Source organism: Streptomyces sp. NPDC047002, from assembly GCF_040704505.1.
In the GTDB taxonomy this organism is placed as follows: domain Bacteria; phylum Actinomycetota; class Actinomycetes; order Streptomycetales; family Streptomycetaceae; genus Streptomyces.
Genome location: NZ_JBEYWC010000015.1, coordinates 1 through 57,671, shown reverse-complemented (window position 1 = coordinate 57,671; position 57,671 = coordinate 1). Strand labels below are relative to the sequence as shown.

Genomic DNA, 57,671 nt, shown 5'->3' with positions numbered 1-57,671 from the left:
CAGGCGACGTATGTCGCCGTCGGCGGAGGGTGTTTCCTCGCCGGCAGCGTCGACCGATGACACCATCAACTCCGTGGTGGTAAGGGAAAGGGGAACAGCGCCACCTGACGTTCAGTCGAACTCGCGCAGCATCTCTTCCGGGATGATGGGCTGGTGGTAGGTGCACGAGCCGGAGAGCACGGTGGAGCCGTGCAGCCGGGAGACCGGGATGAGGAGTTTGTCGCCCTCGTTCAGCTCGATCTTGTGCGTGACGTTGTTCCAGAAGTGCATGCGACCGGACTCGATCATCACGAGCCGGTGCTCGTTGTGCACATGGGTGGTCGAGGTCTCGTCGCAGGTCTCGACGAAGGTGTCCAGGTCGACCGTGATGTTCTCCGTGGTGAGTTTGCGGTCGATGCGGGCGGCCTTGTCCTGGTACTCCTCGATGCGGTCGGCCCAGGTGACCTGGGTGCCGAGGTCGCCGTCCCACAGCTCGGTGAACCAGGCGGCGTCCGCGAAGCCCCGGTGGAACTCGCTGACCACGTCGGAGCCGAAGCGCTCGACCAGCGGCTCGATCAGGGACAGGACCCGCTGTTCGAGCTCGTCCCCGGTGAGGTCGGCGATTTTCCCGAGGAAGGCGGGGCGTGCGCCGAGCGTCTCCTCGAAGACGTCGGCGAGGTGCGGCGCGGTGACGGCGCGGTCGATCTCGAACTGGATCCAGGCGCCGAGGAACGCGAAGGCGTTCTCGCGGTTGCGGCCCAGGTAGTGCAGGTGGTTGCCGCGCGCGAGCGAAGTGCCCAGGTACAGCTGCCAGTAGGCGGCGGTGCCCGTGGTCAGCTCGGCGGAGGCCAGCATCGCGCGGTAGTCCTCGGCGTCGTCCTCCCAGCGCCGGTACGCGTCGAGCAGCAGCCCGCGCAGGCCCGGGTGGGCGAGGCCGTACTCGCCGACCGCCATGTGGCCCACGGCGTCGTACGCGGCGGGGACGAAGGCGCTCAGCTGGAGCATGAGGAACGTCGCGGCCTCGCGGCGGCCCTTGGTGTCGGAGACCGCCTTGGCCGCGCGGTCGGCCTCGGTGCGCCTGCGGTCGAGGTAGGCGCGCACATGCTCGACGAGGCCCGCGGTGTCGTGCCGCGCCAGCGGCTCGCGCACGTCGTCGAGCAGGGTGAACAGGTGGCGTTCGAGGATCGGTTGGGCGAGCGCGGAGAGTATCCGGTTGCTCGTGCTGTAGAACGCGGCCTTGCTGGTGGCGGCCGGGTCGCCGGCGGCCGGCGGCAGGTAGAGCAGGTCGGCGTCGTAGACGTTGCGCAGCATGCGGTGGCCGAGGAGGGCCGACAGCCGCAGGGCCTTCTCCTTCGGCATCGGCTTGGAGTAGTCGAGCCACGCGAGGTCGTCCGGGCGCACGGGGCGCCGGTACGGGTTGTCCTCGGTCGTCAGCTCCTCCCACTCCGCCGCGCTGAACGCGGCGTTGGCGGCGAACGCTTTGACGATCCCATTGGCTTGGGCGGGGTCCTTGCTGTCGATCAGCGATGCCAGGTCGGTGTAGGAAGCGTTCACGACCGGTTGTTCCCTTCGTGAGGACGTCTCAGCTCGAACGAAAGGTAGGTTAGGCTAACCTAAGTTTGATGACAAGGGGTGGGGTGCCCCACCCGGTGCGGAACGGGCCAACCCCGGAGCTTCGCGCAGGTCCCGCCGCCGGTGGCGGGGTGGCCTCAAGGCCCCCGCGCGGCAGGCGGGCCGGGGGACTCCTTGACCCGCGTGAGTAAGGTTAGGCTAATCTAACGCCCCGAGGTTCGCGAGCCTTTCGCAGTTTTCCGGCCGACCCGAGGAGCCCGCCGCAGTGAACGCCGAAGGACCGAACGCGCGGGCGGGGAACGCCGACCGGGCGCACGGCGCCCGCCGTCACGGCCGCTGACCGGCCCCGGCGGGCCCGAGCCGCACCACGCGACGGCCCCGGTCGGGGCAGCCGTGCCCCGGGCCCGCGCGGCCGGCCGTCCGACCGCACCCACGACCGTCACCGTCCCTTCCACGGCTGTGCCAGAACGCGGAGTTCCGAGACTGATGACCACAGACGAAACGATCACTGTGACAACGCCGGTGCGCAGGACCGTGCCGCTGGGCGGCGACCCCGTCGCCCTCGCCGCCGGACTGCTGCGCCACGGGCTCTCCGACACACAGCTGCTCTACGAGCGCGACGCCGACGTACGCGTCGGGGTGGGCGTACTCGCCGAGGTCACGCTGACGGGGCGGGCCGCCGTCTCGCGCGGCCCCTGGGGCGAGCGCACCCTCGCCACCGCGGGCGACCCGCTGGGCGCCTTCGCCCGGCTGCTCGGCGAACTGCCGCTGCCCGGCTGGTCCGGCTACGGCTGGGCCGCCTTCGAACTCGCCCACGCCCTCGCGGGGCACGACGTGCCCGCCGACGCCACCCTGGTGCGCGCCGTCGTGCCGAGAACCGAGGTGCGCCTGTGCCCGGGAGCCGCGGTCATCACCTCCGACACACCCCAGCAACTCGACCTCGTCACCTCGCTGCTCACCGGACCCGCAGGCGCGCCGGACGCGCACCAGGACCGCCACGAGCCCGTCGAGGTGCCTGTCGAGGTACGCGACGAGCACTACCTGGCCGCCGTCGCCGACTGCGTACGCGCCATCAAGGCGGGGGAGTTGCAGAAGGTCGTGCTCTCCCGTGAACTGCCCGTCGCGGGCCCCGTCGACTTCGTCGCCAGCTACCTCGTCGGCCGCCGCCACAACACACCGGCCCGCTCCTTCGTCGTCGACACCCCGGACCTGCGCGCCTTCGGCTTCAGCCCGGAGACCGTGGCGGAGATCGACGTCGACGGCACCGTGCGCACCCGCCCCCTCGCCGGCACCCGCGCGCGCACCGGCGACGCCGAGGACGACCTGCGGCTGCGCGGCGACCTGACCACGGACGCCAAGGAGGTGTACGAGCACGCCGTCTCCGTCAAGCTCGCCCACGAGGAGCTCACCCGGATCTGCAGGACCGACACCGTGGCCGTGCCCGAGTTCATGGACGTCAAGGACCGCGGCAGCGTGCAGCATCTCGGCTCCACGGTCACCGGACGGCTGCCCGAGGCACGGGACTCGGGCGACGCGCAGACCCGCGCCTGGCGCGCCTTCGGCGCGCTCTTTCCCGCGGTGACCGCTTCCGGCGTCCCCAAGCGCGCCGCCTACCCGGTGATACGCGACCACGAGCCCACCCCGCGCGGCCTCTACTCGGGCGCGGTGTTCAGCGTCGACTCCGACGGCGCGCTCGACGCCGCGCTCGTCCTGCGCACCGCGTTCGGCGTGGGCGACCGCGTCTGGCTGCGTGCGGGCGCGGGCATCGTCAGTCAGTCGCGCCCCGAGCGCGAGTTCACCGAGACCTGCGAGAAGCTCAACAGCGTGGCCCGCTACCTGGTGCGCCCCGCCACCCGCTGACCGGAGGACGTACGGACCGGCGCGGCGTGCGCGCCGGTCCGTACCCGTGGGCGCGCACACCACAGCGGGAAAACCCTCGGGGCGGCCCGGCCGTGAGGCGGGCCGCCCCGAGGCGCGTCCGGGGGCGGCGGGGCCCGGACGCCTCCCACGGCGGGCGCCGCGGGAGCGCACGGGGGATCCCGCTCAGCCGGCGGCGAGCTCGCTCGCCAGCTCCTCGGGGGTCATCGACGCGACCGCCAGGGTGAGTTCGGCGATCTCCTCCCAGCCGGGGTCGGCGGCGAGCAGCGCACGCGCCATGCCGGCGACCGTGTGCGAGCCCAGCACGTCCTGCACGCGCACCGCGTCCGTCTGCGTGAGGTCGCGCAGCCCGGCCACGATCCGGGTGGCGAGCACCGAGTCGCCGCCGCTGCCGATGAAGTCGTCGTCGGGCCCGAGGTCCTGCGCCCGCAGGACCTCCTGCCACACCTGGAGCAGCAGCGTCTCCAGCGGCCCCGTGGGCGCGGCGGACTGCGCGGACTCCCGCTCCTCCCACAGCGCGCCGGCGATCGCCGCACGGTCCGGCTTGCCGTTGCGGTTCAGCGGCAGCCCGTCCCGTACGACGACCCGGTCGGGCACCATGTAGCCGGGCAGCAGGTCCCCGGCGCCCGCGCGCAGCGCCTCCTCGTCCGTGCCGGGGTCCGCCTCGACCATCGCGCGCAGGGAACCGCCGCGCCGGTCGGAGCAGCAGGCCACCGCGCGCCTCACCCCGGGCTGTGCGGCGAGCGCCGCCTCCACCTCGCCCAGCTCGATCCGGTAGCCCCGCAGCTTGACCTGCTGGTCGGCGCGGCCGAGGAACTCCAGCACCCCGCCGGGCAGATAGCGTGCGAAGTCGCCGGTCCTGTACCAGCGGAGCCCGCCGTGCTCCACGAACCGGTCGGCGGTGCGCACCGGATCGCCGCGGTAGCCCCTGGCCAGTCCTGCGCCGCCGATCCACAGCTCGCCCGCCGCCCACTCGGGCCGGTCGCGCCCCTGCTCGTCGACGACCCGGCACGCCACGCCGCCCAGCGGCGCCCCGTACGGGACGGCCCGCCAGGAGGCGGGCAGCGCGTCCGGGTCCTCGACCTCGTACACCGTCGAGTGGATGGCCGTCTCCGTCGTACCGCCGAGCGCCACGAACCGGCAGCCGGGCACCCGCGCGGCCAGCCGCCCCGGCAGGTCGGTCCCCACCCAGTCGCCGCCGAGCAGCACCACTCTGAGCGAGTCGCCGAGCCCGGCGTCCGCCGCGTCCCCCGCCGCGACCAGCAGCATGTCGAGCAGCACGGGCACGCAGTTGAGCACCGTCACCCGGTGCCTGCGCACCAGCGCAGCCCAGGCGCGCGCGTCGCCGCGCTCCGCCTCGCGCACCACGACGACGGCGCCGCCCGCGGTCAGCGCGGCGAACACGTCGAACACGGACAGGTCGAACTCCATCGCCGACACACCGAGGGTGCGGTCACGCGGACCGAGGCCGTACCGCTCGACGAGGTCCGCGATCGTGTTCATCGCGGCCTCGTGGCCGACCTCGACGCCCTTCGGCTCGCCGGTCGAGCCCGAGGTGAACAGCACATAGGCGGGCGCGAGTTCCGCCGCGCCGGCGCCCTCGCCCAGGTGCGGCGCCGGCAGCGGCTCGCCGTGGCCGAGCGCGTCGGCGGGGCGCAGCACCGCCACCCCGTCACCGGCCCCGGACGCCCGGTCCGTGACGACGACCCGGCAGCCCGCGAGGGACAGCACCCGGCGCAGCCGGGCGTCCGGCTGGTCCGCCCCGATCGGCAGGTACGTGCAGCCCGCGGCGAGCACCCCGAGCACCGAGGCGATCTGCTCGGGGCCCTTGGGCAGGCTCACCGCGACGGTGTCGCCCGGTGCCGCGCCCGCCGCGCGCAGGGCGCCCGCCGCCCGCAGCGCCCGGTCGGCGAGCTGCCCGTAGCTCAAGCAGCCGTCCTCGCCCCACAGCAGCGCCGGCGCCTGAGGAGTGCGCGCGGCGGCGGCGAAGAACCCGGAGTGCAGCAGGCCGTCCGGCTGCGGGCGGGCCGCCGCGGCACCTGCCTGCTCGCGCTCCCTCAGCTGCCGCGCGGGCAGCAGGGCGCCGACCGTGGACGTCCAGGCGGCGGCGTCGCCGGTGAGCCGGTCGAGCAGGGCGGTGAACGCGGAAAACATCGCGTCGGCGACGCCGGGGAGCAGCACGTCCTCGCGCACGTCCCAGTTGACGAGCACCTCGCCCGCCACCTCGGTGACCTGCGCGTCGAGCACCACCTGCGGGCCCTGCGAGATCATCCAGACCGGCTCGCCGAAGGCGTCGGTCACCTCGGGGGCGAACAGGTCGCCGAGCCCCAGCGCGCTGGTGAACACGACCGGCGCCACCACCGGGGAACCCGTCGCCCTGCCCAGCTCGCGCAGCAGGTGCACCCCGGAGAAGGCGGCGTGCCGCGCCCGCTCGTGCAGCTGCGCCTGGAGCCCCAGGGCGCGCTCGGCGAACGGCTCGGGCCGCGACACGTCCGCGCTCAGCAGCACCGACGAGGTGAAGTCGCCGACCAGCCCGGGCACCGCGGGGTCGAGCGGCTCGCGGTCGAACAGCGGCACGTTGAGCAGGAGCCGCGGGCTCGCGCTCCACGCGCCGATCACCTCGGCGTACGCGGTGGCGAACGCCACGGCGAGGGTGACGCCGTGGGCGCGGGCGCGGGCGGCGAGCCCGTCGCGCTGCGCGGCCGTCAGCCGGTGGGCGCGGCGTCCGATGCGCTCGGGGCGGACCGGCCGCGGGTCGGCGGGCAGCTCGGGGGCGTCGGGCAGCGAGTCGAGCCGCTCCCGCCACCACCGCGCGTCGCGCTCGACGGCGGCGGCGCCCGCGTCCGCGTGCTCCGCGAGGTAGCGCCGGTAGTCGTAGGCGGGCGCGGGCGGCAGCGCCGCACCGGTCGCGTAGGCGCGGGCCAGTTCCGCGAGCAGCAGCCGGTAGCTGCGCGCGTCCGCCGCCACCATGTCCACGTCCACGGCGACCCGGGTGCGCCCGCCGGGCAGCAGCGCGAGTCCGATCTCGAAGACCTGGCCCTCCTCGATCGCGAGCGTCTGGTGCGAACGCTCCTCCCGCAGCCGTGTCAGCGCGCGGTCCGCCTCCTGGGGGTCCGCACCGCGCAGGTCCGTCACCGCCACCGGGGTGAAGGGCCGCTCGGCGAGCACCCGCTGCCCGCCGTCCCCGGTGACCTGGACCCTGAGCATCGGGTGGCGCCGCGTCACCTCGCCGACCGCGCGGGCCAGCCGCTCCGGGGCGACCCCCGCGCCGTCGAACTCGGTGTAGAGGTGGGCGGCGACGCCGCCGAGCCGCTGGCCCGGCTCCCGGCCGATCCAGTAGGCGTGCTGGAGCGGGGCGAGCGGGAACGTGCCGTCCCCTGCGCCGTCCGCCGTCTCTGCGGCCTCTGCGGCCTTTGAGGCATCCGCGGGCGCGCCGGCAGCTGCTCCGGGCGCCGGGTCGGCGGCGGCGTCCGCCGCGAGCAGCAGGGTCCGCCAGTGCGCCAGGGTCGGCTGTACGGCCAGGTCGCCGAAGGAGACGTCGACGCCTTCCCGGCGCCAGCGCGCGGCGAGCCGCATCAGGCCGATCGAGTCGAGCCCCCACTCGATGAGGTTGTCGGACTCCTCGGGGACCTCGTCCCCCTCGGTCAGCTGGGCGCGCACGTCGCCGATGAGGGCGTCGACGCTGCTGGCATCAGTCATGGAGCGTGTTCCGATCACTCGTCGCGGATGAGGTGTCTGTGCCGCCCGCGGGGGCGCCAGGCGGTGCGAAGCGGCGGCGCAGCCGGTCGAGCTGGCCGCCGGAGAGCGCGACCAGGTTCGGGCGGCGCGGCTCCGGCAGCGCGGGCGCGGCGCCCTCGGCGGCGGCCTCCGCGGCGGCCTCGGGGGCGTCCCGCAGGTGGGCGAGGAGCCCGCCCACTGCCTCGGCCCAGCGAGCGGCGAGCCGGTCGACGTCCGCGGCGGGCAGCAGCTCGGGCAGGTACGTCCACGAGACGCGCAGCCGCGGCTCGTCGCCCGTGCCGTCCACCGCGGCGTTGACGTCCAGCACGTGCGCCACCGGCATCGCGGGATCGCCCGCGCCGCCGAGCGGGCCCGCGGCCGAGTCGAGCGACCAGTCCTCGGCGCCGCCGCCGAACCTGCCCAGGTAGTTGAAGCCGACCAGCGGCTCGGGCAGCGCCGCGAGCACGGCCGTGCTCGCCCCGCCCGCGTACCGCAGCAGCCCGTACTCCAGGCCGTGGTCGGGCAGTCCTGCGACGGCCCTGCCGACCCTGGCGAGCAGCAGGCCGGCGTCGGGCCCGCCCGCCGCGACCTCCGCGAGGTCGAGGCCCGAGGCGTCGAGCCGTACCGGGAAGGCCGTGGTGAACCAGCCGACCGTCCTCGTCAGGTCGCTGCCCGGCACCACCTGCTCCTCCCGGCCGTGGCCTTCGAGGCGCACCAGCGGCGCGGGCTCGGCGCCCGTGCCCGCGAGCGCCGCGACCAGCGCCGCGAGCAGGACGCGCTGGGCGTCGGCGCGCCCGCCCGCGTCCGCGCCGTCGAGCGCCGTGGAACCGGCGACCCGCAGCACCTCGCGGGTCAGCGCTGCCGGCAGCTCCGTCACCGTCCTGCGGGTCGCGGCGAGCACGTCGCGCTCGGGCGAGAGCGGCCGGTCCGCGAGGCGCGGCGGCGGCCCGGCAAGCCGGTCGCGCCACGCGGCCGCCCGCCCCTCGGCGTCGGCCGACGCCGCGTCGGCCGCGGCGAGCGCCCAGGCGCGGAAGGACGTGCCGACGGGCGCGAGCCGCACGGGCCTGCCTGCCGCGGCCGCCTCGTAGGCGGCGGCCAGGTCGGTCAGCAGCACCCGCCAGGACACGCCGTCGACCACCAGGTGGTGGGCGACGAGCAGCAGCCGGCCCTGCCCGCCTGGGCCCGCGTCCCACCAGACCGCGCGCAGCATCCGGCCGCCTGCCGGGTCCAGCAGCTCCGCCTCGCGCCGTACGGTCTCCGCCAGGGCCTCGGGCTCCGGCACCCCCTCGACGCGGCGCGGCGGTTCGCCGGGGCCGTCGCCCGGCGGCTCGACCAGCAGGCGCGGCGCCGAGGTGCCCCCGTCGTCCGCGGGCCGCGCGGCGGCGGACTCCAGCCGGGCGCGCAGCATGTCGTGGGTGCGTACCACCGCGTCGAGGGCCGCCGTCAGCCAGTCGGCGCGCGCGCCCGCCGGGGTCCTGACGACCACGGACTGAGCGAACCCCTTGACGGGCCCGCCCCGGTCGAGCAGCCGCCGCATGATCGGCGTCAGCGGCACGGGCCCGTGCGCCGGCACCTCGGCCGCCCTGCGCACCGGGTCGGGCGCCGACTCCTCGGCCAGCCGCGAGAGCCCCGCGGGCGTGGGCGCCTCGAAGACCTGCCGGGGTGAGCACCGCAGCCCCGCAGCGCGGGCCAGCGTGACCAGCCGCAGCGAGCTGATGCTGTCGCCGCCGAGCGCGAAGAAGTTGTCGTCGGGACCCACCGACGGCAGGTCGAGCACCTCGGCGAACAGGCCGCACAGCACCGTCTCGCGCTCCCCGTCGGGCGCCCGGCCGCCGTCCGCCGCCGGGCGCTCGGGGGCCGGCAGCGCCCGCCGGTCCACCTTGCCCGACGAGGTGAGCGGCAGCGTGTCGAGCACCACGATCCACGTGGGCACCAGCTGTTCGGGCAGCACCCCGGCCAGCGCCTCCCGCAGCGCTTCGGGGTCCGGCGGGACGGCCCCGGCCTCCGGCACGGCGTACCCGACGAGGCGGGTGCCGCCCGAGCCCTCCGCGCGTGGCACGACGGCAGCCGCGGCGATCCCCGGCAGCGCCGCGAGCGCCGCCTCGGCCTCGGCGGGCTCGACCCTGACGCCCCGGATCTTCACCTGGTCGTCGCCCCGGCCGAGGTATTCGAGCGAGCCGTCCGGGCCCGTCCGCACGATGTCGCCCGTGCGGTACAGGCGCGCCCCGCCGCCCGAGAAGGGGTCGGCCACGAAGTGGGCCGCCGTCAGGCCGGGCCTGCCCAGGTAGCCGCGCGCGAGCTGCACGCCGCCGAGGTACAGCTCGCCCGGCACGCCGGGCGGCACGGGCCGCAGCGCCCGGTCGAGCACATGCACCCGGGTGCCGTCCACGGGCCGCCCGATCGGGACGGTGGGACCGGAGGCGGCGTCCCGATCGGCCCCGTGGCGCGCCGCGGTGACGTCGATGGTGGCCTCCGTCGGTCCGTACAGGTTGTGCACCTCGACCCCGAGCGCGGCGGCCCGCGCTGCGAGATCGGCGGGCAGCGCCTCGCCGCTGCACAGCAGCCTGCGCAGCGGGGGAGACCCGGCGGGCCGCGCGTCGTCCAGATAGGCGCGCAGCATCGACGGCACGAAGTGGGCGGTCGTCACGCCCTCGGCGCGGATCAGCCCCGCCAGGTAGCCGGGGTCCTGGTGCCCGCCGGGCTCGGCGACGACCACCCGCGCGCCGACCGCCAGGGGCAGCAGGAGCTCCCACACCGCCACGTCGAAGCTGATCGGCGTCTTGTGCAGGACGACGTCCTCGGGGCCGATGCCGTGGGCACGCGCCGTCCACACCAGCCGGTTGTACAGCCCCTGCCGGGTCAGCACCGCCCCCTTGGGCTCGCCCGTCGAACCGGAGGTGAACACGGCGTAGGCGGGCTGGCCCGCGCGCACCGGGACCGGTTCCCGGCCCTCGGGACCGTCCTGCGCCAGGCCGTCGGCGTCGTCTGTGTCGTCGATGTCGTCGATGTCGTCGAGTACGAGCAGTGTGCCGCAGTCGTCAGCCGGCAGTGTCCCGGCGAGCGCACGCGTCGTCAGGACGGCCACAGGACGCGCCTGGCCGAGGACGCGGGCCAGCCGCGCCGGGGGCTGGCCCGGATCCAGCGGCAGGAACGCGGCGCCGGTGCGCAGCACCGCGGGCACCGCGGCGATCAGGTCGGCCGAGCGGTGCAGCGCGATCCCGACGAGCCGCTCGGGCCCCGCGCCGTGCGCGGTGAGCAGCCGCGCGATCCGGCGGCTCCTGGCCGCGAGCCACGCGTAGTCGTACGCGACCCCGTCGGCGGTCACCGCCGTCGCGTCCGGCGACGCGGCGGCCGCCCGGTCGATGGCCTCGACCACGTCGCCCGGGTGCGCGGGCGTCTGCGACGCGGCGCCGCGCGGCTCGCCGGGCAGCAGCGGGTCGAGCGCGCCGAGCGGCGCGTCGGGCCGCTCGGCGAGCCGCGCCAGCACGGCACGCAGCCGCTCGCCGATCGCCTCGACCCGCTCCCGGCCCAGCGCGGCGCCCCGGTAGCGCAGCCGCACCGTCAGCTCGTCGCCCGGCTGCACCAGCAGCGTCAGCGGATAGTGGGTGTCGTCGGACGAGTCGATGCCGAGCAGGTCGAGCCCGCCGCGCCCCGCGGTCGCCGCGAGCTCCGCCCGGTCGGCCGGGTAGTTCTCGAACACCAGCAGCGTGTCGAAGAGTTCACCGCCGCCCGCCTGCCGCTGGATCTCCGCGAGGCCCAGGTGCTGGTGGTCCATGAGCGCGCCCTGCTCGGCGTGCAGCCGCCGCAGCAGCTCGCCGAACGAGAGCCCGGGCTCGGCCCGTACCCGCACCGGGACGGTGTTGATGAACAGCCCCACGGTGCCCTCTGCGCCCGGCAGTTCCGGTGGGCGGCCGGAGACCGTGACGCCGAACACCGCGTCGCTCTCGCCGGTCAGCAGCCCCAGCACGGTGCCCCAGGCGGCGGAGAGCAGGGTGCCGACGGTGACACCCCGCTCCCTGGCCAGCGCCGTCAGCCGCCCCGTGAGCCCGGCACCCAGCGCCAGGGAGTGTTCAGCCGCCGCCCGGTGGCCGGTGTCGGTCGCCTCGTCCACCAGCCGCGTCGGCCCGGGCAGCCCGTCGAGCGCGGCGCGCCACGCCTCGGCCGCCGCCTCGGTGTCCCGCCCGGCGAGCCACCGCAGATGCGCGCGGTACTGGCCGGGAGGCGGCGCGAGCGCGTCGCCCGCGTACCCCGCGAGCAGGTCCCGGACGAGCAGCGGCAGCGACCAGCCGTCGAACAGCAGATGGTGGTTGGTCAGCAGCAGCCGGTGCTCCCCGTCGCCGAAACGCCCGAGCACCGCGCGCAGCAGCGGTGCGCGCGCCGGGTCGAACGGCGTGGCACGCTCCGTCTCCACCAGCTCGGCCCAGCGCAGCTCGCGCTCCGCCGCACCGAGCCCGCCGAGGTCGGCGGCCCGCCACGGCACCCGCACCTCGGCGGCGAAGCGCTGCACCGGGACGCCGTTCTCGTCGTGCCCGAAGGACGCGCGCAGGCTCTCGTGCCGGCGCGCCAGCCCGTCGACCGCGGCGCGCAGCGCCTCCTCGTCCAGCGCCCCGCCGAGGCGCAGGGTCAGCTGCGCCACATAGGCGTCGGCGCCCTCGCTCGACAGCGCGTGGAACAACAGGCCCTGCTGGAGCGGTGCGAGGGGCAGCGCGTCGCCGCCGCCTTCGCCTCCGCCGGGCCACGGCGCGCCGTCCGCGGCCTCCTCGCCCCGCGCGCCGTCCGCCGCGGCGGCGGCCCGCGCGGCGAGCCCGGCGACCGTGGGCGCGGCGAACACGTCGCGCACCGCGAGCCGCAGCCCCGCGGCGCGCGCCGCCGACACCAGCTGGATGGAGAGGATGCTGTCGCCGCCGAGCCGGAAGAAGTCGTCCTCCGCGCCCACTTCCGCCACCCCGAGCAGCCCGGCGACCAGCTCGCACAGCAGGGCCTCGCGCGCGTCGCGCGGCGGCCTCGACACCGTCCCGCGCCGCACCGGCGCGGGCAGCCTGGCCCGGTCGACCTTGCCAGAGGGCAGCAGCGGCATGGCCGTCAGCGCGGTGAACGAGGCGGGCACCATGTGCGCGGGCAACCGCTCCCCGAGCCAGCCGCGCAGCGCCTCCTCGCTCAACTCGGCGCCTTCTGCGGCCACATGATAGGCGGCGAGGCGCTTCGTACCGCCGTCGCTGCGCGCCACCACCGCGGCGCTGCGCACCGCGGGATGGCCGGAGAGCGCCGCCTCCACCTCCTCGGGCTCGACCCGCATGCCGCGGATCTTGACCTGGTTGTCGATCCTGCCGAGGAACTCCAGCGTGCCGTCGGGCCGCCGCCGCCCGAGGTCGCCCGTGCGGTACAGGCGCGCGCCGTCCGCGGAGAACGGGTCGGCGACGAACCGCTCGGCCGTCCTGCCGGGGTCGTCCACGTAGCCGCGGGCCAGCGGCAGCCCGCCCAGGTAGATCTCGCCCGGCACGCCGAGGGAGACCGGCCGCAGCTGCGCGTCCAGCAGGTGGATGACGGTGTTCGGGTTGGCGTGGCCGATGGTGACGGCGCCGCGCTCGTGCCCGGGTCCGTAGACCTCGTGGCTGACCCCGATCGTCGCCTCCGCCGGCCCGTAGCCGTGGTACAGGGTGGCGTCGAGCGCGGCGCGGAAGCGCGCGAAGAGCTCCGGTGTCAGGACCTCGCCGCCGCACCACACGTGCCGCAGGCAGGCCAGCCCCGCCGCGTGCTCCGTGCCGAGCATCACGTCGAGCAGCGAGGACGTCAGATAGCAGAAGGTGACGCGCCGGGTGGCGACCAGCCGGGCCAGCGCCTCCGCGTCGTGCTCGTCGCCCGGTGGGCACACCACCAGCGTCGCGCCGGTGACCAGCGGCAAAAAGATCTCGTTCACCGAGATGTCGAAGCCGAGCGGCGCCTTGAACAGGGCCGCGTCGCCCGGCCCGAAGTCCAGCAGCCCGCGCTGCCACAGCAGCCGGTTGGCTATCGCGCCGTGCCGGATCATGGCGCCCTTGGGCGTGCCGGTCGAGCCCGAGGTGTACATGATGTACGCCAGGCTGTCCGGCCCGAGGCGCGGCAGCCCCGGGGCGTCCGCCGGATCCCCGCCGTCCGCGCCGCCTGCGGCGTCGGGCGGCTCGACGGCCGCCGCACCGGACCCGGCGAACTCGGCGGGCTCCCGCGTCACCACCACGGTGGGCGCCGAGGTGCGGACCACCTCGGCGATCCGCTGCCGCGGCCAGGCGGGTTCGAGCGGTACGAAGGCCCCGCCGGCCCTGAGCGCCGCGAGCAGCGCGACCACCAGCTCGACCGAGCGGTCCAGGTGGACGCCGACGACCTTCTCCGGACCCACCCCGCGCGCCACCAGCTCCGCCGCGAGCCGCCGCGCCCGCGCGTCCAGGTCCGCGTACGTCACCTCGTCCTTCCCGCAGGCGACCGCGATCGCGTCCGGCGTCGCCGCGGCCTGGGCGGCGAACAGGTCGGCGAGGCTCGCCCGGCTGACCGGTGCGGCCGTCGCGTTGAACTCCTCGACCAGCAGACGGCGGTCGGCCTCCGGCAGGTGCTCGACGCGCGCCACGGACCTGTCGGGGTCGGCGGCCGCCTCCTCGGCGAGCTGCCGCAGCTCACGCCCGAGGCGTTCCGCGGTGGCCCGCTCGAACAGGGCGGTGCTGTAACGGACCACCGCGTGCGGCCCGGCCGGGCCTTCGTCGTCCACGACCGTGAAACTCAGGTCGAACTTGGCCACGTCGAGCCGAGCGGGCAACGGCTCGTCGGCGACCCCCGGCAGCCGCAGCGCGTCAGGCGCCGCGTCCACGTACATCAGCATCGTCTGGAACAGCGGGTTGCGGCCCAGCACCCGCGGTGGGTCGACCAGCTCGACCACCCGCTCGAACGGCAGGTCCTGGTGGTCGAAGGCGGCCAGGTCCGCCTCGGCGAGCCGGTCGACGAGCTCGGCGAACGCGGGATGGCCCGACAGGTCGGAGCGCAGCACCACCGTGTTGGTGAACATGCCGATCAGACCGCCGAGTTCGCCGGTACCGCGGCCCGAGACCGGCGTGCCGAGCGGCACGTCGGAGCCCCCGCCGTTGCGGGAGAGCAGCAGGGCGACGAGCGCGTGCCACACCGCGAACGGCGGCACTGAGCGCCGCACCGCGAGGGCGCGCAGCGCCGTCACCACGGCCCGCGGCACGGGCACCGACACCGCCTCGCCCGCCGGGTCGGGCTCAGCGGGCCGCGGCCGGTCGGCGGGCAGCGGGATCTGGTCGGGCAGGTCGTGCAGGGCCCCGCGCCAGAAGGCGCGCTGCCGCGCCATCTCCCCTTCGGGTTCCGCGAGTACGCGCCGCTGCCAGCGCGCGAAGTCGGCGTAGCGCGCGGGCAGGGCGGCGAACCGCGGCGCCTCGCCGGCGGCGCGCGCCCGGTAGGCCCGCGCCAGGTCGGAGCAGAGCACCGACTCCGACCACTCGTCGAACACCAGGTGGTGCAGGACGAACAGCAGGACGTACGCGCCCTCGCCCTCCTCGAAGAGCGTGACGCGCAGCGCTGGCTCGTCCTCCAGCCGGAAGACATGGCCCAGTTCGGCCTCGACGGCCGCATCGAGGTTCTCGAAGGCGTCCTCGGCCGGGCCCGTCGCGGCGTCCCCGCCCGCGGCCCGCCGCACGCGCAGCCCGGCGCCCCCGGCCAGCGCGTCACCGGTGGCAAGCACCCGGTGCACGACCGTGCCGTCCCGCTCGCCGAAGACGGCGCGCAGCACCTCGTGCCGCTCAAGAACGTCGGCGAGCGCCGCGCGCAGCGCCGCCACGTCGAGCGGCCCGCGCAGCCTGCGGCCCAGTGCCACGTTGTACTCGGCCGATGGACCGGTGCTCGCCCGCAGGAACCACAGCGCGCGCTGCCCGGCGGTGAGCGGCCCTGGCCCCTCCTCGCGGTCCCCACCGGTGACGGACCGCCAGTCGCCCGCGGACTCGCGCGGCGCGACGGCCGCGGCGAGCGCGGCCGGGGTGCGCAGCCCCACCACGTCGCGCAGCGACACGTCCGTGCCGAGCGCGGCCCGCAGCGCTGCGACCATCCGGGTCGCCAGCAGCGAGTTGCCGCCAAGCGCGAAGAAGTCGCCGTCCCGCGCGACGCTCCCCGCCGGCTGTTCGAGCAGCTCCGCCATCGTGTCGCGTACCAGCGCCTCCACCTCGGCCGGGGTGCGCGCGGCGCCGTCGCCCTGCTCTGTGTGTTCCGTGTGCTCCGCGTGTTCCGCGGGTGCGCCGACCGGTACGGGCAGTACGGAGACGGGCAGCGCGGAGACGGGCGCGTCCGGCGCGGCGACGGCCGCGCGCAGCAGCCCCCGCAGGTCGCCGAGGAGCGCGTCGAGCCGCTCCTTCGAGAACAGCGCGGCGTGGCACGTCGCCTCGATCTCCAACTCGCCGTCGACGAGGAACGCCTCGAAGGAGAGGTCGAACTGCGCGGTGCCGTTGTGCACGTTGCGCCACCGGGTGCGCAGCCCGGGAAGACGGGGGCCCGTCATGTCCTGGGTCAAAAACAGCAGCATGACGTTGAACAGGTCGCCGCCGTGCCGCGCCGCGTCGCCCCCGGCCCGCCGCAGCCGCGCGGCGACCGTGTCGTACGGCGCGTCCTGGTGCGTGAACGCCTCGGCGCGCACCGCGTCGGCGCGGCGCAGCAGCGTCTCGAAGGACGGGTCGCCCGCCACGTCGAGCCGCAGGACGAGGGTGTTGCCGAAGTTCCCCACGAGGGCCTGCGCCGCGCCCGTGTCGCGGTTCATGCCGGCGGAGCCGATGGGCAGGTCCGTGCCCGCGCCGTGCCGGTGCAGCAGCACGCCCATGGCGGCGAGGAGCAGCGTGAACGGCGTGACGCGCCGCCGGGCGGCGAACTCCGTCAGCACCGCGGTCTCCGCCGCGGGCAGCACGACCGACCTGCGCAGCCCGCCCTGTCCGCCCGGACGGTCTGCGGGCAGCCGCAGCGGCCCCGGCAGGCCCGCGAGCCTGCGCTCCCAGTGGTCGAGGTCGTCGCGGGCCGCGCGGCTCTCGCCCGCGCCCGCCGTGATCTCCGCGTACCGCGGCTCGATCGCCGCCACCGGCTCCCCTGCGCGCCCCTCGACGGCGGCGGTGTACCCGGCGCCGAGCTCCGCCGCGATCACCGGCCAGCTGCCGCCGTCCCAGGCGATGTGGTGCACCACCAGGCCGAGTACGTGCTCGTCGTCGCCCGTGCGCCACAGCGCGGTGCGCACCGGCCAGTCGCGCGCCAGGTCGAAGCGGTGCCCGGCGAGCCGGGCGAGCGCGGCGTCGAAGGCGCCGTCCTCCGCGTCCCTGAGGTCGGTGACCGGCAGCGGCAGGTCGGCGGGCGCGGGCGGCGGGTCGGCGATCTGCCGGGGGAACTCGTCGGCGCCGGTGACGTACCGGGTGCGCAGCACGTCGTGCCGTACGACGAGCGCCCGCAGCGCGTGCCGCAGCGCGGGGACGTCAAGCGGGCCCGAGAGGGTGACGGCGAGGCACACGTTGTAGGCGGCGCCCGTCGCGTCGAGGCGCTGGGCGAGCCACATGTGGCGCTGCCCGTCGCTGAGCGGCGCGAGGCCGCCGTCCGGCGCCGCGGCGCCGGACGGCCGCGGGTCCTTCGGGTCCTGGCCTGGCCCGCGGCCGAGCCCCCCGGCCGCGAGCCGCCTGCGCACCAGTGCACGCCGGAGCTCGGCGATGTCGTCCTTGTCCACTGCGGACTCGCCCTTCTGGAGGTTCACGTGGTTCGTCTTCGCGCGTCGTGCGGGGGAGGGGGAGCGGGCGCCGGCGCGCCGGCCGGCGCCCGCGGGCCCCGGCCGGCCGGCGCGTACCGCGGAGCCCCGCGGTCAGTCGGCCGGGCCGGCCCGCCGCAGCTCGGCGCGGAGTTCCGCGCCGATCGCGGCCAGCGGCTCAGGCCGGGTGAGCTGCCAGTGCGTCGAGGCGACGGGCAGGGTGCGCACCCGGCCCGTGACGTGCGGCCGCCACAGCGAGGCCGGACTCGGATCGCGCGGTCTCACCTCCTCGGTCGCGTCGACAAGGAGCAGGTCGCCGGGGAAGACCGGGGCGGCGTCGAGGCTGCGCAGCCCCGCAGAGTGGCTCCAGCTCGTCGCGACCGACCACAGCTCGTCGGCGGTGAACCCGGCGAGCGGACCGCCACGCTCCGCCACCAGCGCGAGCGCCTTGCGGGCCGTCAGCGCCTCGCCCTCCGGCACCGGGTAGCCGTTGACGGCGAGCAGCCTTGCCAGGTTCAGCGCGATGCCGCCCGTGCCTGCGGTGCCGTCGAGCCGGTGCGCCGGCATGGCGTCGAGCACGGTCAGGCTGCCCACGGTCTCGCCCGCGGCGGCCAGCCGGCACGCCATCAGGTGGGCCACGCTGCCGCCGAGCGACCAGCCGAGCAGGTGGTAGGGGCCCGAGGGCTGCCGCTTGCGGACCGCATCGACATAGCGGGCCGCCATGTCGTCGAGGCTCGTCGGCAGGTCGTCGGCGCGGGTCAGGCTCTCCGCCTGGACGCCGTAGAGCGGCCGGTCGGGCACGTGCCGCAGCAGGCCGGCGTACGGCCAGGCGAGACCGGTGACCGGGTGCACGCAGAACAGCGCGGGCCCGGTGCCCGCGGCGCGCAGCGGCAGCAGCACGCCGTCCGCGATCCTCGCGGGCTCCGCGGCGGCCCCCGAGTCGATGTACGCGGCCAGCCCCGCAGCCGTGGTGTGCTCGAACAGCGCGCGCACCGGCAGCGGGGTGCCGAGCGCGGCGCGCGCCGCCACCACGAGCCTGGTCGCAAGCAGCGAGTGGCCGCCGAGCGCGAAGAAGTCGTCCGTCACACCGATGTCGGAGCGCTCCAGCGTGGCCCTGAACAGGTCGAGCAGCCGCTCCTCCGTGGCCGTGCGGGGCCGCTGCGCCGCGGCACGCCGCTCGGGCACCGCCGCCGCGAGGGCCCGCCGGTCGACCTTGCCCGAGGGCAGCGTGGGCAGCCGTGAGGCGATCACGATCTCCGCGGGCACCAGATGCCCCGCGAGCCGCGTACGCGCCCACGCCCGCAGATCCCCGACGAGCGCGTCGGCCGGATCCGCGGTCACGTCCCCGAGCACCCCACCGCCCGCCTGTGCGGCATCGGCCCCGCCGACCGCGTCGGCAGCGCCGCTGCCGTCCTGTCCTGTCCCGCGGGCCCCGTCGGTCCTGTCGGCCTCGTCCGGGCCGGTGGGACCGGTCAGGCCGGTGGTCTTTGGGGCGTCGGGCACGTCGCCCGCCTGTGCGCCGCCGTGCCCGATGTCCGCGCCCGCGGCGCCCGGCGCGCCCGCGCTCTCGGCGGACGGTGGCTCGGGCGCCTCGCGTGGTACGCAGAAGGCGACGAGGCGGTGGTCGCCGCGGGCGTCGGCCGGGGCGATCACCGCTGCCTGGCGGACCGCGGGGTGCTCGCCGAGCGCGGCCTCCACCTCTTCGGGCGCGACCCGCATGCCGCGTATCTTGACCTGGTTGTCGACGCGGCCGGCGAAGCGCAGCCTGCCGTCGGGCAGCCGCGCGGCGAGGTCGCCCGTGCGGTAGAGGCGGGAGCCGTCCGCCGCGAACGGGTCGGCCACGAACCGCTCGGCGGTGCGGGCCGGGTCGCCGACGTAGCCGCGCCCGACCAGCAGCCCGCCGATGTACAGCTCGCCCACGACGCCCGTGGGCACAGGCCGCAGGAACCGGTCGAGCACGTGCACGGCGGTGTTCGGGTTGGGCCGCCCCAGGGTCGGCGGGCCGCCGTCCCCGCCCGGCCTGCGCACCTCGTGGGTGACGCCGACCGTGGTCTCCGCCGGCCCGTACCCGTGGTACATCGTGGCGCCGGTCGCCGACCTGAAGCGCGTGTACAGCTCGGGCGTCAGCGGCTCGCCGCCGCACCAGACATGGCGCAGCGCGGGTCCTGCCGCCCCGGCGAAGCCCGGGACCTCCAGCATGGCCGCGAGCATCGAGGAGACGACGTAGCAGAAGCTGACCCGCTCCTGGGCCATCAGCCGCAGCAGCGCCTCGACGTCGCGCTCCTCGCCCGGCGCCGCGACCACCAGGCGGGCGCCGGTCACGAGCGGCAGCAGGATCTCGTTGATCGAGATGTCGAAGCCGAGCGGCGCCTTGAACAGGGCCGCGTCGCCCGGCCCGTACCCGAGCAGTCCGGCCTGCCACAGCAGCCGGTTGGCGATCGACCGGTGCCGGATGACCGCGCCCTTGGGCGCGCCCGTCGAGCCCGACGTGTAGATGACGTACGCGGCGTTGTCGCCGTGCGTCCTGTGCGGCGGCGGACCGTCGGGACGTTCCTGCGGCCCGGTCTCCGAGGGCGTGACCTGCACCCGCGTCACGCCCTCTGGCAGGTCGGCGTCCTGCGCCGAGCAGACGACGCCGACCTCGGCGTCGGAGACGACGGCCCGCACCCGCGCCCGCGGCCAGGCCGGTTCGATCGGCACGAAGGCGCCGCCCGCCTTGAGCACGGCGAGCAGCGAGACGACCAGCTCGGGCGAGCGGTCGAAGTACAGGCCCACACGGCGCTCCCCGTCCACGCCGAGCTCCCGCAGCCGCCAGGCCAGCCGGTCGGCCCGCGCGTCCAGTTCGCGGTAGGTCAGGGAGCCGCCCTCGTGGCGCAGGGCCACCGCATCGGGGTCCCGGGCCGCCACCTCCTCGAACAGGTCGACGACGGTGGCCTCGGAGACCGGCGCCCCGGTGGCGTTCACCCGGCGCAGCGCTTCGCGCTCGGCCCCGGTGAGCGGGTCGACGCGGGCGGCCGTCAGGGCGGGGTCGCCGACGACCTCGTCGGCGAGGTGCGCGAGGCGCTCGGCGATCCGCTCCGCGTCCTGCGCGGACACCGCGTTCGGCTGGTACTTGAGGGTGAGGGAGAGCGGGTCGCCCGGCACGGCGACGAGCACGAGCGGGTAGTGCGTGGCGTCCCAGGAGCCGCCCGACGCGATGGTCAGGTCCGCGCCGGCACGCAGCTCGGCGCCGGGCCCCCCGGGGTAGTTCTCGTACACGACCAGCGTGTCGAACAGCGTCGCGAGGCCCGCCTCGCGCTGGATCTCGCCGAGCCCGAGGAAGGGGGCGTCGAGCAGCGCGGCCTGCTCCCGGTGGACGCGGGCGAGCAGGTCGGAGAACGCCTCGTCGGGGCGCAGGCGCACCCGCACGGGCACGGTGTTGGCGAACAGCCCCACCATCGAGTCGGCGCCCGGCAGTTCGGGCGGTCTGCCGGTGACGACCGTGCCGAAGACCACGTCGTCGCGGCCGGTGAGGGCGCCGAGCAGCAGCGCCCACAGCGCCTGCACGACGGTGTTGGCCGTCACGCCCCGGCTCCTGGCCAGCGCGGTCAGCCGCGCGGCGAGGCCCGCGGAGCAGGGCACGGTGATCCGCCCGGGCTCCGCCGGCGTGTCGGAGCCCTCGGCCCCCGGCACCAGCAGCGTCGCGTCCCCGACCCCGGTGAGCGCCTCCCGCCAGGTGCGGCGCGCCGCTTCGGCGTCCTGGCCCGCGACCCACTCCAGGTAGTCGCGGAACGGGCGGGCCCGCGGCAGCGCGTCCGGCGCGCCGCCCGCCGCGTAGAGCGCCCCGAGGTCGCCCACCATGACGGGCACCGACCAGCCGTCGAGGACGATGTGGTGGGCGGTCAGCAGCAGCCGGTGGCGCTCGGGTCCCAGCCGTACGAGCGAGGCGCGCAGCAGCGGCGGCCGGTCGAGCGCGAACGGGAGGGCACGCTCCGCCACGGCGTGCAGCCGCAGCTCCTCCTCCTGCTCCGCGGGCGTCAGCGCCGACAGGTCGGCCTCGCCCCAGGGCATGGTCAGCCCGTCGAGCACGACCCCGATCGGCTCGTCGGTCTCCTCTGCGACGAACGCGGTGCGCAGCGCGGGATGGCGGGCGAGGAGAGTGTCGGCGCAGCGCCGCAGCAGCGCGGCGTCGAGCGGCCCCGCGAGGTCGAGCGCCAGCTGGTAGCGGTAGACGTCGCCGGTGCCGAGTGAGGCGTGGAAGAACAGCCCCGTCTGCAGCGGCGAGAGCGGCAGGACGTCGGACACCGCGCCCAGGCCCGCGCCGCCGTCCGTCCCCGCGGCCTCCGCCGGGCCTGCCGTCACCGGGGGGTTCCCGGCCGTGCCGCGTCCGCGGCCATCTGCTCGGCGAGGCTGCGCGGCCGCATGTCCCGCCAGTTCTCCCTGACGTGGTCGAGGCAGGCGTCCCTGTCCGCGGGCCCGTGCCGGACGACCCAGCCGCCGGGTATGTCGGCGAAGGCGGGCCACAGCGAGTGCTGGCCCTCCTCGTTGACGAGCACGACGAACTCGCCGTCCGGGTCGTCGAACGGATTCTCCGGCATCGCGATGGACTCCTCACTCGGCGGTGGCCCGATGGCGTGCGCTACCATCGGCGCTGGTTAGGTAAGGCTAAGCTTTGTTCATGATCGCGGCAAGGCCATCCTCGACGTGACCGGTCATCACACCGCAGTCCGCACCACGGGATCGCCCGCGCGCCGCGCCAGGAGCCAGGGGAGAGTCACATGACGGAAGGCTTCACGCCATGGCCGGCGGAGCGGGCGCGGCGCTATCGTGACGCGGGCCACTGGCTCGGCCGTCCGCTGGGCACGCTGCTGCGCGAGCGCGCCGCAGAGCGGCCCGCGCACACCGCGCTCGTCGCGGGGGAGCGGCGCTACGACTACGCGGCGCTCGACACCTGGGCCGACGAGATCGCCGCCGGGCTCATCGGGCTCGGGCTCGCGGCAGGCGACCGGCTGCTCGTCCAGCTCGACAACCGCGCGGAGTTCGTCCCCCTCTGCTTCGCCGCGTTCCGCACCGGAGTCGTCCCCGTCCTCATCCCGCCGAGCCACCGCATTGCGGAACTCGACGCCCTCGCCGGGCTCTCCGGCGCCGCCGGCTACGTCATACCCGGCGCAGGCGGCTTCGACTACCGCGAGCAGGCCGCGGAACTCCGGCGCAGGCAGCCAGGCGTGCGGCACGTCGTCGTCGCGGGGGAGCCGTACGGGGACGGCGAGGGCACCGTGCACCTCACCGACCTGCCGCACCCCGCCGAGGCGGCGGGCAGGCCCGAGCCCGCGCCCGACGGCATCGCCGTGCTGCTGCTCTCCGGCGGCACCACCGGCACGCCCAAGCTGATCCCGCGCACGCACGACGACTACCACTACAACGCGCGCGCGAGCGCGGACGTGACCCGTCTCGGCCCCGAGGACGTCTACCTGGCGGCGCTCCCCGTGACGCACAACTTCACGCTCGCCTGCCCCGGCGTGCTCGGCACCCTGTCCGCGGGCGGCACGGTGGTCCTCGCGCCCTCGCCGAGCCCCGAGGACTGCCTGGCGCTGATCGGCCGCGAGCGGGTGACCGTGACCGCCACCGTGCCCTCGATGGTCCCGCTCTGGCTCGAAGAGGCCGAGGTCGGCCGCTACGACCTCACGAGCCTGCGGCTCCTCCAGGTCGGCGGCGCCGTCCTCGCGCCCCGCCAGGCCGCCGCGGTACGCCCCGGCCTCGGCTGCGCGCTCCAGCAGGTCTTCGGCATGGCCGAGGGCCTCCTCAACTTCACCCGGCTCGACGACCCCGAGGAGCGCGTCCTGGCCACCCAGGGCCGCCCGCTCTCCCCCGACGACGAGGTCCACGTCGTCGACGAGGACGGCGGGCCCGTGCCGCCGGGCGAGGCGGGCGAACTGCTCACCCGCGGCCCGTACACCATCAACGGCTACTACCGGGAGCCCGAGCGCAACCTCTCGTCCTTCACCCCCGACGGGTTCTTCCGCTCGGGCGACGTGGTGCGCCGCGACGCGGACGGCTGCCTGACCGTCGTCGGACGGGTCAAGGACCAGATCAACCGCGGCGGCGAGAAGATCGCCGCCGCCGAGCTCGAAGCCCATGTCGCCGCGCACGACGGGGTGCGCCACGTCGCGGTCATCGGTGTGTCGGACGAGGCGCTCGGCGAGCGCGTCTGCGTCTGCGTCGTGCCGGACGGTACGCCGCCGACCCTGCGCGCCCTCAAGAGGTTCCTGCGCGAACGGGGTGCGAGCACCCTGCTCGCACCCGACCGCCTGGAGATCCTCGACGACCTGCCGCTCACGGCGATCGGCAAGGTGGACAAGAAGGCGCTCGCCGCGCGCTACGCGCCGGTCCTCGACTGAGCCCCGCGCCTGCGGGAGGCGCGGCCCGGCTCCTGGCCGCCCGGCGTGCCGGGTCCCGGCACCGGTATGCGGTGCGGGAAGCGGACGCGCAGCGCCCCCGCGCACAGCGCCGCCGCGCCGGTCACCGCGGCGGCGAGCAGCAGGGCGTGCTGGTAGCCGTGGTGCAGCAGCGGGGCGACGGCGAGCGGCCCGGCGATCTGCCCGACGGAGTAACCCGCTGTCAGCACGGCGACGGAGCGCGGGAAGCGCAGATGCGCCCCGATGGCGAGTGCGAGGGTCGACACGCCGAGGAACGTGCCGCCGAAGAGGACGGCGGCGGCCAGCGCGGCGACCGCTCCGCCCGCCACGGCGGGCAGCGCGATGCCCACCGCCTGCACCACCAGCGCGGCGGCCAGCAGATCGGGCCGGGTGAAGCGGCGGCCGAGCGCCGTCCACAGGGCGGAGGCGGGGACGGCCGCGAGCCCCACCAGCACCCAGGCCCCGCTGCCGAGCGCGCCGGGCGACTGTCGGCCGATCGCCGCGACGAGGAACGTCCCCGCGACGATGTAGCCGACACCCTCCAGGCTGTAGCAGGCCAGCAGCGCCCCGAACCACCGCCGCGTACGCGGCGGCCGCTCCACGAGCGACCCGTCGCGGGCCGCCGGGCCGCCGGCGCTTCCCGTACCGACGTCGGGCCCCGCGCCGCCGGCCCTTCCCGTGCCGCTCCGGGCCCTCGTCACGCCCGAGTTCTCCGTGCCGTCGTCGGCCGGTGGCCGATCGGCGTGCCGTGCCCGGGAGCCGGATGCCGCGCCCGGGGCGCGCGGCTCGCGGGCCGCTGCGGCGAGCAGCGTGGCGAGGGCCGCCGACGCCCACCAGGCGGCCCGCCAGTCGGCGGCCTGGCGCAGGCCGAGGACGAGCAGACCTGACAGGGCGATGCCCGCGCCCACCCCGCCGAAGGCCCACCCGGTCAGGTGCGCGGGACCGCCGCGCAGCCGGTGGAGCAGGCCGGTCACGGCGATGACGAAGACCAGCGCACTGGCCGCCCCCGCGACGCCGCGCAGCCCGAGCCACACCGCGGTGTCCCGGGTGAGCGGCATCGCCGCGAGCGTCGCGACCAGCACGGCGAGCGAACCGTGCAGCACGGCGCGGGAGCGGGCGAGGCGGGGCGAGAGGCTGCCGGCCAGCGCCCCCGCCAGATAGCCCGCGTAGTTCGCGGTCGCCAGGTCGGCGCCCGCGGCGGCCGTCAGGCCCGCCTGGGCCTGCATCAGCGGCAGGATCGGCGTGTACACGAAGCGGCCCACCCCCATGCCGGCGCCGAGCGCGGCCGCGGCCCGCAGGACGTGCGGCCAGGGGGAGCCCCCTGCGGAGGCGAACTGGGGCTCGGCTGCCATGGCGGGGACCTCGCGGAGAACGGGAGCGGCGGGCGCGGGGGCCGCGCCCGCGGCCCCGCAGGGCCATCGTCGGCGCGCGGTGCCGGGGCGCGCCACGACCTGTTTCCTCCCTGCTGGGAGGCGCTGCCTCCCAGCGCGCGGCCCGCATACGGGGATAGGGTGCGGGACCATGCCGGAACTCCAGGTCATCGCCCGTTACACCGTCGCAGGGGGCAACGAGGACGAGGTGCTCGCCCTGCTCTCCGACCTCGCGGCCGCCAGCCGAGCCGAACCGGGGAACCGCGCGTTCGTGGTCTACCGCCAGTTGGACGACCCGCGCGGCATCGTCCTGCTGGAGCGGTACGCCTCGCGCGAGGCGTTCGCCGACCACCGCGAGACCCCGCACTTCAGGGACCTCGTGCTGGGGCGCATCGTGCCGCTGCTCGACAGCCGCGTGGTGGAGCTGTACGACGCCGAGTAGCCCGGGCGGAGTACGGGCCCGCGTCCTGAGACCGGAGCAAGAAGCTCACCCGGAAGGGGCAACTCGCCGCGCGGATCGGTACGGACGGCGCGGAAAGGGAGAAGGAACCGTCGTCCCTACCACACGCAGGAGGAACCGAATGCGCAAGAACATCGCCCGCGCCGCGGCCGTCGTCGCTCTCGGCATGGCCGCCATCGTCCCTGTCACCGGCACGGCGTTCGCGGACGGTCACCACCACGGCCACCACCACGAGCACGGCATCGGCTTCATCGGCGGCCACGGCAGCTACACCAACCTGGGCGGCCCCTACGGCATCACGCACGCCGAGGGCGGCTTCCTCGCCGGCGGCGCCCGCTAGTCGCGGCACCCGGCGTCCCGCACGCGGACGCGGCACGGGCCCCGCCCCCGAGACCGGGGGGCGGGGCCCGCGCATGTGCGGGGTCAGTCCTCGCCGAGCACGGACAGGGTCCGCTCGGCCATCTGCCGCTCGCCCGTGGCGTTCGGGTGGACCGGCACGAAGTTGGTGCCGAACAGGACGGGTTCGATCCAGCGCGTGCTCGCCGGCGCGCACGCGTCATGGCCCTCGGAGGCCGCCGCCAGGTCGACGAACGTCGCCCCGGTGTCCGCGGCCGCACGCCGCACCGCCGCGTTCAGATGGGTCTGCAGGTCCCGCAGGTACGGCACGTCGCCCGCCGCGATCGGCATCTTCGCGAAGCACCCGGGGGCGGCGGTGGCCGGGAGGATCCACGGATAGCCGAGCACCGCGACCCGGGCGCCGGGAGCCTTGGCCCGCACCTGCTGGAGCGCCGTGCGCACCGCCGGGTAGGTGGTGCTGTCGATGGTGTGGTCGAACGAGTCCCCGTACAGGGCCCTGCACGGCGCGCCCTGGCCCGCGGTGACCACCCCGGCCGACCCGCAGGCGAGGATCGCGTCGATGAAGGTGTCGCTGTCGTTGCCGCCGATGGTGAGCGTCACCAGCCCGGTGCTGTCGCCGAGCGCGTCCAGCTGGGGCGCGACCCCCGGGTACTGGGCCGACGCGAAGTCCTTGGTCTCGGCGCCCCCGCAGGTCACGTCGGTGAGCCGGGCGCCGATGCGGTCGGCGATCACATGCGGGTAGTCGGCGGTCGAGCGGGCGCAGAGCAGGGAGGCGGTCGGGTCGAGGGGCAGGATGCCGGAACCGGCGCTGTAGCTGTCGCCGAGGGCGACGTACGGGAGGGGGGTGGCGGCCTGGGCCGGGGGACCGGTGAGCCCGAGCCCGAGGGCGACCGCGCCCGCGGCGGCGGCAGCGGCGGTCAGACCCCGGAAGAGAGCGCGCATCGACATCTGTGTTCTCCTCGGATTCGGCGTGAGGCGGCCCGGGAGGGGGCCGGGTGAACGGAGCGGCGCGCTGCGGAAGTTACTTGCGAGTTAAGTTCCGGTCAACGGTTCGCGCAGACACCGCGCGCGGACGGCTGGAAAACGCCCTCGCCGCGCGGGGGTCACGCCGGGCACCCGTACGGCCGGGGTCCGCGCCGTACGGGTGCCGGTCCTTCACACCATCAGGGCGCGCAGCGCGCGCACGGCGAGCGCCGGGTCCTCCTCGGCCATGAAGTGCCCGCAGCCGACCGTGGTGTGGCGCACCGCGGGGGCCCGGGCGCGCCGGCGGGCCGCGGTGTCGCGGCCGAGTGCCGCGCCCCAGTCCTGCCGGAGCACGGCGACCGGCATCCGCAGCACCCTGCCGGCGTCACGGCCGCCCGCTCGCCGAGGTGTTCATCCGCTGGTACCGGGTCCTGCGCGCCGCCGCTACCGGCGCAGCCGCGCCCGCGGAGTCGGCCGCCGCCTGCCGGGACGCCGCCCGGCTCCTCGAAGGCGCCGGCATGCCGGGCCTCGCCACGGGGCTCCTGTCCCTCGCCCTGCTCTCGGCCCGTGTCACCGCGGGACTCCCCGCGCCCACCGGGTACCCCGGCGACGACGCGGACTGGGCCCTCCCCTCGTCCTGCTCGCCCGCGGCGAGCGCGCGGCCGCGCGCGCCGCCTGTCGCGCGCCGCCCGACCCGCCGGGCGACCTGCTCACCGAGGCCCTGTGGTGCCTCGCGGCTCGCGCCGCCCTGGACACCGGCGAGCACACGGTCTTCCTGCGGGCCCGCGCCGCGCTCGCCCCCGCGCGCGGAGAGATCGCCGGGGCGGGAAGCGGCCTGCCGGCCCTCGGGCCCGTGGCCGACTGGCTCGACGCCCTCGACGCCCTCGACGCCCTCGACGCCCTCGACGCCGCGCTGTGACGCGCGAGGCCCGGGGCGGGCTTCAGTAGCGTACGGAGCTGTGTGCGAGCGGCGGGTAGACCGCGGTGCGCTCACCGTCCACGGTGGCGCCGGCGAACTGGAGCATCGCCCCCACCTGCCGGTTCAGGTCGGCAGGGAAGTTCAGCGCGGGCGCCGACACCTCGTCGAGCGCGGCCCGCTGCTGCTCCGTGAGCCGCACGTCGAGGCCGGCGAGGTTCGCCTCCAGGTGCGCGACGCTGCGCGGGCCCACCAGGGTCGAGGTGACGCCGGGCCGCCCCTGCACCCAGGCGAGCGCGACCGCCGCCGGGCTCGCGCCCGCCTCCTCGGCCACCGCGCCGAGCACGTCGATCACCCGGTACTGCTCCTCGCTCGGCTCCCCGAGCACGGCCGACCTGCGGGTGCCCTCGGGAATCCCGCCCCCGCGCGTGTACCTGCCCGAGAGGAAGCCGCTCTTGAGCGGGCTCCAGGGCAGCATCGCCATGCCGGTGGCCTGCGCCAGCGGGATCAGCTCGCCCTCGATGGTGCGTTCGAGCAGCGAGTACTCCATCTGGAGCGCGGTGACGGGGGTCCAGCCGCGCAGCAGCGCCATGGTGTGGGCCTGGGCGGTGAACCAGGCGGGCGTGTCGGAGAACCCCACGTAGCGGATCTTCCCCGCCGTCACCAGGTCGTCCAGCGCGCGCAGGGTCTCCTCGACCGGGGTGTGCCGGTCGTGGTTGTGCAGCCAGTACAGGTCGACGTGGTCCGTGCCGAGGCGGCGCAGCGACGCGTCGAGCTGCGCGATCACCGCCTTGCGGCCTGCGCCGCCCCCGTTCGGGTCGCCGACGTGCAGATTCCCGAAGAACTTGGTCGCCAGCACGATCCGGTCGCGCAGCGCGGGCCGCCCGGCGAGGAAGTCGCCGATGATCTTCTCCGAGTGGCCGTTCGTGTAGAAGTTGGCCGTGTCCACGAAGTTGCCGCCGCGCTCCAGATAGGCACGCAGGATGCGCTCGGACTCGGCGGCGTCGCAGCCCGCGCCGCCGTCCTCGCCGAAGTTCATCGCGCCCAGGCAGAAGGGGCTCACGCGCAGTCCCGACCTGCCGAGGCTCACATACGAATCGAGTGTCATTTTCTGCTCCCGCAACTGGGGGTGGATCTCCGACACCTCCGAGTAGACGGCCGCGACCAGCGGTGGTGTGAGAGCGATCCTGGCGGCCTCTTGCCCGATCCTGTCGACTTCCCCCCCGGCCGCCCTGGCCGTTCCCGCCGGGCGGTGGTTGGATCGGTGCCATGCCCCTGGACGAACTGCGAGCCCTGATCGCCCGCTGCGCCGCCCGGCCAGGACCCCTGGCCGGCGGCGCTCGCGTGTCGTCGGTGACGGAGCCGGGGCCGCCCGCCTACTCGGTCGCAGAACCGGTGTTCGCGCTGGTCGCCCAGGGCGCCAAGCGCCTCACCTCGGGCGACCGCGTCCACGACTACGGCGCCGGCCAGTACCTGGTCGTCTCCGTGGGCCTGCCCGTCGCAGGCCACTACACGCGGGCGGACCGCGAGCGGCCCTTCCTCGGCTTCGGCCTCACCCTGCGTCCCGCCGCCATCGCCTCGCTGCTGCTCGACGCCGGCGGTGCCCCGCCCGCGGGCGGCGGCCGCGACGCCACGCCCCCGCCGGGGCTCGCCGTCGGCCGCGCGAGCGCCGAACTCGTCGACGCCGTGGCGCGGATGCTGCGGCTCTCCGAGAGCCCGGCGGACGCGCCGGTGCTCGCGCCGCTGATCGAGCGGGAGATCCTCTGGCGCCTCGTCACGGGGCCGTGCGGTGCCACCGTCCGGCAGATCGGGCTCGCCGACGGCCGCCTCGGGCACATCGCGCGCGCCGTCCGCACGCTCAGGGAGCACTTCGCCGAGCAGGTACGGGTGGCCGACCTGGCGCGGATGTGCGGGATGAGCCCCTCGGCCTTCCACCGGCACTTCCGCGCGGTCACCGCCATGACGCCGATCCAGTACCAGAAGCAGGTGCGGCTGCGCGAGGCGCGGCTGCTGCTGGTCGCGGGGTCGGGCGACGTGGCGTCCGCCGGGTACGCGGTCGGCTACGACAGCGCCTCCCAGTTCAGCAGGGAGTACCGCCGCCTGTTCGGGGTGCCGCCAGGACGCGACGCGGTACGCCTCCGCGGCGGTCACGCCCCGGCCGCCGAGCTCGCCGCGCCCCTCTGAGCAGCGCGCTCCCGAACCGGTCCGGCTGCCGGTCCCACCGCCGGTTCCGCCGTCTGCCGTGCTCGGCGCGGCGGCGCCCCCGTGCGGGGCGTCAGCCCGTGCCGGGGCCTGGGCGCCGGGCGGCCAGGCCGTGCGCGGTGCCCGTCTGCCCTGCCTGCCCCGTCTGCTGCGCGTCCGGCGTCGGCGGGGCCGTCAGATGGCGGAGGGTGCCGGTGACCTCGGCATCCTGGTCAGCTGCGGCCCGGGGGCGAGCAGGCGCAGGGCAGTACCCGCGGCGGCCGTCAGGCGCCGCACCATCAGCAGCGCGGACAGGCCGGTCGAGTCGCACGACGCCGGCTGTGCGCAGTCGAGGCGCAGTTCGCCAGGGGCGGCCAAGGCCGGCCGCGCGCGCACCGCGTCGACCAGTTCGTCCGCCGTCTCGTGGTCCAGCCCGCCCGCGAGACGGAGCAGCACACCGCCCCGCACCTCCTCGGCGGTCACCGCGAACAGCGGCTGCGGAAGGTCCGTCACGCGCCGGCCCCGGTGTCGGGCAGGGCCCGCTGCGCCGCGGCCAGCAGGGCAGTGGCGCGCGGGAAGTCCACCAGGCGCACCCGCAGGATGTCCAGCGCGTGCGCCAGGGACACCGGCGGCACCCGGCGCGCGGCGAGGATGTCCGCGGTCCAGGTGACGAAGCCGGTGAACAGGTCCGCGTCGTCCACGTACAGCGCGGTCGCGAGGAACTCCACCACGTGCGCGACGTCCTCCGCCGTGTACTGGAGCTGCGCCTCCGTGTACGAGCGCATCGCGGGGAAGCGCTCGGCCAGCCCCGCCATCACCTCACGCACCAGCTCCCGCGCCGTCCTCGACACGGTCGTGTACTCCTGGTCGGCCAGGTGCGGCAGGTCGTCGAACTGGAGCCGCGGCCGCTCCCCGGCCGCCGGTCCCGTCAGACCCCGCGCGAGCCGGTCGGCCGCGGCCCGCGCGTCCGGTGCCCAGCCGTCGGCGCCCAGCGCCCGCGCGTACCGCCCGTCGCCGCCGAACGCGGCCCCGCCCACCAGGACCGGCGTGCCCGAGGCCTGGCACGCGGTGATCGCGGCGTGCGCGGTCGGCAGCCGGGTCGCGATCGACGAGGAGAGCGCGACCACGTCGGGCGCCGTCCTGTGCAGGTGCGCCACCAGGTGCGGTGACGGCACCTGCGCGCCCAGGAAGTCCACCCGCCAGCCGCGCAGGCGCAGCACCTCGGCGAGCAGCCGCGCGGGCAGCGCGTGCCACTCGCCGTCCACGCACGCCACCGCCACCCGCCCGGCCCGCGGCCGCGCCCTGGCCCCCGGGTGGTGGGCGAGCGCGCCTATCACCCGGTCGCTGATGGCGCTCGCCGCGTGCTCGGCGGCCACGCTCAGCCGGTTCGCCGCCCACTCGGCCCCGACGCGGTGCTGCACCGGCGCGATCAGGTCGAGCAGCACGGACTCGGCGGGCACGCCCGCGTCGAGCGCGCCGAACACCACGGCGGCCGCCGCGTACTCGTCGCCCTCGCCGACCGCGCCCCACAGCCGCTCGCGGGCCGCCGACCGGTCGAAGTCCGCTTCCGCCGCGGCGGGCGCCGCCCGCGTCGCGCCCTGAATGTCCGTCATGCGGTGTACCTGCCCCGGGTGTGTCCGTCCACCGCGCTGAGGTGCGTGGTGCGCGGTGCGGTGATCGCGACCACCGCCATGTCGTCGTGCCGTCCCCTGCCGACCCACTGGGAGGCCAGCATCTGCACCCGCTCCACGACGGCCTGGGCAGGCAGCCCCGCGCACTCGGCGAGCGCGGCGCGCAGCCGCTCCTCGCCGAACAGGTCGTCGCCGAGGGGCCCGCCGCGCGCCTCCGTGATGCCGTCGGTGAACAGCAGGCAGGTCTCGCCCGGCGCGAGGTCCTCCGTCACCGTCACGGACGTCACCTCGGGCAGGGCGCCGATCAGCGAGCCGCGGGTCGCCGCCTCCTCGACCCGGCCGTCCCCGCGCACGATGAGCGGCGCGAGGTGGCCCGCGCTCGTCAGCCGCAGCCGTACCGCGCCGAGGTGCCGGCGCACCGAGGCGAGGACCATCGTCGCGAACCGGGTGTGGTGGGAGCTGACCAGCGCCCCGTTGAGGAGTTCGAGGACCCGCTGGTGGTCGTCGGCGAGCGGCAGCAGCGCCTGCACCGTGTTGCGGATCTTCCCGGTGAGGACGGCGGCCTCCAAGCCCTTGCCGCACACGTCGCCGAGGACCACGAGCGACTCGGCGTCCGCCGCGGCGCCCGGGTGGACGTCGTAGAAGTCACCGCCCGCCAGCTCGCCCGCGCCCGCGGCGCGGTAGCCGCCCGCGAACTCCACCCCGTGCACCTGGCGCAGCGGGGGCGGCAGCAGGTCCCGCATCAGCGTCTCCGTGATGCCCGACTGCTCCGCGTACAGCCGGGCCGCGGACAGGGCGGCGCCCGCACGCGCGGCGAACAGCCCGGCGAAGACCTCCTCGCTCTCGTGGAAGGCCCGCCGGTCGGTGCGGCGCAGCAGGATGAGCGCGCCCGCGGGAACGCCGTGCCCCGGCAGCGGGGTGACCACGACCGAGCCGACGGGGCCCGCGACATCGGCGGGCACCGCCCAGCCGGGCAGCTGCGCCGGGTCGATCCAGCGGGAAGGCACCGGCGGGAAACCCTGCAACGCCTCGCTCAGGCCCGGGACCTCGGCCGGGTCGGCGGTGACGGCCGCGCGGGTGACCGTGCCGCCCGGGCCCGCGTACGCCACCGGGTGGCGGCGGCCGGTCGCGGGGGCGACCACCACCACGGCGTCCGCCAGATGGCGCGCCGCGAGCTGTGCGGTCGCCTCCATGCAGCGGTCGACGTTGAGGGAGGCGAGCAGGGCGCTCGACGCCTCGACGAGGAACGCCGTGCGCTCCTGCTCGGTGCGCAGCGCCTCCTCGGCGATGCGCCGGTCCGTGTCGTCCACGAGCCACCACGCCACCTCGCCCGAGTCGAGCGGCGTGGGGTGCGCCTCGAAGCTGCGGCCGCCGACCGCGCCGTGGGCCGCGCCCGCGGGCGCCGGGCCGCGTACGAGGGCGCGGTGCGCGTCGGCGAGCCAGGCGGGCACCGCGTCGGCCAGGGGCACGGGCCGGGCCGCGGCGGGGAAGAGGGCGGTGGCCGCCGCGTTGGCGTCGGTCAGTGTGCCGGCCGCGTCGGCCAGCAGAACGGGGTACGGGGCGGCAGCCCACGCCGCACGCGGCGCGGTCCCGGTGTCGGGGAGCTGGGCCGTCAGGCTCTCGGAAGTCTCCATCGAGGGCTCGCGCGGTGCGGGCCTCACCACCCTCCCAGGGAACGGACAGAACGGATTGATTCCATTCGGCAACCTTCCCGCAGTCGCGAGGGTGACGCAAACTTCGTGCTTCAGAAGACAGGTGTTCGTCCCATTCAGGCTTTATTTCCCGTTTTATTCCACCCCAATGGCCCGGTGAGGGGTTGTGGTCGGGGGGCGGCTTCGGTGCCGTCGCCCCCTGGGCGTCCGGTGCGGCGCGCCTCAGGTGCGGGGGAGCGCGCCCAGGAGGGCCGCGGTCAGCGTCAGCTTCAAGGAGTCCGCCAGGTCCAGATGGAAGCGGGCCAGGTCGGGCTCGGCCCGGTAGGCCGCCTGCAGGCTGGGCGGGGGCGTGCTGTACGCCGAGAGCGCGCCTGCCATGACCATGGTCTGCAGGCTGAACAGCGTCGCGTTCTCGCCCAGCTCCGGCAGGTACGTCAGGAGCAGCGCGGTCATGGCCGCCAGGCGGTCGAGGGAGGCGCGCTTGTAGCGCGTGACGACCTCGACGGAGACGTTGTGCTCCAGAACGCTGCCCTGCGCACCGAAGAGGTCGCACAGCACCGCGCGGCCGGAGAGTGAACGGCCGACGATCCCGGCCACCGCCGTCGCTCGCTCGGCCATGGGCAGTCCCCCGTCGACGCCGGCGGCCAACTCGTCCGCCAGTTCCGTCAGCCACTCCTGCAGGAAGCGGTCGAGGAGTTCGAGCAGCACCGCCTCGCGGGACTCGAAGTAGCGCAGCACGTTCGGCTTCGCCAGCCCCACGCGCCGGCTGAGCTCGTTCAGGGTGACCGCGGCCACCGGCATCTCGTCGAGCATCTCCGACGCCGTGTCGAGGATCGCCCGGCGGCGGATCTCCCGCTGCTCCTCGGTTCGCGCCCGCTGGAAAGTCACGCTCTCCATCCTAGTTTGGGTACCTCCGGTACGTTGACAGCGTACCGGGAGTACTTTAATCTCCGAAGAGTAAGGTACCGGCGGTATGTAAGGGGATGGGAGTCCGGCATGGGCGACAAGTGGACGACGGCGGGTATTCCGGACCAGCGCGGGCGGGTGGCCGTGGTGACGGGAGCCAACACCGGCCTCGGGTACGAGACCGCCAGGGCGCTCGCCGAGCGCGGCGCCGCCGTGGTGCTCGCCGTGCGCGACGTCGAAAAGGGCGAGCGTGCCGCGGCCCGCATGGCCGGCGATGTGAGCGTGCAGGCGCTGGACCTGACCTCGCTCGACTCTGTCAGGACCGCGGCCGAGGCCCTGCGGTCCCGGCTCGACCGGCTCGACCTGCTGATCAACAACGCCGGCGTGATGTACACCCCGAGGCAGACCACCAGGGACGGCTTCGAGTTGCAGTTCGGCACCAACCACCTCGGTCACTTCGCGCTCACCGGGCTGCTGCTCGGCCTGATGCTGCCGGTGCCGGGCTCGCGCGTGGTGACGGTCAGCAGCACCGGCCACCGCATCCGGGCCGCGATCCACTTCGACGACCTGCAAGGGGAGCGCTCGTACGGCAGGGCCGCCGCCTACGGCCAGTCCAAACTGGCCAACCTGATGTTCACCTACGAGCTGCAGCGCCGGCTCGCCCCGCACGGCACCACCGCCGCGCTCGCCGCGCACCCCGGCCTTTCCAGCACCGAGCTCGCCCGCAACAGCCCGGCGCCCCTCCGGCTTCCGCTCACCTGGCTCGCGCCGCTGATCGCCCAGACGCCGGCGATGGGCGCGCTGCCGACCCTGCGCGCCGCCACCGACCCCGCCGCGCTCGGCGGCCAGTACTACGGCCCCGGCGGGCGCAACGAGGTCAAGGGGCATCCGCGGCTGGTCACTTCGAGCCCGCAGTCGTACGAGGCGGCCGTCCAGCAGCGGCTGTGGGCCGTCTCCGAAGATCTCACCGGCGTGCGGTTCCCCGTCGCCGGGCCCGTGCAGAGCCCGGCTCCTTCAGGGCCTGCCGCCACCCGGTAGCCGCAGCGGCATGACGGCCCGCACGGTCTTGCCAGACGCGGTCACCACCACCTCGGGCGTGCCCGCGATCCGGCACACCAGCGGCCAGCCGTAGCCGCCCGCCGGGTAGTCGTCGCGCGGCGCGCGGGCCGCCGGGACCCGCGTACTGGCGTCGGAGACCACGAGCACGAGGCAGCCGTCGGCGACGGACGCGGAGAAGCCGGTCAGGCCGCCGCCGTGGCGCAGCGCGTTGGTCACCAGCTCCGAGGTGAGCAGCAGGGCGTCGGCGAGTACGGCGTCGAAGTGCGCTCCCTCGGCCGCGACCCCCTCCCGCACCAGCAGGTCGCGGACCCGGTGGCGGGCCTCGGCCGCCCTGCCCGGCAGCCCGGGGGCGTGCGCGGTCCACTGCCCGTCGTTGCCCGTCGCATACGTCACGCCGACCCACCTCGTCCCCACCGCACCGTCCGACGTCCTGCCTTCCTCACAGCGCGAGAGCCGCCTCCACCGTCTCGGCGAAGGTGAAGGCGGTCCTGGTGCCCGTCACCTCGAACAGCCGTCCCACGGCGCTCCCGAGCGGCCCCGCGAGCACCAGCCGCCTGCTCCTGCCCCGGGCCCGCAGCAGCACGTGCAGCACCGTCGAGTCCGCGAACGACACCGCAGAAAGGTCGAGCACCACGCGGCGCGCGCCCTCCAGGTCCGCCCTCTCCAGCGCCTCTTCGAGCAGGTACGCGTTCTCGTCGTCGAGGGCGCCGGTCGCCCGGACGACCCGTGCGCCGCCGTCCGCTGTCCGCGCGACCACCGTCGCAGGGTTCTCCGCCACGGCCACAGACTCTCATGCCCCCGGCATGCGCGGGCGGCCACCCGGCGGAAGCGGGGCCGCCCCTAGGGCAGGTCGAGGAGTTCCTCGTGGAATCCGGCGAACCCGCCCGCGCGGTCCAGGAGATGGACCTCGAGGATCCAGTGGCAGGCACGGCCCCGGCTGTCGGGCCTGCGCATCGGAAGGTCGCTGCCCGGCGCGATGTACGGGCCCACCCCGCCGTCCTTGGGCCGGTCGTGCGGGAACTCGCCCACCAGGTGACCGCTGTGCCAGGCGCCGAACTCCCAGCCGGCCGCGGCGGCGATCCGCACCATCTCCGCGTACAGCTGCTCGCCCGTGATGCCGGGGTCCGCGTCGAAGGCGCGGCGGCCCGCGGCGAAGACCTCGGGCAGCGCGTCGCGCAGCCGCACCTTCGCGGGGTCGCCGCCCAGCACGTACGTACGGCCGAAGTCGGCCTCCCACTCCTCGAAGACCGGCCCGACGTCGACGAAGAGGATGTCCCCCTCCTCGATCACCCGGTCCTGCGGGTTCTCGCGGAACGGGGCCAGGGTGTGCGGACCCGAGCGCACGATCCGCTTGTGCCAGAACCTCCGCACCCCGTACAGCTCGGCGGCGAGGTCCCTGATCCGGTCGCTGACCGCCTGCTCGCTCTCGCCGGGCACCAGCAGGCCGCGCCGCTCCACCTCGGCGAAGAGGCCCGCCGCCTTCGCCTGGGCGTCCAGCAGTCCCCGCACCCGCTCCGCCTCGCACCTGTCGCTCATGGCCAGACCGTAGACCTCCAGGGGCGCGGGCACGTGCGCTTTTCCCCCACCGGCGGCGGCGCCGGGGGAGCGGAGCCCCGGCCCCGCGGACCCGGGCGCGGGCCGCCGGCGGGGCGCTCGCATAATGCAGGCATGGGACGGAAAGCGAAGACGGCACGGAAGAACCCCTTCGTCACGGCTGCGGCGGTCGTCCTGCCCGCGGCCCTGGCCGCGTGCCTCACCGGCTGCGGCGGCCACTCCCCGTCCGGCGCGCCCTCCTCGCCCGCCCCCGCGCCCAGCGGCACCCCGGGCCGGATCGAGGCGAGCGCGAACGGCGCCGCGGTCACGGTGACCGGCGCCGTGGCCCACCTCGACGCGGCGGGTGACGGCAGTCTTACGATGACCGTCCGCAACTCCGGTACCGTCACCGACCACCTCGACATGGTCGGCGTCCCCGGCGGCGCCCGCGGCACGCTCGGGGGCGGCCGCGACCCCAAGGGGGACGGCGCCATGGACCCGGCAGGCATCCTCATCCAGTCGGACGGCGCGACGACCTTCGGCGCCAAGGGCGGCCCCACGGTCGCGCTGCACCACGTCAAGGACGTGACGGCCCGCCACACCCTGCCGCTGATCCTCCAGTTCGGCGTCACCGGGCTCGTACGCTTCGAGGCGCGCGTGGAGCGGTGAGCCGCCGGACCTGCCGACGGGTGCCCCTCCCGGCTACGCCGCGGTGTCGGTGAGTACCAGCGCGAGCACAGCCGCGTGGCTCAGGCCGGCCTCCTTCGTCGCGGTCAGCAGGGTCACAGGGCCCCGCCCGCACAGGCCGGCGAGGTGGTCGAGGGCGGCTGCCCTGCCGGGGTCGGCGAGCTCGGCGCGGTAGCGGGCGGTGAACTCGGGGAAGCGCTCGGGCTCGTGCCCGTACCAGTGGCGCAGCTCCGTGGAGGGCGCCACGTCCTTGCACCACTCGTCGAGCCCCGCGGCCTCCTTCGACAGGCCCCTGGGCCAGATCCGGTCCACCAGGACGCGCGCTCCGCCGCCGGTCTCCGGCTGCTCGTAGACGCGCGCCACCCGCACGTCGGGTACGGTCTCCATCGGCCCATTCTCCGGCCACGGCCCGCCCGGCCGCCAGTCGTGGACCGGGCGGCGGGACACGGGCGCGCACACTCCGTGGACCGGCGCCGCCCGCCGGGCCGCCGGCACGGGCCGCCCGTACGCACCGAGCCATCGCGGAGAATTCCATGCCCCTGCGCCTGCCGTCCGACGCGACGATCCTCTTCCAGGGCGACAGCATCACCGACACGAGCCGCCGCACCCTGCCGGGTGACGGCCTCGGCAACGGCTACGCCCGCATGGCCGCCGACCTGCTGCGCGAGCGCCACCCGGCGAGCGCGGCCACCTTCGTCAACCGGGGTGTCAGCGGCGACCGGGTGTGCGACCTGCGCGCCCGCTGGGACGAGGACACCCTCGCGCTCCGCCCCGACCTCGTCTCCGTGCTGGTCGGCGTGAACGACACCTGGCGGCGCTACGACTCGGGCGACGCGACCACGACCGCAGCCTACGAGCGCGACTACCGCCACCTCCTGGTCCGCGTACGGGACGGCCTCGGTGCACGCCTCCTGCTCGTCGAGCCGTTCCTCGTGCCCGTCGAGGCCGAGCAGTGGGAGTGGCGGGAGGACCTCGACCCGCGCATCCACGTCGTGCGGCGGCTCGCCGAGGAGTTCGACGCGCCGCTGCTCCCCGCGGACGGCCTGCTCAACGCCGCGGCGCGGGAGCACGGCGGCGCGCGGGCGGTCGCGGGCGACGGCGTGCACCCCACACCGCTCGGGCACGCCGTGCTCGCCCGCGCCTGGGCCGAGCTGGTCGCCCTGGACTGACGGCCGGGCGCGCCGGAACCGCCGCCGACGAGACCGCCGACGAGGCCCCCGCCGGCGGGCCCTGCCGCCTCGCCCGGCGCGGCACCCCGCTCGACATTCGCCGGAACAGACAGAAGTTTTGATGTTTCGTCGAGGACTTTTTCCTTTCTCCGGTCAAACCTATGGACAGTCCCTTACGCGGGCCCCTAATGTCTCGGGCCACCGGGCGGATGTTTCGTCCGGGTAACGCCCCGCACTTCACGCCTCCTTCCCCCACGCAGACCCACCCGTCCGACGGGCTCGGCCTGCTGTGAGGCGCGCGCTCACGCAACCCGCAGCACCCCCGCCACGGCGGGGCCCGGCCGTGCGACCGGCGCGGCCGTGTCGGCAGCAAGCAAGGGGAAGCGCAATGAAGCTACGTACGTACGCCGTGACGGCCGCCGCCGCCCTGCTGGCCTCCGGCGGCCTGGTCGCGCTCGCCTCCTCCGCGCAGGCCGCGCTGTACACGACCTGCGTAGGCGACGGCGGCGCCGTCACCGTCCGCGGCGATCTGGTGGTGCCCGAGGGGGAGTCCTGCACGCTGGAGGGCACCAAGGTCACCGGCACCGTCACCGTCAGGGACGGCGCCGACCTCGTCGCCTCCGGCGTCACCCTCGGCGGCCCCGTCGCCGTCGGCGACGGCGCGTACCTCGACGTCACCGGCTCCACCCTCAAGTCGGCCGTCGCGGCGGCCGGCGCCTTCGGCACCCACCTCCAGGACTCCACCGTCAAGTCCGCGTCCGCGCACGGCGGTTTCCTGTACGCGGTCGACACGTCGGTGGGCGGCGAGGTCGCCGCGGACGGCGGCGAGCTGTACGTGTCGGGCAGCACAGTCAAGGGCGCGGTCACCGGCACCGGCGGCCTCTACGCCGACCTGAACGACACCACGGTCAAGGGCGCGCTCACCGTCACGGGCAACTCCCTCGGCGGCGTGCTGTGCGCGAGCGAGGTCGGCGGCGCCACCGCCTACCGCGACAACGGCGACACCCTGCAACTCGGCGGCGACGGGCCCCTGGGCTCCTGCGCGGGCGCCAGCTACCTCGCCAAGACCCTGGAGGTCACCGGCAACACCGGGGCGGCCGTGCTCGACAACACCATCGTCGCGGGGAAGCTCACCGCGACCGGCAACACCCCCGTACTCGCCGTGGGCCCGCTGGCCCGCGTCCGGGGCGGCATCGAGGGCGAGACCGCGGTGCCCGCGGCCGCCGAGGCCGCGCCGCGCGCCCTGCGCCCCGGCGCACGGGACCGCGGGCAGGCACTCGCCGGCCAGGCGGCCGAGCGCGCGGCCGCGGCCAGGAGCGCCGCAGCGGCGGCCGGCGACGCGGGGCTGTGACCGGGGCCGCCGCCCCGCCGCACCCGGGCGGCCCGCCGCGCACCCGCCACGCCCGCCGCCCCGCCGCGCCCGAAGCGAGGGGCAGCCGCTCCAGCGCGCCGTGAGCCGCGCCCCGCACCGCCCCGCACGTCCCCGCCTCATCACCAGGAGTGACCGTGGGTCATCTGCACAAGTCCTTCGACCGCAGGGCGTTCCTGCGGGCCACCGCGGGTACCACCGTGGCCGTGGCCGCCGCGTCCTTCGCCGGGACGCACGCCGCAGCGGCCGCGCCCGCCGCCGCGCCGTCCCGGCTCGGCATCCCGAAGAACCGCATCTCCATCCAGCTCTACAGCGTCCGCGACAAGGTCACCTCGCTCGGCTTCGGCGTCGTACTGCCCGCACTCGCCGAAATGGGCTACAACGAGGTCGAGTTCGCCGGATACACCCAGGACACTGCCATCCTCGGACGGCAGATCACCCCCCAGGAGATCCGCCGCATCCTCGACGACAACGGACTGCGCGCCACCGGCAGCCACGTCGGCATCGGCAACCTCGCCTCCGGCCTCCAGCGCGAGCTGGACACCGCGGAGATCCTCGGCATGCCCCACCTCGGCACCGCCAACGCCCCGTCGGGGACCGGCACCGTCGCCGCCTACCGGGCCGCGGCCGACGACTTCAACGAGTGGGGCCGCGCCGCGGCCGCCCGCGGCATCAAGCTCTACCAGCACAACCACGCGGGCGAGTTCGGGTTCGCCACCGACCGGCCCGCGGTGCGCCTCTACGACGTGTTCCTGCGCCACACCGACCCCCGGTACGTGTACCTGGAGATGGACGTCTACTGGGCGTTCGTCGGCCAGTACCGCTTCCCCGGCTTCGAGCCCGCCGCCTACGTGCGCGACCAGCCCTACCGCTACCCGCTGTTCCATCTGAAGGACGGGGTGCCGAGCCCGGGAAGCGGCGACGGCTACGCCATGGTCGAGTTCGGCGCCGGCACCCTGCCGTACGAGCGGTTCGTGCGCGACATCGGCGCACGCGACAGCCACATCGGCATCTACGAGCAGGACAACGCCGTCAACACCCAGCCGAATCCGCCCGGTTCGCTCGGCGCGGCGGAACGCAGCCTGGGCGGCATCAGGCACCTGCTCGGAGCCTGAACCGCCGCACAGCAAGACCCGTACCCCGGCACGCGACGAAGGAGACGCACCACCGTGCACCGAACCCTCAGACGCCTCATCGGCGCGGTCGTGCTCGCGGCGCTGCCCGCGCTGGGCGGCACCGCCCTCGCGCCGGCCGCGCAGGCGGCTCCCGTACCCGCCCACGCCCCCGCCCACGAGCCCGAGGCGGCGGAACCCGCCCTCGACTGGGGCAACTACGAGAAGGCGACACTCACCAAGGAGACCGGCGAGCCCATCGACCTCGCGGTCCTGCCCGACAGCCGCGTGCTGCACACCGCGCGCAACGGCGACCTGCGACTCACCGACCCCGGCACGGGCGTGACCAGGATCGCCAACCACATCGACGTGTACCAGAACTCCGAGATGGGGCTCCAGACCGTCACCCTCGACCCGGACTTCGCCACCAACCACTGGGTCTACCTGTACTACTCTCCGCCGCTCGACACCCCGGCGGGAGCCGCCCCCGAGCGGCTGCCCGCAGGAGCGGACGACACCTACTGGAAGCAGTGGGAGGGCTACGACGCCCTCTACCGCTACCGGTGGACCGGCGACGCGCTCGACCCGTCGACCAGGCAGGAGATCATCCGCGTCCCCACCAACCGCGGCCAGTGCTGCCACGTCGCGGGCGACGTCGACTTCGACGCGCAGGGCGACCTCTACCTCTCCACCGGCGGCAACACACCGGCGTCGGGGCCCAATGTCAACGGATACACCCCGATCAACGACGCGCCGGGCTACAACCCCGGCCTCGACGAGCGCCGCGGCTCCGGCAACACCGACGACCTGCGCGGCAAGATCCTCCGCATCCGTGTGCAGGACGACGGCAGTTACACCGTCCCCGAGGGGAACCTCTTCCCGCCGGGCACCGCGAGGACCCGCCCCGAGATCTTCGTGATGGGCCTGCGCAACCCCTACCGCCTCAGCGTGGACAAGGAGACCGGCGCCGTCTCGTGGGGCGACTACGGGCCCGACGCCGGCACCGCGGACCCGGACCGCGGCCCCATGGGCTACGTCGAGTGGAACACCACCACCAAGCCGCTCAACAGCGGCTGGCCGTTCTGCACCGGCGACAACACCCACCCCTACCGGGACTTCGACTACGCGACCCTCACCCCGGGCCCCGCCTTCGACTGCGCGGCCCCGGTCAACGACTCCCGCTGGAACACCGGCCTGCGGGAACTGCCGCCCGCCCACCCCGCCACCCTCTGGTACGGCGACAAGGACACCGACCAGCCGTGGCCCGAACTCACCGCGTTCCGCGGCCCGGACGGGCCGGGCGGCCAGGCACCCATGGGCGGCCCCGTCTACCACTACGACCAGGACAACCCGTCCACCGGCAAGTTCCCCGCCTACTGGGACGGCAAGGCGTTCCTCGCCGAGTTCTCCCAGGACTACGTCGCCGCCCTCACCCTCGAAGGGCCCGACGGACCCGTCGGCAAGCTGGAGAACGTCCTGCCCAACAGCGAGCGGTCCGCCAACGGCATACCGCCCTGGGACAACCCCATGGACCTGGAGTTCGGCCCGGACGGCGCGCTCTACGTCCTCGACTACGGCGACGGCTTCTTCCGGCAGAACCCCGACGCAGGCCTCTACCGGATCGAGTACGCGGAGGGCAACAAGGCCCCCACCGCGGTGATCTCGGCCGCGCCCTCCTCCGGGCACGCGCCGCTCGCCGTCACCTTCGACGCGGGCGGTTCCACCGATCCGGAGCACGGCGAACTCACCTACCAGTGGGACCTCGACGGCGACGGCACGTTCGACGCCACCGGCCCCGAGGCCACCCGCACCTACACCGAGAACGGCCAGTTCCAGGCCCGGCTGAAGGTCACCGACCCCGAGGGCAAGACCGGCCTCACCAGCCACCAGATCACGGTCGGGAACACCGCGCCCACCGTGCGGATCACCCGGCCGCCCACCGGCGGCTTCTTCCACTGGGGCGACACCGTCGCCTACGGCACCGACATCGACGACCCCGAGGACGGCACCGACGTCGACTGCGCCCAGGTCGCCTGGACGTTCGGGCTCGGCCACAACCAGCACGGCCACCCCGTCGACAGCGGCACCGGCTGCTCGGGCGCGATCGCCACGCCCACCGACGCGGGCCACGGCGACACCGAGAACGTCTTCGGTGTCCTCGGCGTCACCTACACCGACAAGGGCGCGGGCGGGGTGCCGCCCGCCGCGGGCGACGCCCAGGTGATCCTCAACCCCGTGCTCACCCAGGCCGAGCACTACGACGCCGCCGAGGGCGTCACCGTCACCGACGACCCCACAGCCTCCGGGCTGCGCCGCCTCACCTCCTTCGACCCGGGCGACTGGATCGCGTACGACCCGGTGTCGTTCGCCGGCATCACCGGCGTGCGGACGAGCGCGGACGGCGCCGGCACCCTCGCGCTGCGCTGGAACTCCCCGGACGCCGAGCCGTTCGCCACGGTGACCGTCCCGGCGGGCGAGGGCCGCAAGACCGTCGACACCCCGCTCACCGGCGCCCCCGCGGGCAGCGGCAGGCTCTACCTCACCTCATCCGGCGGAGTGGAGCCCGACGCGTTCACCTTCCAGGGTCCTGGCGTGGCCGACCGCACCGCCCCCACGGCGACCGCCGCCCTCGACCCGGGCGAGCCGACGGGCAAGAACGGCTGGTACACAGGCGACGTGCGGCTGACCGTCACGGCGAAGGACGAAGGGGCCGTCAAGAGCCGCGCGTACTCCACGGACGGCGGCGCCACCTGGAAGCCGGCGGACACCGCCGTGACCCTGTCGCAGGAGGGCACCACCACGGTCGCCTACCGCGCCACCGACACGGCGGGCAACGTCTCCGAGCCAGGCACCCTGACGGTGCGCATCGACCGCACGGGCCCGCGCGTCGCGGTCGCCGGGGTGGCGGACGGCGCCGACCTCGGCGACTCCGCGGCGCCCGCGCCCGCCGCCACCGCGACCGACGCCGTCTCGGGCGGCGCCACGGCGGCGCTCGCGCTCGACGGCGTACCGGCCGCCTCCGGCAGCCCGCTCGACCTGTGGCGGCTGCCGCTCGGCGGCCACGACCTGACGGCCACCGGCACCGACAGGGCCGGCAACACCACCGTCACGACAGTGCACTTCACGACCCACACGTCCTACGCGGACCTCACCGCGCTGGTGGCGAAGCTGCGCGAGGACGGGCTGCTCACCGCGCGGGGCGGGCAGCGGCTGGCCGTACGGCTCGGCCAGGCGGAAGCACACGCGGACGCGGGCCGCACCGCGCAGGCCGCCGCCGTGCTGGACACGGTCGCGGCTCTCGCGGGGGACCGCGCGCTCGTCCCCGACGCCGCGGCGGGCGCCGCGCTCGCCCGCGACGCGGCCGCCCTGAAGGGGGGACACGAGGACTGAGGGGGGACGCGAGGCCGGAGGCGGGGCGCACGGACCGACGGGGGCACCGCATTACGGCACGCCCCGGCGCGGGCAGGGCCCACCACCGGCCCTGCCCGCGCCGGGGCACCGGACGTGCCAGGCCCGCGCGGGCGTACCGGGCGGGGCCGTCAGAGCAGCACGGGCGTCAGGTCGGGTCCGCTGCTGTCGCTGCTGTCGCTGCCGACCTCGTAGGCGTCGTCGTCGAACGGGTAGAGCGGGCGCGCCACCTTGTGGTGCCCGAGCCGCAGCAGGTCCTGGTCGACCCCGCCGGGCGTCAGCGCGAGCAGCCAGTCCGCCGCCATGTCGTACAGCTCGGGCTCCAGGTAGCCGATCTTCACGACCACGAGGTCGAAGGTGCGCGGGTCGATGCCGAGGCCGCCGTCGGCGGGGCCGAGGAAGTCCGCGAGCGTGTGGAAGGGCTTGCGCCGCCCGGTGACGACGACGGTCAGGCCGCCGCGGGTGATCGCCGCCATGTCGCAGCCGCGCTCGTACGCCCCGCCCTCCGCGCCGTCCGGCCGGTCCGAGGCCCGCTGGAGCGCGGTGACCGTACCGGTCAGCTCGTAGGGGCCGCCCTGCGTGGTGTCGACCTTGTTGCCGATCCCGAGCGTGACCTCGGCCCCGACGCCCGCCGCGAAGCAGGCGGCGACCGCGGCCGGGTCCATGATCCCCGGATGCACCGCGGTGACCCGCCCCGAGGCGATCTCCTCACGCTCCAGCAGCTTGCCCAGCATGTACGCCAGGTCACCCGCGCCGCCCGCTGTCGGGTTGTCGCCCGAGTCGGAGATCAGGAACGGCCTGCGGTCCGAAGCCACGGCCCGCGCGACGCACTCCTCCGCGCTGCCCGTGGGTCCCACGAACACGAAGTCGCGCCGCACGTCCCAGTACTCCCGCGCCAGCGACTCCGCCTCGGCCGCGGCCAGCGCGGCGTCGTCGCCCGTCACCACGACGGCGGCGCGGCAGCGCGGCTGGTCCGCCCAGGCGTAGCCGACCCAGATCGCCGCGTCCACGATCCCGGGCTTCGCCTCGATGCCGGGCAGCCTGCCGTACAGGCCCTTCGCAGGCTCGAGCCTGGTGCTGGTCTTCTCGCCCGGCAACAGGACGGGCACCTGCACCCAGGCGCGGTGCGGACGCCGCAGCTCCACGGGCAGCAGCAACCGCTCCACCAGCTTGCGCGCGGCGCGCTCCCGGGTGTCCCAGGCGTCCTCGTGCGGCGCCATGCGGTGCGCGGTGAGCAGGTCGAGCGGCTCGGCGAACCGGCGCGACACATTGCCGTGCAGGTCCATCGCGGCCGAGGCGAGCGGCCTGCCGTGCGCCGGGTCGTCCGGCGTGCCCACGAAGTCGAGCGCGGCGCGCACCGCCTCCGTGAGGTCGCCCTCCGCGTCGTCGAGGCCGATCACGCTCATCGCGCCGTGCAGATCGTAGACCATGCCGTCCAGGGGGCCGGCCGCGCGGATGCGCTCCACCAGCTCGTCCTTGAGCAGCAGATACGAGTCCGCCTCCACAGGACCGCCGGGCAGCGCGGTCGCGTGCAGCAGCGGCACCCACTCGACCAGCTCCGCCAGGTCGGAGTCCCGGCGCGTCCAGGTGTACCGGTCGAGCAGCTCCTGCCCGCGGGTCTGCCGGAAGTCGTCGGCGGTGGAGCGGTGCGGGCAGAAGGTCGAGGACTCGATGCCGATGCCGCCGATCGCGATGCGCAGGCGGCGGTCCGTGGTGGCGGTGGTCATGGCGGTGCTCTCCGGTCGTGGTGGGGTCGTGGGGTCGTGGTCGGGGCCTGGCGCGGGTCCGTGTCAGTCCACCGACGCGTGCGGCAGCGCCCTGCGCAGGACGGTGAGGCCGGCGCCGAGCAGCCCGGCGTCCCGCCCCGTGGCGGTGGTGGTGATCTCGAGACCGGCCGTCGCCATCGGCAGACAGCGCTCGTACAGCACCCCGCGCACCGAGGCGACCAGCGGCTCGGCGACGGCGAGCGCGCCCCCGAGCACCACGGCCTGCGGGTTGAAGAAGTTCACCACGACGCTGAGCACGGTGCCGATGTGCCGGCCCGCGGTGCGCACCAGCGTCGTGGCGTAGGGATCGCCGTCGGCGACCAGCCGCAGCAGATCGCTTGTGCCGTCCACCGTCGGGCCCTGGAGGGCCAGTTCGCGCTGGAGCGCGGCGCCGCTCGCGACCGTTTCGAGGCAGCCGATGTTGCCGCAGGAGCACGGCCGCTCCTGCGCGGCGTCGACCCGGACATGGCTGATGTCGCCCGCGGCGCCGTTCGCCCCGCGGTAGGGGCGGCCCGCCGAGATCACACCGCAGCCGATGCCGCGGCCCACCTTCACCACCACCAGGTGGTCGAGGTGCTGCCGCGCGGTGAGGTGCTCGCCCGCCGCCATCAGCGTGGCGTCGTTGTCGACGGTCACCGGCATGCCGAGGCGCTGCGCCAGCACCTCCGCGAGGGGGTAGCGGTGCCAGCCGGGCATCCGCGACGGGGTCTGCACCCGCCCCTCCGCGTCGACGGGCCCGGGGAAGGCGACGCCCGCGCCGGCGACGGCGCGGCCCGCGGCGCGCTGCCGCTGCGCGACCGCGCCGAGCCGCTCCACCAGCCACTCGACCGCGGGTTCCGGGCCCGCCGTCAGGTCGTGCTGGTGGTCGTCCACGTCCCGCACGGTGCCGTCGAGGCCGACTGCGCCGATTCGGCCGTGGTGCGAGCCGAGGTCGGCGGCGACGCACACGTCGTCCGGCTGCCGCACGCGCAGCAGCCGGGGCCGCCGCCCGCCGCGCGACGCACCTTCGCCCGACTCCGTGAGCAGGCCGGCCGCGACCAGTTCATGGACCCGCAGGGACACCGTGGAGGCGGCGAGTCCGAGCTCCCGCACCAGGTCGGCCCGTGAGGAGGCGGCCCCGGAGGACACCATGCGGAGGATGTCCTTGGTCGAGGCACTGTCCGTCATGTGTCCCTGCCTTTGTTCGATACATGGAGCAAGTTGCCGTCGTCTTGCTGCAAGTTACCGACTTCGACTCATTCCGCGCCACCATCTCCGGCGAGCTTTTTCGGCAACCTCGGCCAATCCTGCGGGCAAATCGGTATAAAACGCCTCAAAACCCGTCTCGTTGTGACCGCGAAGTGAGCGGAAGGGGGTTGACTTGCTTTTCGATCCGGTCCTAACTTTCACCCATCCTTGGCCGAACATTCCGTCGGCCTCTCGCCGGTTCCGATGGAGGCCCCTCCATGCGCTCAGGGCGTACCCCCGCGCGGATACGCGTCATCGCCGCAGCGCTCGCCGCCGCACTGGCCGTCGTGCTCTCGGGCTGCACGCGGCAGGGCGGCACGATCCACATGGCCCCCACCGGCGGCACGCCGGTCGAGGGCGGCACCGTCACCATGGCCCTGCCGCCCGCGGCCACCCCGAACTGGATCTTCCCGATCGGTCCCCCCGGCTACGGGGCCACGTACAACTCCTCGCTGCAGCAGCTGTTCTACCTGCCGGTGTACGACGCGGTGCAGCAGGGCAGCGACCTGGTTCCCACCGGTCCCGGCACGCTGGGCGAGAAGCCCGTCTTCAGCGACGGCGACACGACCGTGACCGTGCCCCTGCGCCACGGCATCACCTGGTCCGACGGCACCCCGGTGACAGCCAGGGACATCGAGTTCTGGTTCAACATGGTCAAGGCGAACAAGGCGGAGTGGGGCAGCTACACGGTCGGCACCATCCCGGACAACGTGAAGAGGTTCGAGGTCGTGGACGACCACACGGTCCGCCTCCGCCTCGACCGCGCCTACAACCCCGAGTGGTTCACCGCCAACCAGCTCAGCTACATGCGAGCCCTGCCCCAGCAGGCATGGGACGCGAAGACCGACGGCGGGAGGATCGGCGACTGGGACCGCACCACCGCCGGTGCCAAGGCGGTGTTCGCCCGGCTGACCGCGCACTCGAAGAACCTCGGCTCGTACGGCAGCGACCCGCTCTGGCAGGTCGTCGACGGCCCCTGGCGCATCGCGGGATGGCAGGACTCGGGCCAGGTCACCATCGTCCCGAACCGCGCGTACACGGGACCCGAGCGCCCGCACCTCGACAAGGTCGTCTTCAAGCCCTTCACCACCGCCGACTCCGAGTACAACGTGATGCGCTCGGGCGGCGTCGACTACGGCTACATCCCGCCGTCCGTGCTCGCCCAGAAGTCCCGCTTCGAGCAGCGCGGCTACCGCATCTCGCCGTGGACCGGCTGGGCCGTCAGCTACATCGTCTACAACTTCAACTCCACCCACGCGGGACCGGAGATGAGGCAGCTCTACATCCGCCAGGCCATGCAGCACCTGGTCGACCAGAGGGGCATGAGCGACATCGTCTGGCAGGGCAGCGCCAAGCCGACGCTCGGGCCCGTGCCCGCCTACCCGAAGACCCGGTACCTCTCGCCGAGCATGGCGCACAACCCGTACCCGTACGACGTGAAGGCGGCGCGCGCCCTGCTCGCCTCGCACGGCTGGCGGGAGCACGACGGCGTCGCCCGGTGCGCGAGGCCGGGCACGGGCCCCGGCGAGTGCGGCGCAGGCATCGCCGCGAACGCGCCGCTCGAACTGACCCTGCTCTCCCAGTCGGGCTCCACCGAGACCACCAACATGATGCAGGTGCTCAAGTCCTCCCTGAGCCGCGCGGGGATCGACCTCGCCGTCCGACAGCAGCCCCTCAACTCCGTACTCGGCAACTCCGTCCCCTGCGCCGCGAAGGACCCGGGCTGCGACTGGGACATGTCCTTCTTCGGCACCGCCGGCAGCTGGTACTTCCAGCTCGACCCCAGCGGCGAGCGGCTGTTCTCCACCGGGGCCACCGCCAACTTCGGCAACTACTCCGACCCGGAGGCAGACAAGCTGATCCACGCCGTCCTCTACTCCCCGGACCAGGACGCCATGCACGCCTACGGCGAGTACCTCGCCAGGCAGTTGCCGGTGATGTGGATGCCCAACCCCGCCTACCAGGTCTCCGTCATCCGCAACGACCTGCGCGGCGTGGAGCAGAATCCGACCGCCACCTTCTCCCCGCAGAGCTGGTACTACGTCAAGAAGGGGGCCAGTCAGTGACCGGCTTTCTCGTCAAGCGCCTGCTCCAGGCACTGGTTGTCCTCTTCCTCGTCACCATCATCGTGTTCCTGCTGCTGCACTCCCTGCCCGGCGGCCCCGCCCGCGCCATCCTCGGCCCCAAGGGCACCCCGCAGCAGATCGCGCACTTCAACGAGGTCCAGGGGTACGACAACCCGCTCCCCGTCCAGTACGGGGACTACCTCGTGCGCCTCTTCCACGGCGACCTCGGCCAGTCGTACAAGCTCAACGAGTCCGTCAGTTCCCTGCTCGGCCAGCGGCTGCCCAAGACGCTGATCCTGACGGTCCTCTCGACCGCCGTCGCGGTGGCCGTCGCCGTGCCGCTCGGCCTGCTCCAGGCCGTGCGCCGCGGCAAGCCCGCCGACTACGTGCTCACCGCGCTCGCCTTCCTCGCCTACGCCACGCCGGTCTTCTTCCTCGGCCTGATCTTCATCATCGTCTTCAGCCAGGCCATCCCGCTCTTTCCCGCAGAGGCGCCGCAGGGCACCTCCATCGGCTCCATCTTCAGCGGCTTCTCCGGCATGGTCCTGCCCATCGTCACCATGGCCTTCGGCATCATCGCGATGTTCAGCCGCTACATGCGCTCAGCGACCCTCGACAACCTCACCGAGGAGTACGTGCGCACCGCGACGGCCAAGGGGCAGTCCAGTCGCCGCATCCTCGCACGGCACGTGCTGCGCAACGCCCTGATCCCGCTGGTCACCCTCCTCGGCCTCTACCTGCCGACGCTGTTCAGCGGCGCGCTCGTCGTCGAGTCCATGTTCAACTACCCCGGGATGGGGCTGCTGTTCTGGAACGCGGCCCAGGGCAGCGACTTCCCCGTCCTGCTCGGTGTGACCCTGGTCGTCGGTGTCGCCACCGTCGTCGGCTCCCTGGTGACCGACATCGCCTACGCCCTCCTCGACCCCCGCATCCGGAGCGTGTCATGAGCGTGATATCTCCCGCCGTCGCCCCAGGGCACGAGGAAGCGGCCCAGGCCACGCCCTCGCTCGCCCGGCGCACCATCCAGGTCTTCACCCGCAACAAGCTCGCGCTCACCGGGGTCGTCGTCCTCGTGCTGCTCCTGCTGTTCTGCTACGTGGGACCCCTGATCCACCCCACCGACCAGGTCCACACCGACCTGGCGCAGGCCAACCTGGCGCCCGGCGCCCCCGGACACCTCCTCGGCACCACCGACCTCGGCTACGACCTGCTCGGCCGCCTCATGGTGGCAGGGCAGTCCTCCCTCGAAGTGGGCCTCGCCGCCGGTGTGCTCGCCACCGTCTTCGGCACGGTGTGGGGCGCGGTCTCCGGCTACTTCGGCGGCTGGGTCGACGCGGCCATGATGCGTGTCACCGACGCGGCGCTCGCCGTCCCCGCGATGTTCCTGCTCGTCGTGGTCTCCGCCATCATCACGCCGAGCAAGCCCGTCCTGATCCTCATCATCGCGGCCGTCGCCTGGCTCTCCCCGGCCCGCCTGGTGCGCGGCGAGGCGCTCTCCCTGCGCGACCGCGAATACGTCCAGGCCATGCGGATGATGGGCGGCGGGGGAGCGCGCGCCGTGTTCCGGCACATCGTCCCGAACGCCATCGGCACCGTGATCGTCAACGCGACCTTCCAGGTCGCCGACGCCATCCTGTACGTCAGCTACCTCGCCTTCCTCGGCCTGTCCATCCCGCCGCCCGCCACCGACTGGGGCTCGATGCTCTCCTCCGGCATCACCTACACCCAGAACGGCTACTGGTGGCTGATCTTCCCGGCCGGCATCGCGATCGTCCTCGTCGTCGGCGCGTTCAACTTCATCGGCGACGGGCTGCGCGACGCCTTCGAAGTACGGCTCCAGAAGAAATGACGGCATACCGGATGACGGCACACCGGGGGACCGGCCCCGCGACCGGCCGCCCTACCACCGGATGCCGCACCGCCGGGCGCGCCGGCACCGTACGCCGCCCCGCCGCCCGCCCACGCGCCGTCCACCGCCGCACCTTCCCGAGGACCCTGAGGACCACGACATGAGTGAACCCCTGCTCGGCATCGACGACCTGCACGTGGAGATCGCAGGGCGCGGCCGGACCGTCCACGCGCTGGACGGCGTCAGCCTCGACCTCGCGCCGGGCGAGGCCCTCGGCGTCGTCGGCGAGTCGGGCTCGGGCAAGACCATGACCGCGCTGAGCGTCCTCGGCCTGCTGCCGAGCGGCGGGTCCATCACCCGCGGCACGGTCCGCTTCGACGGCGACGACCTCGTCGCGGGCGGCGAGAAGCGGCTGCGCGACGTGCGCGGCAACACCATCGGTGTGGTCTTCCAGGACCCGTTGACCTCGCTCAACCCGACCATGACGATCGGCGCGCAGGTCGCGGAGCCGCTGCTGCTGCACCGGGACGTCACCAGGAAGCAGGCGTGGGCGAAGGCCCAGGACATGCTGGGCCTCGTCGGGATGCCGCAGCCGGCCGAGCGGATGCGCGCCTACCCCCACCAGCTCTCCGGCGGCATGCGCCAGCGCGTCGCCATCGCGATGGCCCTGGTGTGCGAGCCCAAGCTGCTGATTGCCGACGAGCCCACCACCGCGCTCGACGTCACCACCCAGCACCAGATCCTGGAACTCGTCGACGACCTGCGCACCCGCCTCGGCATGGCGCTGATCCTCGTCACCCACGACCTCGGCGTCATCGCCCACCGCGTCGACCGGGTCGCCGTCATGTACGCCGGCCGCATCGCGGAACGGGCGGGCGTACGGCCCCTGTTCCGCGCGCCCCGGCACCGCTACACCGAGGCGCTGTTCGCGGCGCTGCCCGAGAAGGCCGTCGTCGGTGCCACCGAGCTGCGCACCATCCCAGGCCTGCCGCCCGACCTCTCCACCGCGCAGCACGGCTGCAGGTTCGCCGCCCGGTGCGGCTTCGCCACCGACGTCTGCCGCACCGAGGAGCCCCCGCTCACCGGGGAAGGCGACCACGCCTTCGCGTGCTTCCACCCGGTGCCCGAGGAGGCCGCCGACCCGCTGGACGACGTCGTGCCCGGCGCGGCGCGGCACACCCCGGCCGTCGCGTCGGGCGCGCCGCTGCTGGAGATCACCGGCCTGCGCAAGGACTTCCCGCTCGGCGGCGGGCCCTTCGCCCGCAGGCGCGGCACGGTCAGCGCCGTCGGCGGCATCACGCTCACCGTGCGCAAGGGCGAGACCTTCGGCGTGGTGGGCGAGTCGGGCTGCGGCAAGACCACCGTCGGCCGGATGGTCGCCGGCCTTGAGGACCCCACAGCGGGCACGATCGCCTTCGCGGGCCAGGACCTCGCGGCCATGTCGCGGACGCAGCGCCGCGCCCACCGCCGGGCCATCCAGCTGATGTTCCAGGACAGCACCGCGGCGATGGACCCGCGGATGCGCGTCGGCGCCATCCTGCGAGAACCCCTCGTCATCCAGGGCGTCGGCGACCGCGCCGAGCAGGATCGGACCGTCGCGGGGCTGCTGGACGCCGTGGGGCTGCCGCGCGGCGCCGTCGACCGCTACCCGCACGAGTTCTCCGGCGGCCAGCGCCAGCGGCTCGGCCTCGCCCGCGCCCTGACGCTCTCGCCTGAGCTGATCGTCGCCGACGAGCCGGTCTCGGCGCTCGACGTGTCCGTGCAGGCGCAGATCCTCAATCTGATGCGGGAGCTCCAGCGGGACCGCGAGCTGACGTACCTGTTCATCTCGCACGACCTCGCAGTGGTCCGCTACCTCGCCGACACCGTCGGCGTGATGTACCTCGGCAAGCTCGTCGAGTGCGGCCCCGCCGACCGGGTGTACGCGCACCCGCTGCACCCGTACACCCGCGGCCTGCTCGACACGGTCAACGTGCCGGATCCCGAGCAGGCGGGCGGGGACCGCACGCCGCTCGGCGGCGAGACGCCGTCGGCTGCCGAGCCGCCGTCCGGCTGCCGCTTCCGCACCCGCTGCCCGATCGCGCAGGACGTCTGCGCCGCCGAGGAGCCCGCCGTCACCACCCCGCTCGGCGCGGGGCACCAGGTGGCGTGCCACTTCCCGCTGGTCGAGGGCGCGGCCCCGGCCGCCGCCTGACCCGCGGGAGCAGCCCGAGGCGCCGGGCGCCACCCGCCCGGCGCCTCGCCGGCGCGCCCCGCGCGGCACGGCAGGACACGGAGGGCGCGGAGGGAGCGGCGGGCGCGGACGGCGCGGAGGGGGCGGCGGGCATGGAAGGGGCGGAAGGGGCGGCGGGCGCGGACTCAGCCGCGCGGGTCGGCGGCGCCGCGCCGCAGCGCGCCGTCCGCGAGGAGCTCAGCGGCGCCGCGCACCGCCCAGTCCGCGAGCACCCGCTCGCCGTCGGCGCCGACCGGCCCGGGCGCCGCCGCCGTCGTGGTCGGCGTGGCGGAGAACCGGGGCGCAGGGGCAGGCACGTCCCCGCCGTCCACCCGGTCGTGCGTGGCGCGCGCCGCGAGATGCGGGTCGCGCACGGCCTCGGCCCAGTCGAGCACGGGCGAGGCGCAGGCGTCGGACCCGTCGAACACCCGCTCCCATGCGGCGCGCGTCCGCGAGGCGAACGCGGCGGTGAACGCCTCCCGCATGGCGGGCCACCGCTCCGGGTCGTACTGGCCCTCGGCCCACTCGGGCAGCCCCAGCAGCTCCACCAGGCGCGCGTAGAACTGCGGTTCGAGCGCGCCCACTGCGAACCAGCCGCCGTCCGAGGTCTCGTACACGTCGTAGAACGGGCGGCCCGTGTCCAGCAGGTTCGTGCCGCGCTCGTCCCGCCATCCGTGGTGGCGGCGCTGCGCCCACACCATCGACGCCAGGTGCGTGACACCGTCCACGATCGCCGCGTCGACCACCTGCCCCTGTCCGGTGGCGCCCGCGTGGTGCAGCGCCGACAGGATGCCCACCAGCAGGTACGTCGAGCCGCCGCCGAAGTCCCCGAGCAGGTTGACCGGCACCTGCGGCGGCCCGCCCGCACGGCCGATCGCCGACAGTGCTCCCGTGAGGGACAGGTAGTTGATGTCGTGGCCCGCCGTGCTCGCGCGCGGGCCCGACTGGCCCCAGCCGGTCATCCGCGCGTACACCAGCCGGGGGTTGCGCCGCAGCGCGTCGCCCGGCCCGACGCCGAGCCGCTCGGCCACCCCGGGCCGGTACGCCTCGATCAGCACGTCGGCGCGCTCCGCGAGCCGCAGCACCGCCTCGGCGCCCCGCGGGTGCTTGAGGTCCACCACCACGGACCGCCTGCCCCGGTCGAGCCCGTCGGTGACGGGCGACGGGACGGGCCGGTCGATCCGTACGACGTCGGCGCCGAGCTCCGCGAGCGTCAGCGCGGCAAGCGGCGCGGGCCCGATGCCGGCGAGCTCCACGACCCGCACCCCGGCGAGCGGCCCCCCGCCCTGGGGCGCGGGCGGCGCGCCGGGTGCCGGCGGGTGCGGGCTGCGGTCGCGGTCGTCACTCACGAAACCTCCGTCGTCGTGCGGCGCACCGGCGCCACCGGGCCGGCACGGCGACGATGCTACTGACCGGCCCGGCACACGCCCACGCGCGGCCCGCCGCCCACGGCCCGCGCGCGGCCGCCCCGGCCCGCGCTCGGGGCCGCCTCGGCCCGCGCCCGGGGCCGGGGCCCCGCCCGCACCCCAGGGCCCGCCCCGCCCGGGCCCCCGCTACCCTGGCGCACCGGAGAGGCAGCTCGGGCACGGGGAGGCCGGCCGATGGCGGGGGACGACCGGGGGGCAGCCGGCCGGGAGGACGAGCGCGCCCGCATCGTCGAGGCCGCCTACCGGTGCCTCGCGGCGAGCGACGGCGCCTCCGCGTCCGTCGGGGAGATCCTGGCCGCAGCCGGACTGTCCACCCGGGCCTTCTACCGGCACTTCGGCTCCAAGGACGACCTCCTCATCGCGATGTTCCGCGACGACGCGGACGCCCTGACCGCGGAGATGCGGGCCGTCACCGCTGCCGCCTCGTCCCCCGCGGACGCCCTGCGCAGGCTGGTTCGCGGCACCCTGCGACTCACCTCGGACCCGCGGCGCCGCCGCCGCGTCCTCGTGATGGTCAGCGAGGAGACCGTACGCGCCAAGGGGTACGCGGCCGAGCGGGCCAGGATCGACGCCGAGGCGGAGGGCCTGATCGCCGCCATCCTCGCCGGCGGCCGCTCCGCGGGGGACTTCCGCGGCGTGTGCGACATCGCGGCCGACGCCGGGTGCATCGGCGCGCTGCTGCGCCAGGCGGTCGACGAGCAGCTCGCCCACCCCTCGCGCGACGGCGCGCGCGCCGCCGCCGAGCGCGTGATCGGCTTCGCCCTCCGTGCGGTCGGCGGCCGCGCAGGGCGGCCGTAGCGCGCGCTCCGGCAGGGGAGGCTGACGCGACGCGTCCGCGCGGTTCCTAGTACGTTACGAAGCGTCAGCGCGAGAGGCGCGAGAAGGAGGGGCCGAGCGATGCCGCGCACGAGCGCCGCGGGCGACGCCGAGATACCCGGAGGGCGGCGCCGGCCGCCGCCACCCGTCGAACGCGTCGCGCCCGGCGTGTGGAGCGTTCCCGTACCGCTGCCGACGGGCCCGGCGTACGTCCTCGTCTACCTGTTCGAGACGGACGCGGGGCCCTTTCTGGTGGACGCCGGCTGGGACACCGACGAGGCGTGGGACGCCCTGCGCGCAGGGCTCGCCGCTGCGGGCACCCGGGTGGAGGACGTCAGGGGCGTGATCGTCACCCATGCCCACACCGACCACTACGGCCTCGCGGGACGGGTGCGTGCCGCCTCCGGCGCCTGGGTCGCCCTGCACGAGCGCGACGTGCCGCTGCTCGCCGCCGCCGAGCGCGACCCGGCCGGGCGCCTCGCCGCCACGCTCGGGCGGGCCGGCGCCCCGCCCCGCCTCGCCGCCCGGCTCACCGGGCGGGTGCGCGGCAGGCCGGCCCCCGCCGGCCTGCCGCACCCCGACCGCCTCCTGCACGACCGTGACCTGCTGCGCCTCCCCGGCCTCGACCTGCGCGTCCTGTGGACACCCGGCCACTCGCCGGGGCACGTCTGCCTGTGGGACGAGGGACGGCGACTGCTGCTCTCCGGCGACCACGTGCTGCCCGAGCACGCCGTGGGCCTGCACGAGCCGGCTCCCGGCCGCGCCGACCCGCTCGGCGACTACCTGCGCTCCCTCGACCTGCTGGCCGGCCTCGACCCCGCCGAGGTGCTGCCGGCGCACGAGCACCGCTTCACCGGCCTCGACGCCCGCCTCGGTGCGCTGCGCCGCCACCACCGCAGGCGGCTCGCGCAGGTGGCGGGCGCGCTGCGGGTCGGTGCCGTGCACGCCTGGGACATCGCCGCCGCCGTGACCTGGCACCGGCCCTTCGACGAGCTGCGCGGCTTCGCGCTGCGCGCCGCGCTCCAGGACACCCTGGCCTGTCTGGCGCTGCTCGACGCCCGCGGACTCGTACGCTGCGAGCCGGGCCCGCCCGACCGGTGGTACCCACGCGTGTGACGCCCGCCGCCCGCGGTGGGCGACGGGAAGGAGACGGCATGGTGAACGCCGGGGAACGGGCTGGTGAGGGTCGCGCGCAGGCCCGGAGAGCGCCCGCCGCAGGGCCCGTCGCGGCCCCGCGGGCGCCCGCCCCGGGGGCATGCACGGCGCCGGGCTCCGGCATGATGGCTTCTCTCCGCCGGCATCGTCCAGAGTGCGGCGGCACCTCCGCACGCATCCTCCAGAAGTGGATTCCATGAGCGCGATCAGCATCGGGCAGTCAGTCGTCCTCGGAGCGGTGGAAGGGCTGACCGAGTTCCTCCCCGTGTCGTCCACCGGGCATCTGAAGATCGCCGAGGGCCTGATGGGCATCCCCGTCGAGAACGCTTCGGTGGTCGGCTTCTCCGCGGTCATCCAGGTCGGCGCGATCGTCGCCTGCATCCTCTACTTCTTCAAGGACCTGGTGCGGATCATCGCCGCCTGGGGCCGGGGCATCGCGCACAAGGAGGAGCGCTACCACCACGACTACAAGTTCGCGTGGTGGGTGATCGCGGCGACGATCCCGATCGTGGTCGTGGGGCTCGCAGCCAAGCCGCTGATCGACGGCCCCCTCGCCTCCCTGTGGGTGGTCGCGGGCTCCCTCGTCCTCGGCAGCGGTGTGATGTGGGCGGCCGACCAGATGGGCCGCCACAAGCGCGGCGAGGACGACACGTCCTTCAAGGACGCGATGCTGGTGGGCTGTTCGCAGATCCTCGCGCTGCTGTTCCCCGGCTTCTCGCGCTCGGGGGCCACCATGTCCACCGCGCTCGTCCTCGACCTCGACCGGGTCGCCGCCACCAAGGTGTCCTTCTTCCTCGGCATTCCCGCGCTGACCGGCGCGGGCATCTACGAACTCAAGGACGCCCTCGGCGCGGGCGTCGGTGCCGCGCCGCTCGCCGTCGGCACGCTGGTGTCGTTCCTCGTGGCCTACGCCTCCATCGCCTGGCTGATGAGGTTCGTGGCCAGCCACTCGCTCAACTCGTTCGTGGTCTACCGGATCATCATCGGCGTGCTCCTGTTCGGACTGCTCGGCACCGGCGTGCTCAACTGACGCGAACGGCCGCAGGACGGCGCGTGCCGCGGAGCCGGGGGCGCGGACCCGATTTCATCGGGTC

39 protein-coding genes and 1 pseudogene (1 of these 40 running past the window's edge) are annotated in these 57,671 nt (G+C 75.2%); 18 read left to right on the top strand and 22 right to left on the bottom strand.

The genetic code is table 11. The annotated features are described in order from the left end of the window. Both AB0910_RS16390 and AB0910_RS16385 read right to left on the bottom strand, forming a co-directional pair. Positions 1-63, bottom strand: the start of a protein-coding gene (locus tag AB0910_RS16390; protein ID WP_366745272.1) for a YqcI/YcgG family protein. 732 nt of this gene lie to the left of the window's left edge; only the first 63 of its 795 coding nucleotides appear in the window; the start codon lies at positions 61-63; its stop codon lies off the left edge, out of view. Between the two features lie 48 nt (positions 64-111). Next, positions 112-1,533, bottom strand: coding sequence for a hypothetical protein (locus AB0910_RS16385; RefSeq protein ID WP_366745271.1), 1,422 nt, complete (start codon positions 1,531-1,533; stop codon positions 112-114). Positions 1,534-2,037: 504 nt separating this feature from the next. On the opposite strand from AB0910_RS16385, the gene AB0910_RS16380 reads away from it, so the two are divergent. Next, the gene (locus AB0910_RS16380) at positions 2,038-3,411 is read left to right on the top strand and encodes a salicylate synthase (RefSeq protein WP_366745270.1); all 1,374 of its coding nucleotides are present in this window, start codon (positions 2,038-2,040) and stop codon (positions 3,409-3,411) included. A gap of 183 nt (positions 3,412-3,594) precedes the next feature. Here the strand turns inward: AB0910_RS16380 and AB0910_RS16375 are convergent, their stop codons facing one another. From AB0910_RS16375 to AB0910_RS16360, 4 genes are all read right to left on the bottom strand, one after another. After that, positions 3,595-7,128 (bottom strand): amino acid adenylation domain-containing protein, encoded by a 3,534-nt coding sequence (locus AB0910_RS16375; protein WP_366745269.1) that lies wholly within the window; start codon positions 7,126-7,128, stop codon positions 3,595-3,597. Next, on the bottom strand, positions 7,121-16,900 hold the full coding sequence (locus AB0910_RS16370; RefSeq protein ID WP_366745268.1) for an amino acid adenylation domain-containing protein: 9,780 nt from the start codon (positions 16,898-16,900) through the stop codon (positions 7,121-7,123). Before AB0910_RS16370 ends, AB0910_RS16375 begins: the two co-directional genes overlap by 8 nt. Positions 16,901-17,005: 105 nt before the next feature. Next, complete coding sequence (locus AB0910_RS16365) at positions 17,006-21,232, bottom strand: amino acid adenylation domain-containing protein (protein WP_366745267.1); 4,227 nt, start codon at positions 21,230-21,232, stop codon at positions 17,006-17,008. Beyond that, entirely contained in the window at positions 21,229-21,468 is a 240-nt protein-coding gene (locus tag AB0910_RS16360; RefSeq protein ID WP_366745266.1) for an MbtH family protein, read from the bottom strand. Before AB0910_RS16360 ends, AB0910_RS16365 begins: the two co-directional genes overlap by 4 nt. 180 nt (positions 21,469-21,648) lie before the next feature. Here AB0910_RS16360 and AB0910_RS16355 point away from each other — a divergent pair, with 180 nt between their 5' ends. Further along, positions 21,649-23,268 (top strand): AMP-binding protein, encoded by a 1,620-nt coding sequence (locus AB0910_RS16355; RefSeq protein ID WP_366745265.1) that lies wholly within the window; start codon positions 21,649-21,651, stop codon positions 23,266-23,268. Here the strand turns inward: AB0910_RS16355 and AB0910_RS16350 are convergent. After that, the gene (locus AB0910_RS16350) at positions 23,247-24,554 is read right to left on the bottom strand and encodes a YbfB/YjiJ family MFS transporter (RefSeq protein WP_366745349.1); all 1,308 of its coding nucleotides are present in this window, start codon (positions 24,552-24,554) and stop codon (positions 23,247-23,249) included. The two genes, AB0910_RS16355 and AB0910_RS16350, sit on opposite strands and share 22 nt — an antisense overlap. Before the next feature lie 253 nt (positions 24,555-24,807). Between AB0910_RS16350 and AB0910_RS16345 the strand changes: the two genes are divergently transcribed. Together AB0910_RS16345 and AB0910_RS16340 are read left to right on the top strand one after the other, a co-directional pair. Then, positions 24,808-25,098, top strand: coding sequence for an antibiotic biosynthesis monooxygenase family protein (locus AB0910_RS16345; protein WP_366745264.1), 291 nt, complete (start codon positions 24,808-24,810; stop codon positions 25,096-25,098). A 139-nt stretch (positions 25,099-25,237) separates the two neighbouring features. After that, on the top strand, positions 25,238-25,456 hold the full coding sequence (locus tag AB0910_RS16340) for a hypothetical protein (protein ID WP_366745263.1): 219 nt from the start codon (positions 25,238-25,240) through the stop codon (positions 25,454-25,456). A gap of 83 nt (positions 25,457-25,539) precedes the next feature. Here the strand turns inward: AB0910_RS16340 and AB0910_RS16335 are convergent, their stop codons facing one another. From AB0910_RS16335 to AB0910_RS16320, 4 genes and pseudogenes are all read right to left on the bottom strand, one after another. Continuing rightward, a complete protein-coding gene (locus AB0910_RS16335) occupies positions 25,540-26,421 on the bottom strand; it encodes an SGNH/GDSL hydrolase family protein (protein ID WP_366745262.1) in 882 nt (293 codons plus the stop codon). Between the two features lie 207 nt (positions 26,422-26,628). Next, positions 26,629-26,826: pseudogene (locus AB0910_RS16330) on the bottom strand (alpha/beta hydrolase); the annotation flags it as partial. Next, entirely contained in the window at positions 26,822-27,202 is a 381-nt protein-coding gene (locus AB0910_RS16325; protein WP_366745261.1) for a hypothetical protein, read from the bottom strand. The gene AB0910_RS16325 and the pseudogene AB0910_RS16330, both read right to left, overlap by 5 nt. Before the next feature lie 175 nt (positions 27,203-27,377). Next, complete coding sequence (locus AB0910_RS16320) at positions 27,378-28,460, bottom strand: aldo/keto reductase (RefSeq protein WP_366745260.1); 1,083 nt, start codon at positions 28,458-28,460, stop codon at positions 27,378-27,380. A 161-nt stretch (positions 28,461-28,621) separates the two neighbouring features. Between AB0910_RS16320 and AB0910_RS16315 the strand changes: the two genes are divergently transcribed. Then, positions 28,622-29,536, top strand: a complete 915-nt coding sequence (locus AB0910_RS16315) for an AraC family transcriptional regulator (protein WP_366745259.1) — start codon at positions 28,622-28,624, stop codon at positions 29,534-29,536. A 192-nt stretch (positions 29,537-29,728) separates the two neighbouring features. On the opposite strand, the gene AB0910_RS16310 is transcribed toward AB0910_RS16315, so the two are convergent. The 4 genes from AB0910_RS16310 to AB0910_RS16295 all read right to left on the bottom strand — a co-directional run bounded on the left by AB0910_RS16310 (position 29,729) and on the right by AB0910_RS16295 (position 33,704). Continuing rightward, positions 29,729-30,046 (bottom strand): STAS domain-containing protein, encoded by a 318-nt coding sequence (locus AB0910_RS16310; protein ID WP_366745258.1) that lies wholly within the window; start codon positions 30,044-30,046, stop codon positions 29,729-29,731. Next, on the bottom strand, positions 30,043-31,137 hold the full coding sequence (locus AB0910_RS16305) for a cobalamin-dependent protein (protein ID WP_366745348.1): 1,095 nt from the start codon (positions 31,135-31,137) through the stop codon (positions 30,043-30,045). Before AB0910_RS16305 ends, AB0910_RS16310 begins: the two co-directional genes overlap by 4 nt. A 5-nt stretch (positions 31,138-31,142) precedes the next feature. Beyond that, positions 31,143-32,798, bottom strand: a complete 1,656-nt coding sequence (locus AB0910_RS16300) for a PP2C family protein-serine/threonine phosphatase (RefSeq protein ID WP_366745257.1) — start codon at positions 32,796-32,798, stop codon at positions 31,143-31,145. Between the two features lie 240 nt (positions 32,799-33,038). Next, positions 33,039-33,704 carry a TetR/AcrR family transcriptional regulator gene (locus AB0910_RS16295; RefSeq protein ID WP_366745256.1) on the bottom strand — a complete coding sequence of 222 codons (666 nt, stop codon included), beginning with the start codon at positions 33,702-33,704 and terminating at the stop codon, positions 33,039-33,041. Between the two features lie 108 nt (positions 33,705-33,812). Between AB0910_RS16295 and AB0910_RS16290 the strand changes: the two genes are divergently transcribed. After that, entirely contained in the window at positions 33,813-34,760 is a 948-nt protein-coding gene (locus AB0910_RS16290; RefSeq protein ID WP_366745255.1) for an SDR family NAD(P)-dependent oxidoreductase, read from the top strand. On the opposite strand, the gene AB0910_RS16285 is transcribed toward AB0910_RS16290, so the two are convergent. The 3 genes from AB0910_RS16285 to AB0910_RS16275 all read right to left on the bottom strand — a co-directional run bounded on the left by AB0910_RS16285 (position 34,737) and on the right by AB0910_RS16275 (position 36,317). After that, entirely contained in the window at positions 34,737-35,174 is a 438-nt protein-coding gene (locus tag AB0910_RS16285; RefSeq protein WP_366745254.1) for an ATP-binding protein, read from the bottom strand. The genes AB0910_RS16290 and AB0910_RS16285 overlap by 24 nt on opposite strands. Positions 35,175-35,220: 46 nt before the next feature. Continuing rightward, complete coding sequence (locus tag AB0910_RS16280; protein WP_366745253.1) at positions 35,221-35,559, bottom strand: STAS domain-containing protein; 339 nt, start codon at positions 35,557-35,559, stop codon at positions 35,221-35,223. A gap of 62 nt (positions 35,560-35,621) precedes the next feature. After that, a complete protein-coding gene (locus tag AB0910_RS16275) occupies positions 35,622-36,317 on the bottom strand; it encodes a M24 family metallopeptidase (protein ID WP_366745252.1) in 696 nt (231 codons plus the stop codon). A 132-nt stretch (positions 36,318-36,449) separates the two neighbouring features. On the opposite strand from AB0910_RS16275, the gene AB0910_RS16270 reads away from it, so the two are divergent. Further along, complete coding sequence (locus AB0910_RS16270; RefSeq protein WP_366745251.1) at positions 36,450-36,983, top strand: hypothetical protein; 534 nt, start codon at positions 36,450-36,452, stop codon at positions 36,981-36,983. A 33-nt stretch (positions 36,984-37,016) separates the two neighbouring features. Here AB0910_RS16270 and AB0910_RS16265 read toward each other — a convergent pair whose 3' ends face one another. Beyond that, on the bottom strand, positions 37,017-37,388 hold the full coding sequence (locus tag AB0910_RS16265) for a DUF488 family protein (protein WP_366745250.1): 372 nt from the start codon (positions 37,386-37,388) through the stop codon (positions 37,017-37,019). Between the two features lie 146 nt (positions 37,389-37,534). Between AB0910_RS16265 and AB0910_RS16260 the strand changes: the two genes are divergently transcribed. The 4 genes from AB0910_RS16260 to AB0910_RS16245 all read left to right on the top strand — a co-directional run bounded on the left by AB0910_RS16260 (position 37,535) and on the right by AB0910_RS16245 (position 44,041). Beyond that, a complete protein-coding gene (locus AB0910_RS16260) occupies positions 37,535-38,170 on the top strand; it encodes an SGNH/GDSL hydrolase family protein (protein WP_366745249.1) in 636 nt (211 codons plus the stop codon). Positions 38,171-38,558: 388 nt separating this feature from the next. Further along, positions 38,559-39,521, top strand: coding sequence for a hypothetical protein (locus AB0910_RS16255; protein ID WP_366745248.1), 963 nt, complete (start codon positions 38,559-38,561; stop codon positions 39,519-39,521). A gap of 155 nt (positions 39,522-39,676) precedes the next feature. After that, positions 39,677-40,654: a sugar phosphate isomerase/epimerase gene (locus AB0910_RS16250; RefSeq protein ID WP_366745247.1), complete on the top strand. Its 978-nt coding sequence runs from the start codon at positions 39,677-39,679 to the stop codon at positions 40,652-40,654. Between the two features lie 54 nt (positions 40,655-40,708). Further along, a complete protein-coding gene (locus AB0910_RS16245; RefSeq protein ID WP_366745246.1) occupies positions 40,709-44,041 on the top strand; it encodes a PQQ-dependent sugar dehydrogenase in 3,333 nt (1,110 codons plus the stop codon). A gap of 149 nt (positions 44,042-44,190) precedes the next feature. Here the strand turns inward: AB0910_RS16245 and AB0910_RS16240 are convergent, their stop codons facing one another. Together AB0910_RS16240 and AB0910_RS16235 are read right to left on the bottom strand one after the other, a co-directional pair. Further along, positions 44,191-45,786: a M81 family metallopeptidase gene (locus AB0910_RS16240; RefSeq protein WP_366745245.1), complete on the bottom strand. Its 1,596-nt coding sequence runs from the start codon at positions 45,784-45,786 to the stop codon at positions 44,191-44,193. Between the two features lie 63 nt (positions 45,787-45,849). Further along, positions 45,850-46,992: an ROK family transcriptional regulator gene (locus AB0910_RS16235; protein WP_366745244.1), complete on the bottom strand. Its 1,143-nt coding sequence runs from the start codon at positions 46,990-46,992 to the stop codon at positions 45,850-45,852. A gap of 278 nt (positions 46,993-47,270) precedes the next feature. On the opposite strand from AB0910_RS16235, the gene AB0910_RS16230 reads away from it, so the two are divergent. The 4 genes from AB0910_RS16230 (at position 47,271) to AB0910_RS16215 (ending at position 53,161) form a co-directional block, all read left to right on the top strand. Next, entirely contained in the window at positions 47,271-49,118 is a 1,848-nt protein-coding gene (locus AB0910_RS16230) for a peptide ABC transporter substrate-binding protein (RefSeq protein WP_366745243.1), read from the top strand. Then, complete coding sequence (locus AB0910_RS16225) at positions 49,115-50,065, top strand: ABC transporter permease (protein WP_366745242.1); 951 nt, start codon at positions 49,115-49,117, stop codon at positions 50,063-50,065. Before AB0910_RS16230 ends, AB0910_RS16225 begins: the two co-directional genes overlap by 4 nt. Further along, positions 50,062-50,967 (top strand): ABC transporter permease, encoded by a 906-nt coding sequence (locus AB0910_RS16220; RefSeq protein WP_366745241.1) that lies wholly within the window; start codon positions 50,062-50,064, stop codon positions 50,965-50,967. Before AB0910_RS16225 ends, AB0910_RS16220 begins: the two co-directional genes overlap by 4 nt. Before the next feature lie 160 nt (positions 50,968-51,127). After that, positions 51,128-53,161 (top strand): ABC transporter ATP-binding protein, encoded by a 2,034-nt coding sequence (locus AB0910_RS16215; RefSeq protein WP_366745240.1) that lies wholly within the window; start codon positions 51,128-51,130, stop codon positions 53,159-53,161. Between the two features lie 164 nt (positions 53,162-53,325). On the opposite strand, the gene AB0910_RS16210 is transcribed toward AB0910_RS16215, so the two are convergent. Then, complete coding sequence (locus AB0910_RS16210; RefSeq protein ID WP_366745347.1) at positions 53,326-54,444, bottom strand: CaiB/BaiF CoA-transferase family protein; 1,119 nt, start codon at positions 54,442-54,444, stop codon at positions 53,326-53,328. Between the two features lie 336 nt (positions 54,445-54,780). Here AB0910_RS16210 and AB0910_RS16205 point away from each other — a divergent pair, with 336 nt between their 5' ends. From AB0910_RS16205 to AB0910_RS16195, 3 genes are all read left to right on the top strand, one after another. Then, a complete protein-coding gene (locus AB0910_RS16205) occupies positions 54,781-55,404 on the top strand; it encodes a TetR/AcrR family transcriptional regulator (protein WP_366745239.1) in 624 nt (207 codons plus the stop codon). A gap of 99 nt (positions 55,405-55,503) precedes the next feature. After that, positions 55,504-56,538, top strand: a complete 1,035-nt coding sequence (locus AB0910_RS16200) for an MBL fold metallo-hydrolase (protein ID WP_366745238.1) — start codon at positions 55,504-55,506, stop codon at positions 56,536-56,538. Between the two features lie 235 nt (positions 56,539-56,773). Further along, positions 56,774-57,607: an undecaprenyl-diphosphate phosphatase gene (locus AB0910_RS16195; RefSeq protein WP_366745237.1), complete on the top strand. Its 834-nt coding sequence runs from the start codon at positions 56,774-56,776 to the stop codon at positions 57,605-57,607. Positions 57,608-57,671 lie beyond the last annotated feature (64 nt).

Excerpts from the sequence above, each read along its gene's own strand:
- AB0910_RS16380 (WP_366745270.1), top strand. The coding sequence starts at position 2,038 with ATGACCACAGACGAAACGATCACTGTGACAACGCCGGTGCGCAGGACC.
- AB0910_RS16375 (WP_366745269.1), bottom strand. The coding sequence starts at position 7,128 with ATGACTGATGCCAGCAGCGTCGACGCCCTCATCGGCGACGTGCGCGCC.
- AB0910_RS16360 (WP_366745266.1), bottom strand. The coding sequence starts at position 21,468 with ATGCCGGAGAATCCGTTCGACGACCCGGACGGCGAGTTCGTCGTGCTC.
- AB0910_RS16355 (WP_366745265.1), top strand. The coding sequence starts at position 21,649 with ATGACGGAAGGCTTCACGCCATGGCCGGCGGAGCGGGCGCGGCGCTAT.
- AB0910_RS16350 (WP_366745349.1), bottom strand. The coding sequence starts at position 24,554 with ATGGGGGTGGGCCGCTTCGTGTACACGCCGATCCTGCCGCTGATGCAG.
- AB0910_RS16345 (WP_366745264.1), top strand. The coding sequence starts at position 24,808 with ATGCCGGAACTCCAGGTCATCGCCCGTTACACCGTCGCAGGGGGCAAC.
- AB0910_RS16340 (WP_366745263.1), top strand. The coding sequence starts at position 25,238 with ATGCGCAAGAACATCGCCCGCGCCGCGGCCGTCGTCGCTCTCGGCATG.
- AB0910_RS16335 (WP_366745262.1), bottom strand. The coding sequence starts at position 26,421 with ATGTCGATGCGCGCTCTCTTCCGGGGTCTGACCGCCGCTGCCGCCGCC.
- AB0910_RS16320 (WP_366745260.1), bottom strand. The coding sequence starts at position 28,460 with ATGACACTCGATTCGTATGTGAGCCTCGGCAGGTCGGGACTGCGCGTG.
- AB0910_RS16315 (WP_366745259.1), top strand. The coding sequence starts at position 28,622 with ATGCCCCTGGACGAACTGCGAGCCCTGATCGCCCGCTGCGCCGCCCGG.
- AB0910_RS16300 (WP_366745257.1), bottom strand. The coding sequence starts at position 32,798 with ATGGAGACTTCCGAGAGCCTGACGGCCCAGCTCCCCGACACCGGGACC.
- AB0910_RS16290 (WP_366745255.1), top strand. The coding sequence starts at position 33,813 with ATGGGCGACAAGTGGACGACGGCGGGTATTCCGGACCAGCGCGGGCGG.
- AB0910_RS16275 (WP_366745252.1), bottom strand. The coding sequence starts at position 36,317 with ATGAGCGACAGGTGCGAGGCGGAGCGGGTGCGGGGACTGCTGGACGCC.
- AB0910_RS16270 (WP_366745251.1), top strand. The coding sequence starts at position 36,450 with ATGGGACGGAAAGCGAAGACGGCACGGAAGAACCCCTTCGTCACGGCT.
- AB0910_RS16265 (WP_366745250.1), bottom strand. The coding sequence starts at position 37,388 with ATGGAGACCGTACCCGACGTGCGGGTGGCGCGCGTCTACGAGCAGCCG.
- AB0910_RS16260 (WP_366745249.1), top strand. The coding sequence starts at position 37,535 with ATGCCCCTGCGCCTGCCGTCCGACGCGACGATCCTCTTCCAGGGCGAC.
- AB0910_RS16255 (WP_366745248.1), top strand. The coding sequence starts at position 38,559 with ATGAAGCTACGTACGTACGCCGTGACGGCCGCCGCCGCCCTGCTGGCC.
- AB0910_RS16240 (WP_366745245.1), bottom strand. The coding sequence starts at position 45,786 with ATGACCACCGCCACCACGGACCGCCGCCTGCGCATCGCGATCGGCGGC.
- AB0910_RS16235 (WP_366745244.1), bottom strand. The coding sequence starts at position 46,992 with ATGACGGACAGTGCCTCGACCAAGGACATCCTCCGCATGGTGTCCTCC.
- AB0910_RS16230 (WP_366745243.1), top strand. The coding sequence starts at position 47,271 with ATGCGCTCAGGGCGTACCCCCGCGCGGATACGCGTCATCGCCGCAGCG.
- AB0910_RS16220 (WP_366745241.1), top strand. The coding sequence starts at position 50,062 with ATGAGCGTGATATCTCCCGCCGTCGCCCCAGGGCACGAGGAAGCGGCC.
- AB0910_RS16215 (WP_366745240.1), top strand. The coding sequence starts at position 51,128 with ATGAGTGAACCCCTGCTCGGCATCGACGACCTGCACGTGGAGATCGCA.
- AB0910_RS16205 (WP_366745239.1), top strand. The coding sequence starts at position 54,781 with ATGGCGGGGGACGACCGGGGGGCAGCCGGCCGGGAGGACGAGCGCGCC.
- AB0910_RS16200 (WP_366745238.1), top strand. The coding sequence starts at position 55,504 with ATGCCGCGCACGAGCGCCGCGGGCGACGCCGAGATACCCGGAGGGCGG.
- AB0910_RS16195 (WP_366745237.1), top strand. The coding sequence starts at position 56,774 with ATGAGCGCGATCAGCATCGGGCAGTCAGTCGTCCTCGGAGCGGTGGAA.